Source organism: Micromonospora sp. NPDC005254 (genome assembly GCF_042872525.1).
In the GTDB taxonomy this organism is placed as follows: Bacteria; Actinomycetota; Actinomycetes; order Mycobacteriales; family Micromonosporaceae; genus Micromonospora.
In genome coordinates this window covers 194,410-250,577 of sequence record NZ_JBIAKM010000007.1, presented here as the reverse complement: position 1 = coordinate 250,577, position 56,168 = coordinate 194,410, and the positions used below count along the sequence as shown (strand labels likewise).

54 protein-coding genes (1 of these 54 running past the window's edge) are annotated in these 56,168 nt (G+C 73.1%); 28 read left to right on the top strand and 26 right to left on the bottom strand.

The features are described 5' to 3' along the window. The 14 genes from ACFYPR_RS22525 to ACFYPR_RS22460 form a co-directional block, all read left to right on the top strand. Positions 1–120, top strand: the 3' end of a protein-coding gene (locus ACFYPR_RS22525) for a glycine zipper family protein (protein ID WP_354862837.1). Its footprint begins 489 nt before the window's first position; 120 of the gene's 609 nt are visible here — the last part of the coding sequence; its start codon lies beyond the left edge, outside the window; its stop codon occupies positions 118–120. Further along, on the top strand, positions 117–815 hold the full coding sequence (locus tag ACFYPR_RS22520) for a carboxypeptidase-like regulatory domain-containing protein (protein WP_355065263.1): 699 nt from the start codon (positions 117–119) through the stop codon (positions 813–815). The genes ACFYPR_RS22525 and ACFYPR_RS22520 overlap by 4 nt, the downstream gene beginning before the upstream one ends. Positions 816–838: 23 nt before the next feature. Then, complete coding sequence (locus ACFYPR_RS22515) at positions 839–2,074, top strand: phage tail sheath subtilisin-like domain-containing protein (RefSeq protein ID WP_355065261.1); 1,236 nt, start codon at positions 839–841, stop codon at positions 2,072–2,074. 3 nt (positions 2,075–2,077) lie between these two features. Then, positions 2,078–2,560 (top strand): phage tail protein, encoded by a 483-nt coding sequence (locus tag ACFYPR_RS22510; RefSeq protein WP_354862842.1) that lies wholly within the window; start codon positions 2,078–2,080, stop codon positions 2,558–2,560. A 1,243-nt stretch (positions 2,561–3,803) separates the two neighbouring features. Then, positions 3,804–3,935, top strand: coding sequence for a hypothetical protein (locus tag ACFYPR_RS22505; RefSeq protein ID WP_363939500.1), 132 nt, complete (start codon positions 3,804–3,806; stop codon positions 3,933–3,935). After that, on the top strand, positions 3,935–4,837 hold the full coding sequence (locus tag ACFYPR_RS22500) for a hypothetical protein (RefSeq protein ID WP_387262244.1): 903 nt from the start codon (positions 3,935–3,937) through the stop codon (positions 4,835–4,837). Before ACFYPR_RS22505 ends, ACFYPR_RS22500 begins: the two co-directional genes overlap by 1 nt. After that, positions 4,834–6,426: a contractile injection system protein, VgrG/Pvc8 family gene (locus tag ACFYPR_RS22495; protein WP_387262241.1), complete on the top strand. Its 1,593-nt coding sequence runs from the start codon at positions 4,834–4,836 to the stop codon at positions 6,424–6,426. The genes ACFYPR_RS22500 and ACFYPR_RS22495 overlap by 4 nt, the downstream gene beginning before the upstream one ends. Next, the gene (locus ACFYPR_RS22490) at positions 6,426–6,764 is read left to right on the top strand and encodes a hypothetical protein (protein WP_354862849.1); all 339 of its coding nucleotides are present in this window, start codon (positions 6,426–6,428) and stop codon (positions 6,762–6,764) included. Before ACFYPR_RS22495 ends, ACFYPR_RS22490 begins: the two co-directional genes overlap by 1 nt. Beyond that, positions 6,761–7,192, top strand: a complete 432-nt coding sequence (locus tag ACFYPR_RS22485; protein WP_354862851.1) for a GPW/gp25 family protein — start codon at positions 6,761–6,763, stop codon at positions 7,190–7,192. Before ACFYPR_RS22490 ends, ACFYPR_RS22485 begins: the two co-directional genes overlap by 4 nt. Beyond that, positions 7,189–9,825 carry a putative baseplate assembly protein gene (locus tag ACFYPR_RS22480; protein ID WP_387262238.1) on the top strand — a complete coding sequence of 879 codons (2,637 nt, stop codon included), beginning with the start codon at positions 7,189–7,191 and terminating at the stop codon, positions 9,823–9,825. Before ACFYPR_RS22485 ends, ACFYPR_RS22480 begins: the two co-directional genes overlap by 4 nt. Continuing rightward, complete coding sequence (locus ACFYPR_RS22475) at positions 9,806–10,363, top strand: phage tail protein (RefSeq protein ID WP_355065247.1); 558 nt, start codon at positions 9,806–9,808, stop codon at positions 10,361–10,363. The genes ACFYPR_RS22480 and ACFYPR_RS22475 overlap by 20 nt, the downstream gene beginning before the upstream one ends. Beyond that, entirely contained in the window at positions 10,360–11,292 is a 933-nt protein-coding gene (locus tag ACFYPR_RS22470; protein ID WP_387179720.1) for a hypothetical protein, read from the top strand. Before ACFYPR_RS22475 ends, ACFYPR_RS22470 begins: the two co-directional genes overlap by 4 nt. After that, positions 11,289–11,747, top strand: a complete 459-nt coding sequence (locus ACFYPR_RS22465) for a hypothetical protein (RefSeq protein WP_355137383.1) — start codon at positions 11,289–11,291, stop codon at positions 11,745–11,747. Before ACFYPR_RS22470 ends, ACFYPR_RS22465 begins: the two co-directional genes overlap by 4 nt. Before the next feature lie 81 nt (positions 11,748–11,828). Then, positions 11,829–12,581 carry a hypothetical protein gene (locus ACFYPR_RS22460; protein ID WP_387262235.1) on the top strand — a complete coding sequence of 251 codons (753 nt, stop codon included), beginning with the start codon at positions 11,829–11,831 and terminating at the stop codon, positions 12,579–12,581. 95 nt (positions 12,582–12,676) lie between these two features. On the opposite strand, the gene ACFYPR_RS22455 is transcribed toward ACFYPR_RS22460, so the two are convergent. The 6 genes from ACFYPR_RS22455 to ACFYPR_RS22430 are packed head-to-tail and all read right to left on the bottom strand — an operon-like array spanning position 12,677 to position 18,791. Continuing rightward, positions 12,677–13,651, bottom strand: a complete 975-nt coding sequence (locus ACFYPR_RS22455) for a PmoA family protein (RefSeq protein WP_355137385.1) — start codon at positions 13,649–13,651, stop codon at positions 12,677–12,679. After that, positions 13,648–14,397: a hypothetical protein gene (locus ACFYPR_RS22450; protein WP_387262232.1), complete on the bottom strand. Its 750-nt coding sequence runs from the start codon at positions 14,395–14,397 to the stop codon at positions 13,648–13,650. The genes ACFYPR_RS22455 and ACFYPR_RS22450 overlap by 4 nt, the downstream gene beginning before the upstream one ends. Next, complete coding sequence (locus ACFYPR_RS22445; RefSeq protein WP_387262465.1) at positions 14,381–15,280, bottom strand: carbohydrate ABC transporter permease; 900 nt, start codon at positions 15,278–15,280, stop codon at positions 14,381–14,383. Before ACFYPR_RS22445 ends, ACFYPR_RS22450 begins: the two co-directional genes overlap by 17 nt. Continuing rightward, positions 15,280–16,263, bottom strand: a complete 984-nt coding sequence (locus ACFYPR_RS22440) for a sugar ABC transporter permease (protein ID WP_363941924.1) — start codon at positions 16,261–16,263, stop codon at positions 15,280–15,282. Before ACFYPR_RS22440 ends, ACFYPR_RS22445 begins: the two co-directional genes overlap by 1 nt. A gap of 31 nt (positions 16,264–16,294) precedes the next feature. Beyond that, the gene (locus tag ACFYPR_RS22435) at positions 16,295–17,641 is read right to left on the bottom strand and encodes an extracellular solute-binding protein (RefSeq protein WP_355065235.1); all 1,347 of its coding nucleotides are present in this window, start codon (positions 17,639–17,641) and stop codon (positions 16,295–16,297) included. Between the two features lie 19 nt (positions 17,642–17,660). Further along, positions 17,661–18,791 (bottom strand): LacI family DNA-binding transcriptional regulator, encoded by a 1,131-nt coding sequence (locus tag ACFYPR_RS22430; protein WP_355065233.1) that lies wholly within the window; start codon positions 18,789–18,791, stop codon positions 17,661–17,663. Between the two features lie 238 nt (positions 18,792–19,029). Here ACFYPR_RS22430 and ACFYPR_RS22425 point away from each other — a divergent pair, with 238 nt between their 5' ends. The 8 genes from ACFYPR_RS22425 (at position 19,030) to ACFYPR_RS22390 (ending at position 28,637) form a co-directional block, all read left to right on the top strand. Beyond that, complete coding sequence (locus tag ACFYPR_RS22425) at positions 19,030–20,358, top strand: Gfo/Idh/MocA family protein (RefSeq protein WP_387262229.1); 1,329 nt, start codon at positions 19,030–19,032, stop codon at positions 20,356–20,358. 23 nt (positions 20,359–20,381) lie between these two features. Then, entirely contained in the window at positions 20,382–21,815 is a 1,434-nt protein-coding gene (gene uxaC, locus ACFYPR_RS22420; protein ID WP_387262226.1) for a glucuronate isomerase, read from the top strand. Next, on the top strand, positions 21,812–23,116 hold the full coding sequence (locus ACFYPR_RS22415; RefSeq protein ID WP_387262224.1) for an enolase C-terminal domain-like protein: 1,305 nt from the start codon (positions 21,812–21,814) through the stop codon (positions 23,114–23,116). The genes uxaC and ACFYPR_RS22415 overlap by 4 nt, the downstream gene beginning before the upstream one ends. Further along, positions 23,107–24,600, top strand: coding sequence for a mannitol dehydrogenase family protein (locus ACFYPR_RS22410; RefSeq protein ID WP_387179699.1), 1,494 nt, complete (start codon positions 23,107–23,109; stop codon positions 24,598–24,600). The genes ACFYPR_RS22415 and ACFYPR_RS22410 overlap by 10 nt, the downstream gene beginning before the upstream one ends. Before the next feature lie 55 nt (positions 24,601–24,655). After that, the gene (locus ACFYPR_RS22405; protein WP_387262221.1) at positions 24,656–25,831 is read left to right on the top strand and encodes a Gfo/Idh/MocA family protein; all 1,176 of its coding nucleotides are present in this window, start codon (positions 24,656–24,658) and stop codon (positions 25,829–25,831) included. 213 nt (positions 25,832–26,044) lie between these two features. Then, positions 26,045–26,377: a hypothetical protein gene (locus tag ACFYPR_RS22400; protein ID WP_354862302.1), complete on the top strand. Its 333-nt coding sequence runs from the start codon at positions 26,045–26,047 to the stop codon at positions 26,375–26,377. Positions 26,378–26,489: 112 nt separating this feature from the next. Further along, on the top strand, positions 26,490–27,845 hold the full coding sequence (locus tag ACFYPR_RS22395; protein ID WP_387262219.1) for a polysaccharide lyase family 1 protein: 1,356 nt from the start codon (positions 26,490–26,492) through the stop codon (positions 27,843–27,845). Between the two features lie 69 nt (positions 27,846–27,914). Continuing rightward, on the top strand, positions 27,915–28,637 hold the full coding sequence (locus ACFYPR_RS22390; RefSeq protein ID WP_354862305.1) for an HD domain-containing protein: 723 nt from the start codon (positions 27,915–27,917) through the stop codon (positions 28,635–28,637). Between the two features lie 32 nt (positions 28,638–28,669). Here ACFYPR_RS22390 and ACFYPR_RS22385 read toward each other — a convergent pair whose 3' ends face one another. From ACFYPR_RS22385 to ACFYPR_RS22310, 16 genes are all read right to left on the bottom strand, one after another. After that, the gene (locus ACFYPR_RS22385) at positions 28,670–29,476 is read right to left on the bottom strand and encodes a BTAD domain-containing putative transcriptional regulator (RefSeq protein WP_355137404.1); all 807 of its coding nucleotides are present in this window, start codon (positions 29,474–29,476) and stop codon (positions 28,670–28,672) included. 138 nt (positions 29,477–29,614) lie between these two features. Next, positions 29,615–30,742 carry a hypothetical protein gene (locus ACFYPR_RS22380; RefSeq protein WP_354862309.1) on the bottom strand — a complete coding sequence of 376 codons (1,128 nt, stop codon included), beginning with the start codon at positions 30,740–30,742 and terminating at the stop codon, positions 29,615–29,617. A 13-nt stretch (positions 30,743–30,755) separates the two neighbouring features. Next, complete coding sequence (locus ACFYPR_RS22375) at positions 30,756–33,104, bottom strand: hypothetical protein (protein WP_387262216.1); 2,349 nt, start codon at positions 33,102–33,104, stop codon at positions 30,756–30,758. 11 nt (positions 33,105–33,115) lie between these two features. Next, positions 33,116–34,552, bottom strand: coding sequence for a baseplate J/gp47 family protein (locus ACFYPR_RS22370; RefSeq protein ID WP_354862312.1), 1,437 nt, complete (start codon positions 34,550–34,552; stop codon positions 33,116–33,118). Beyond that, positions 34,545–35,048 carry a hypothetical protein gene (locus tag ACFYPR_RS22365; RefSeq protein ID WP_355065212.1) on the bottom strand — a complete coding sequence of 168 codons (504 nt, stop codon included), beginning with the start codon at positions 35,046–35,048 and terminating at the stop codon, positions 34,545–34,547. The genes ACFYPR_RS22370 and ACFYPR_RS22365 overlap by 8 nt, the downstream gene beginning before the upstream one ends. A gap of 1 nt (position 35,049) precedes the next feature. After that, on the bottom strand, positions 35,050–35,373 hold the full coding sequence (locus tag ACFYPR_RS22360) for a hypothetical protein (RefSeq protein ID WP_387262213.1): 324 nt from the start codon (positions 35,371–35,373) through the stop codon (positions 35,050–35,052). 10 nt (positions 35,374–35,383) lie between these two features. Then, on the bottom strand, positions 35,384–37,411 hold the full coding sequence (locus ACFYPR_RS22355) for a hypothetical protein (protein ID WP_387262210.1): 2,028 nt from the start codon (positions 37,409–37,411) through the stop codon (positions 35,384–35,386). After that, complete coding sequence (locus tag ACFYPR_RS22350) at positions 37,408–38,058, bottom strand: hypothetical protein (protein WP_387262207.1); 651 nt, start codon at positions 38,056–38,058, stop codon at positions 37,408–37,410. Before ACFYPR_RS22350 ends, ACFYPR_RS22355 begins: the two co-directional genes overlap by 4 nt. Further along, positions 38,058–38,558, bottom strand: coding sequence for a hypothetical protein (locus ACFYPR_RS22345; RefSeq protein ID WP_053659787.1), 501 nt, complete (start codon positions 38,556–38,558; stop codon positions 38,058–38,060). Before ACFYPR_RS22345 ends, ACFYPR_RS22350 begins: the two co-directional genes overlap by 1 nt. 2 nt (positions 38,559–38,560) lie before the next feature. Beyond that, positions 38,561–40,036 carry a hypothetical protein gene (locus tag ACFYPR_RS22340; RefSeq protein ID WP_387262205.1) on the bottom strand — a complete coding sequence of 492 codons (1,476 nt, stop codon included), beginning with the start codon at positions 40,034–40,036 and terminating at the stop codon, positions 38,561–38,563. Then, a complete protein-coding gene (locus ACFYPR_RS22335; RefSeq protein ID WP_387262202.1) occupies positions 40,033–43,257 on the bottom strand; it encodes a hypothetical protein in 3,225 nt (1,074 codons plus the stop codon). Before ACFYPR_RS22335 ends, ACFYPR_RS22340 begins: the two co-directional genes overlap by 4 nt. A gap of 2 nt (positions 43,258–43,259) precedes the next feature. Then, positions 43,260–43,514 (bottom strand): hypothetical protein, encoded by a 255-nt coding sequence (locus tag ACFYPR_RS22330; RefSeq protein ID WP_088989350.1) that lies wholly within the window; start codon positions 43,512–43,514, stop codon positions 43,260–43,262. A 28-nt stretch (positions 43,515–43,542) separates the two neighbouring features. Beyond that, positions 43,543–43,971, bottom strand: coding sequence for a hypothetical protein (locus tag ACFYPR_RS22325; RefSeq protein ID WP_234582446.1), 429 nt, complete (start codon positions 43,969–43,971; stop codon positions 43,543–43,545). Between the two features lie 16 nt (positions 43,972–43,987). After that, positions 43,988–45,157, bottom strand: a complete 1,170-nt coding sequence (locus ACFYPR_RS22320) for a hypothetical protein (protein ID WP_354859592.1) — start codon at positions 45,155–45,157, stop codon at positions 43,988–43,990. Between the two features lie 37 nt (positions 45,158–45,194). After that, the gene (locus ACFYPR_RS22315; protein WP_387262199.1) at positions 45,195–46,136 is read right to left on the bottom strand and encodes a hypothetical protein; all 942 of its coding nucleotides are present in this window, start codon (positions 46,134–46,136) and stop codon (positions 45,195–45,197) included. 414 nt (positions 46,137–46,550) lie between these two features. Beyond that, on the bottom strand, positions 46,551–47,000 hold the full coding sequence (locus tag ACFYPR_RS22310) for a ribonuclease domain-containing protein (RefSeq protein WP_354859597.1): 450 nt from the start codon (positions 46,998–47,000) through the stop codon (positions 46,551–46,553). Positions 47,001–47,264: 264 nt separating this feature from the next. Here ACFYPR_RS22310 and ACFYPR_RS22305 point away from each other — a divergent pair, with 264 nt between their 5' ends. Beyond that, positions 47,265–48,038 carry a hypothetical protein gene (locus ACFYPR_RS22305; protein WP_387262197.1) on the top strand — a complete coding sequence of 258 codons (774 nt, stop codon included), beginning with the start codon at positions 47,265–47,267 and terminating at the stop codon, positions 48,036–48,038. A gap of 182 nt (positions 48,039–48,220) precedes the next feature. On the opposite strand, the gene ACFYPR_RS22300 is transcribed toward ACFYPR_RS22305, so the two are convergent. Continuing rightward, entirely contained in the window at positions 48,221–49,171 is a 951-nt protein-coding gene (locus ACFYPR_RS22300; protein ID WP_387262194.1) for a DUF559 domain-containing protein, read from the bottom strand. Between the two features lie 313 nt (positions 49,172–49,484). Here ACFYPR_RS22300 and ACFYPR_RS22295 point away from each other — a divergent pair, with 313 nt between their 5' ends. The 4 genes from ACFYPR_RS22295 (at position 49,485) to ACFYPR_RS22280 (ending at position 53,236) form a co-directional block, all read left to right on the top strand. After that, entirely contained in the window at positions 49,485–50,048 is a 564-nt protein-coding gene (locus tag ACFYPR_RS22295) for a carboxymuconolactone decarboxylase family protein (RefSeq protein WP_387262191.1), read from the top strand. A gap of 91 nt (positions 50,049–50,139) precedes the next feature. Further along, positions 50,140–51,303, top strand: a complete 1,164-nt coding sequence (locus ACFYPR_RS22290; RefSeq protein WP_363938154.1) for a M20/M25/M40 family metallo-hydrolase — start codon at positions 50,140–50,142, stop codon at positions 51,301–51,303. A 47-nt stretch (positions 51,304–51,350) separates the two neighbouring features. Then, positions 51,351–52,502, top strand: a complete 1,152-nt coding sequence (locus ACFYPR_RS22285; RefSeq protein ID WP_387262188.1) for a glutamate--cysteine ligase — start codon at positions 51,351–51,353, stop codon at positions 52,500–52,502. Between the two features lie 23 nt (positions 52,503–52,525). Beyond that, positions 52,526–53,236 carry a nitroreductase family protein gene (locus ACFYPR_RS22280; RefSeq protein WP_387262186.1) on the top strand — a complete coding sequence of 237 codons (711 nt, stop codon included), beginning with the start codon at positions 52,526–52,528 and terminating at the stop codon, positions 53,234–53,236. Here the strand turns inward: ACFYPR_RS22280 and ACFYPR_RS22275 are convergent. Genes ACFYPR_RS22275 through ACFYPR_RS22265 form a run of 3 tightly spaced genes read right to left on the bottom strand, consistent with a single transcriptional unit; the run spans position 53,220 to position 55,615 of the window. Then, entirely contained in the window at positions 53,220–54,764 is a 1,545-nt protein-coding gene (locus ACFYPR_RS22275; RefSeq protein ID WP_387262184.1) for an NAD(P)-binding domain-containing protein, read from the bottom strand. The genes ACFYPR_RS22280 and ACFYPR_RS22275 overlap by 17 nt on opposite strands. A 59-nt stretch (positions 54,765–54,823) precedes the next feature. Continuing rightward, the gene (locus ACFYPR_RS22270; protein ID WP_387262181.1) at positions 54,824–55,375 is read right to left on the bottom strand and encodes a hypothetical protein; all 552 of its coding nucleotides are present in this window, start codon (positions 55,373–55,375) and stop codon (positions 54,824–54,826) included. Then, positions 55,376–55,615: a winged helix-turn-helix domain-containing protein gene (locus ACFYPR_RS22265; protein WP_354859612.1), complete on the bottom strand. Its 240-nt coding sequence runs from the start codon at positions 55,613–55,615 to the stop codon at positions 55,376–55,378. 213 nt (positions 55,616–55,828) lie between these two features. Between ACFYPR_RS22265 and ACFYPR_RS22260 the strand changes: the two genes are divergently transcribed. Continuing rightward, a complete protein-coding gene (locus ACFYPR_RS22260) occupies positions 55,829–56,122 on the top strand; it encodes a DivIVA domain-containing protein (protein WP_354859613.1) in 294 nt (97 codons plus the stop codon). The last annotated feature ends 46 nt before the right edge of the window (positions 56,123–56,168 follow it).

Here is a 56,168-nt window from a genome sequence, read left to right as displayed (position 1 = left end):
TACCACGACCACACCAACGCGCCGATCAACCGGTTCACCCGCTACTTCGAGATCGGCGTCTACCCGCACGTGTGGAACGAGGCCATCGCCTACCGGATCCAGGGGACGCCGCCGCGATGACCACCGACGGGCGCGGACCGATCGAGACGGCCACCGCCGAGCTGGCCGCATGGCTGACCGGCGTGGCGGGGCAACCCGTCCCGATCGGCCCGCCCCACGCGGGCGTCGACGCCGACGGGCTGACCCTGTGGCCGTTGGAGCTGCGCCCGGCCCAGCAGACGCGCTCCAGCGGCGCGGTCCGCGAGCCGTACCGGTTCACGGTCCGCTACCTGCTCTGCGTGGCCGGGCCGGCCGGGCTGGCCGTCCTGGACCGGGTGCTCACCGCCGCGACCAGCGACGGCAGCTACCCGCTGGTGCTGGAGGCCGGCGACGCCGCGCTGTGGAACGCGTTCGACGCCGCGCCCCGACCGGCGCTGCTGATCGACGTGCCCACGCAGGTGGAGCACCCGACGCCGGCGGCGCCGCCGGTCCTGCAACCGCTGCGGCTGCGCCAGCTGTCGATGCGCACCCTCGCCGGCCGGGTGGTCGGCCCCGCGGACCAACCGCTCGCCGCCATGCGCGTCGAACTGCCCGGCACCGCGTCCGCGACCCGCACCGGCCCCGACGGCCGGTTCCTGATCGCCGGGGTCCCGCACGACCCCGAACACCCCGGCCCGGTACGGCTGCGGCTCAGCGGGCGCGGTCTCGTGCTCACCGCCGACGTCGACGCCGGCGAGGACGACATCGTCATCGTCTGCGCACCACCGACCCACTGACGCCCACCCGCACAGGAGGACCGATGCCCAGCTACTTCTCCCCCGGCATCTACGTCGAGGAGGTCCCCAGCGGCGCCCGACCGATCGGACCGGCGAGCACCAGCATCGCCGCGTTCGTCGGCGTCGCCCCGAACCGCGGCGCCCACCTGGGCAAGGCGGTACCGGTCAACAACTGGACCGAGTTCCTGCGGCTCTTCGCCGACGGGAACCAGATCGAGAGCACCCCACTGGCCCGGGCCGTGTTCGGTTTCCTGGACAACGGGGGCGCCCGATGCTGGGTGGTCAACGTCGGCGAGGGCGGCGCCATCACCGGCACCGGCCAGCGACGCGGTGGCCTGCAACTGCTGGAGGCCATCGACGAGATCTCCATCATCGCCGCTCCGGGCTTTTCCGACGTGGTGTCCCACGAGGCGCTGCTCAGCATGGCCGAGCGCACCCGCACCATGGTGGCGATCTGCGACCCGGCCCCGGACATCGACGACATCTCCGCGCTGACCCGGGTCGCCACCCCGTCGTCCGGCAAGCCGCCCAAGCCCGCCGAGGGCGCTGCCGGCAGCGCGGGACCCGGTGGGTCCGGCGGCGGCGAGGGACCGGCGTACCGGCCCCGGCAGTCCGAGTTCGGCGCGTTCTACTACCCGTGGATCGAGGTACGCGACCCGATCAGCGGAGAGCTGGAACTCACCCCGCCGAGCGGGCACCTCGCCGGCATCTGGGCCCGCACCGACGCCCTGCGGGGCGTGCACAAGGCGCCGGCCAACGAACCCGTCCGCGGCGCGGTCAACCTCGGCTACCTGGTCACCCGCCCGGAGCACGACGTGCTCAACCCCAAGGGCGTCAACGTGATCCGCTACTTCGCCGGCGAGGGCATCCGCGTCTGGGGCGCCCGTACGCTCGCCGCCGAGGCCAGCGAGTGGCGCTACCTCAACGTACGGCGGCTCAGCATCGCCATCGAGCAGGCCATCGCCAACGGCACCCGCTGGATGGTCTTCGAGCCGAACGACTTCACCCTCTGGCGCTCGATCCGGCGCGACATCGGGGCGTTCCTCACCCGGGTGTGGCGCGACGGCGCGCTGCTCGGGCGCAGCCCCGAGGAGGCGTTCTTCGTCAAGTGCGACGAGGAGACCAACCCGGTGGACGTCCGCGACGCCGGCATGGTGATCGCCCACATCGGCATCGCCGTCGTCAAGCCCGCCGAATTCGTGGTGTTCAAGTTGAGCCAGTGGGCCGGCGGCACCGAGACCGAGACGATCGGAGGCTGACACATGCCCACCACAGCCACCCCGCAGCCGGGCGCCCCGGTCGACCCGTACCGGGCGTACAACTTCCGGCTCCTCATCAACGGCGTCACCAACGGCCACTTCACCGAGATGAGCGGACTGGAGGTGAACATCCCCGGGCAGCCGTACCGCGAGCACGGCCCCGGACCGACGCGGATGGTCCCCGGCCAGGCCGAGTACGAGCCGGTGACCCTGCACTTCGGCCTCACCGCGTCCCGCGAGCTGTGGGACTGGGTGAACGCCACCGCCCAGGGCACCCTCAACCGCCGCAACGTGTCGGTGGTGCTGCTGGACTCCGCGGGCACCGCCGAGGTGCTGCGCTGGAACCTGATCGACGCCTGGCCCACCCGGTGGCGCGGGGCGCACCTCAACACGGTCAGCCACGAGATCGCCATCGCCTCGCTGACGCTGCGCTACGAGGGCCTGGAGTTGGAGACCGGCGGTGCCGCCGCGCCGACGCCCGCGTAGCTGGCTGGCCGGTCGGCTCCGCTCCGCGGCCGGCGCGGTGCAGCGCCTCGCCGGACTCGTCGAGAACACCGGCGTACCCCCGGCGCCTCCGGCGCAGGTGCCACGTCGTCTCGGGGAGCCGCCCCAGCACTGGCTGAACCTGGTCGCCGCACACGCCCCCGGCCTGCTGCGCGAACTGGACCTCGACGCGACCCCTGGCGGCGTCGAGCAGACGCCGGGCCGCGACGACCGGCAGGACGGCCGGGGAGAAGGTGGCCTGCCGTCGACCACTCAGGCTCGCCCTTACCAGGTCGAGGGAGGAACCGGCTCTGCCGATGAGAAGAGCCGGCGCCTCGCCGAGCGGGCCGGCCGCCGCGCTCGCGGCCCGGCCGCCCAACCCGACGACGACGCACGCGGCGTCCGGGCGACCGGTACGGCGGACGACCTCGGCGCGACGGGCGGCCCGAGCACGGTAGGCGGCCCCGGTGCACCCGACGGCCACGGCCTCAGCAGGACGGCCGGCCTCGGCGGGAGAGACGGCCTCGGCCGGACAGCCGGTCTCGCCGGGACAGCCGGCGTCGCCGGGACGGGCGGGTCAGACGTGCTCGGCGGGTCAGACGTCCTCGGCCGGACGGGTGCGGTGAGGGCGGACGGGAGATCGGAGGGATGGCGGCCCTCGGGCCGGGATGGGAGGTCGGGTCGGGTGCCCGACGCCGGCCCGGACGGTCGACCGGGCGGCTCGGGAATCGGCGGCGTCAGCCCTGGTGGCGATTCCGACGCCGCCACCCACCTGCCGGGCGGGCACGGCGGGAAGGCGGCGTCCTCGCTGGCGAATCGGCGCTGGTCCGGCCGGATACTGGATCGTTGGCCCTCGCGCCCGTCATCGTGGCGGGGCGCGGCGACCCGGACGGCCACGGCGGCCGCACCGATGGGACCGGCACGACGTGACACCCCGACCACCGACGCACGCAACCCGACCCGGGCAGGCGTGCCCGCCGCCCCGCCCCCGACTACCCGGCGCGGCTCCCCGCCCGCGATCGTCGAGGAATTCGGCCCCTCCAGGGGCACCTTCCAGCCACGATCCACTACCGCCCCCACCGCCGTCGGCGGGATGGCGAGGGGCGGCGCTGGCAGCGGGTTGTGGCCCGCCCTACCGGACGATCGCGCACAGCAGGGCGGCGTACGGGCCACACAGCCCGCCGAGCCCGACCACAGCCACCGCGATCAACGCGAACCGAGTGCCGGGCAATGGTCGGTCGGCACGATGTTCCCGGCGTCCACGGCCGTCGACCCGTGGCCGGAACTGCCGGACGACGCTCCGCTGTGGACGGTGCCCGGGGCGGCGCTCGACGCCGGTCACGTGGACCGCCTGGATCGGGAACAGGCGGGCGGCTGATGGAACGCGTCGCCTTCCTCATCGACTCCTCCGGGGAGCGGGTGGACTGCCTGCTCAACCCGGAGACCGTGCAGGTGACCCGGCTCGCCGGCGTACGTCATCGGGGCGCGGGCGGCGGGCAGCTCACCGGGTCCGGACTGGCCGACGACCCGCTGGTCTTCACCGGCGGCGGCCGTACGGAGCTGGTGCTCGACCTGCTGTTCGACGTCGACTTCGTCCAGGCCCAGGTCCGCCCCACCGACGTACGGGTGCTCACCCGGCCGCTGTGGATGCTGGCCGAGAACTCCACCGCCGAGCACGGGTGGCTGCGTCCGCCGCTGGTCCGGCTGGTCTGGGGTAAGACCTGGAACGTGCCCGGCGTGATCATCGCGGTGGCCGAGCGGTTCGACGCGTTCACCGGCACGGGCTCGCCGCGGCGCTCCTGGCTGCGGCTGAAGCTGGTCCGGGCCGCCGAGACGGCCGACCAGGCGCAGGCGGGATTCGCCGAGGAGCTGGCCGCGGTGAGCACCCCGGCGGCCGCCCCGGGCAGCGCCGTGGTCGCCGCCGGTGACGGTGCCGCCGAACCGGGTCGCTCCGGGGTGCGCTTCGACCTGCTGGCCAACGACGCGCTCGGGTCGCCGCTGCGGTGGCGGTTGCTGGCCGAGCACAACCGGATCACCGACCCGCTCGCGGTGCCCGCCGGCACGACCCTCGCGGTCCCCACCAGCGCCTCGGGCGGTGGCGGGCCGGAGTCGACGTTGGCCGGGATGGCGCGGGCGGTGGCCGGCGCGGTGGGCGCCGGCGCGTCGTTCGTGGGCGCCTCGATCGCCACCGCGAGCTGGGCCACGCCGACCGGCACGACGACCGCCAGCACCAACCCGGACAGCACGCCGCTCGGCACCGGCCCGGGGAGTACGCCATGACCAGCGTCGCGCCCCGCGCGCTGACCGTTTCGCTGGACGGGGTGGAACTGAACGCCGCGGCCCGCCAGCGGGTCCGCTCGCTGCGCGTGGCCGCTCGACTCGACCAGCCGACCCAGGCCGAGCTGGTGCTCGCCACCGCCGCCGGGGGTGGCGCTCTCGACCCGGCGGCGCGGCCGGGCACGACCCTCGACGTGCGGCTCGCCGATCATCCCGACGCGCTGTTCACCGGTGAGGTGACCGCCGTGGAGGTCGAGTACGCCGCCGACGGCGCGGCCGTGCTGCGCCTGCGGGCGTACGACGCGCTGCACCGCCTGCGCAAGCGGCAGGACCTGCGGGTCTTCACCTCGGTGACGGCGGCGGAGCTGGCCCGTGAGCTGTGCGGCGAGGTGGGGCTGACCGTGACGGCGGAGAGCGACGGGCCGCGACTGGAACGGCTGCTTCAGCACCGGCACAGCGACCTGGAGCTGCTCCGGGAGGTCACCGGCCGGGCCGGGCTGCACCTGGCCGCCGACGGCGACGACGTCCGGCTGATCACCCTCGCCGGCTACGGGGAGCCCGTCGCGCTGAGGTTGGGCGCGGGTGTGCACACCCTGCGACTGTCCACCAACGCCGACCAGGCCAGCGGCGCCAGCGCCGCGCTGGGTTGGCATCCGCAGCGGGCCGAGCCGATCAGCCAGCAGGCCGACGAGGCGCGCTGCGGCCGACCGGCCGGTGACCGGCCGGACCCGGCCGACGTCGGGGCGGACGGGGTACGCACCGCCGTCGACCAGCCGGGGCGCAGCGACGACGAGTTGGGGGCCCTGGCCCAGGCGCGACTGGACCTGCGCGCCGCCGCGCTGGCCACCGCCGAAGGGCTGGCCGAGGGCGATCCGGCGCTGCGGCCGGGCCGGCGGATCGACCTGACGGGTGTGCCCGACCCGCTCGCCGGGGCGTACGTGCTGACCGAGGTGGTGCACACCGTGGACGGCGACGGGCACCTGACCCGCTTCTCCACCGTGCCACCGCCCGCTGCCCCCACGACGGCGGGCGGCGCGGTGGTCACCCTGGGCACCGTCACCGACGTGGCCGACCCCGACGGGTTGGGCCGGGTGCGGCTGACCCTGCCGGCGTACGGGGACCTGGACGCCGGCTGGCTCGGCGTGCTCTGTCCCGGTGCGGGACGCGGCAAGGGCCTGGTGGCGCTCCCCGATCCGGACGACACCGTGCTGGTGGTGCTGCCCGGTGGCGAGCCCGCCTCGGGCGTCGTGCTGGGCTCGCTGTTCGGCGCCGTCGAGCCGTACGACGCGGGTGTCGACGACGGGAAGTCCCGCCGCTGGTCCCTGCGGACCGCCGGCGGGCAGTCGATCGTCGTGGACGACGTCCAGCGCAGCCTGCGGCTCGCCACCGAGGGCGGCAGTTGGCTGGAACTCACCCCCGACCTGGCCACCCTGCACGCGGCGAGCGACCTGGTGATCTCCGCGCCGGGCCGGGCCATGGTGGTCCGCGCCCGCAGCGTGGACTTCCTGCACGCCGAGGCGCCCGAGGACGCGACCACCGCGGCGCAGCAGGCCCGTTCGCTCGCTCGCGCCCATCACGAAGGAGGCGGCTGATGCGCTGGATCCACCGCGACTCGGTGATCACCTGCGACCACGACGGCCGGGTCGAGAACCAGCCCTCGCAGCTCTGGGTGACCGTCACCGCCGTGCCGGTGCTTGTGGACGACGACCCGGAGGGACGAAAGATCATCGCCTGCCCGAACTACGGCCCGACCATCAAGCCGTGCGCGAAGACGCTGACCGTCCGGGTCGGCTACAGCGACTGGCTGCGCGTCGACGGGCACCGGGTGGTGCTCTCGCACCTGGAGGGGTTCACCGACGGCACACCGCCGGGAGCGGTCCACCACACCGTCCGCGACCCGCGCCAGCAGTTCCTGGGGGCGGACCGATGAGGGCGTTCCGTTTCGTCGGCGCGGGCTTCGACGCCGGCCGGGGCGGCGGGCTGGCGCTCACCGCGGCCGGCGGCCTGGCCATGACCGAGGGCGACGAGAGCGTACGCCAGGCGCTGTTCCTGTTGTTGTCCACGACGCCGGGCGAGCGGCTGATGCGACCCGGGTACGGCTCCCGGCTGCACCGGCTGGTCTTCGCGCCCAACGACGACACGACGGCCGGGCTGGCCATCCACTACGTCCGGCAGGCCATCGCCCGCTGGGAGCCCCGGGTGGAGGTCATCGACACCGACGCCGGCCCGGACCCGGACGACGCGTGGCGGCTGGTGATCCGGCTGGACTACCGGGTGCGGGCCAGCCTGACACCCGGGCAGCTGGTGTTCTCCGTGGACCTGCTCCCCGCCGACGACGAACCGGGAGGACAGTCATGACGCTGCCCGTGCCGCACCTGGACGACCGTGGGTTCCTCGACCTCGTCACCGAGGCCCGCGAGCGGATCCAACAGTCCTGCCCCGCCTGGACCGACCTGTCGGCGCACGACCCGGGCATGGCGCTGGTGGAGGCGTTCGCGCACCTCACCGAAGTGATGATCTACCGGCTGAACCAGTTGCCGGAGAAGGCCTACGTCTCGTTTCTGAACCTGCTCGGGGTGGCGCGGCACGCGCCCACCGCGGCCTGGGCGGACGTCGTGTTCACCCGCGCCGGCACCGACCGGGACGCGGTGCGGATCCCGGCCGGCCTGCGGGTCGCGGCGGCGCGCGGCGCCGATCCCCGACCGGTCCTGTTCGTCACCACCGAACCGGCCCTGCTGGCGGCCGGGGAAGCGTCGGTGACGGTCCGCATGCACCACTGCGAGCCCGTCGAGGCGGAGCTGCTGGGTGTCGGCACCGGCCAGCCCGGCCAGGTGCTCCGGGCGGCGCACGCTCCCCTCACCCACACCGGCGAGCCGCTGGACCTGCTGCTCGGGGTGGAGGTGCCGGCCGGCTCGGTGGAGCTGGGGGTGGCAGCCCGCGAGCACGACGGCCGCACGTTCGAGATCTGGCAGCCGGTGGACAGCTTCGCCGGGCTCGGTCCGCAGGCCAAGGCGTACCTCGTCGACCGCTGCTCGGGCACCGTCACCTTCGCCCCGGCCCTCGACCTGCGACCGCCCGCCGGTGCGGGCGAGGCCGCCGGGCCGGGCGGGGCGGTGACGGTGGCGGCCGTGCCGCCGGCCGGGCGACAGGTCCGGCTCTGGTACCGGGCCGGCGGCGGTCCGACCGGCAACGTGGCGGCCGGCACGCTGACCAGCCTGCGCGATCCACTGCCCGGGGTACGGGTCGACAACCCCGCGCCCGCGGCCGGCGGCCGGGAGATGGAGGCGCTGGAATCGGTGCTGCTGCGCGGCCCGTACGAGTTCTTCGCCCAGCAGCGCGCCGTCACCGCCCGCGACTTCGAGGTGCTGGCCACCAGCTCCGGCGCGGTGGCGCGGGCCCGCGCGTTCACCCGCTCGGCCGTCTACAGCTTCGCCCGGCCCGGCGAGGTCGAGGTGGTGCTGGTGCCGTACGTGCCGCCGACGGCCCGCCCGGGCGGCCGGCTGCCGGTGGCGGTGCTGCGCGAGCACGAGGTGCCCGAGGCCCGCCACCGCGTCGAGGGCGACCTGGAACAGCGCCGGATGGTCGGCATCCGCTCGCGGGCCACCTGGGCCCGGTTCAAGGCGGTGTCGGTGCGGGCCCGGGTGGTGGTGCGCCGGGAGGAGGACGTGGACGCGGTCCGGCGACGCATCCACGACCGGCTGCACCAGACGCTCAGCCCGCTGCCCACCGCGCTCAACCCGACCGGGTGGCCGTTCGGTGAGCCGCTGCGCGCGTCCAACGTGTACCGGTTGTTGGAGCACGCCGAGCCGGGCGTGCGCTACGTCGAGTCGGTGCGGTTCGTGGTCGACGAGGCCCCCGACGCCGAGGTCCGCGCTCTCGCCGTCGACCAGTACCAGCCGCGCACCTGGTACGCCGGACGCGGCCCGGTGCTGTTCCGCTCCAGCAACGCGGGCTCCGGCTGGGAGCCGGCCGGCCGGTTCGACGACGAGACGGTGCTGCGGGTGGCGCCCGCGCCCGCGCCGGTGCGGCCGGGCATCGTCGCGCGCCCCGGCTCGGTGGCCGTGGTGACGCTGCGCGCCTCGGGCGGCTCCCGGGTGCACCTGAGCACCGACCTGGGTGAGACGTGGTCGCTGCTGACCGACCTGGACTCGCGCATCTCCGACGTGGCGTGGCTGGACCGCGACGGCGCCGGCGCGCTGCTGGTGGCGACCGACACCGGGCTGTACGAGGTGTCGCTGCTGCCCGGCGCGGTGCCGTTGCAGATCCTCGTCGATTCGTCCGACGCCGACCGGGGCTTCTACGCCGTACGCGCGTTCGTCTCCGAGCGGGGCGCTCCCGGTGTGGCGGTCGCCGCGCAGGCGGGCTTCGGGGTGTACCTGTCGACCGCCGGTGGCCGGCCGGGCAGCTTCGCGCACGTCGGCCTCTCCAACGTGGACAACCGGGTCCTCGCGGTGCAGTACGACGGCCCGGCCACCCTGCTGTGGAGCGGCGCGGGCGAGCCGGACCCGAAGAAGCCCGGCCAGGGCTGCCACCGCACCCGGCTGTTCGAGTCCGACGTGCAGTGGCAGACCGTGCAGGCCGGCTGGATCGGCGGGACCTGTCGCGACCTGGCGTTCGCCGGATCGCAGGCCCTCGCCGCCACGCAGAGCGGCGGGGTGCTCCGGCTGGACACCCTCGCGGCCCAGCCGCAGTGGCAGTCGGTGTCGGTCAACTGCGGGCTGCCGCTGCGCGACCGGACCCGGTTCGTGCCGGTGGACGCCGTCGCCGTGAGCGGCCCGGCGACCGTCGGCGCGAACGGTCCCACGGCGGGCGACCGACTGGTCCTGGCCTGCGGTGAGCGCGGCGTGTACCGCAGTGCCGACGCGGTCAACTGGACCGCCAGCGCCAACCAGGCCACCGCCGACGTGGTGACCGTCCCGGACACGTGGCTGCTCTGCTCCGGCGAGCACGACATCGAGGTGGTGCGCCAGGATGCGACGCTCGGCGATTGAGCGGCTGCTGCCCGCCGCCTACCAGCGGGCGTGCGTGCCGGGCAGCGTGCTCTGGGCGCTGCTGGACGTCATGGAGGGGCTGCACGCTCCGGACGAGGCGATCCTCGCCGAGGTGGACGCCCTGTTCGACCCGTACCGGGCGCCCGACCACCTGGTCGTGCGGTTGACCCGCTGGGTGGCGATGGACCACGTGGTGGCCTCGCCCCGACCGGACGCCCCGCTGCCGCTGCCGGTGGGCCGGCTCCGTGACCTGGTGGCCAACGGCGCGCTGCTGGCCCGGTGGCGCGGGACCCCGTACGGGATGCGCCGAGCGCTGGAGCTGGCCACCGGGTTGCCGGGGTTCGTCATCGACGAACCCGACGAGCGGCCCTTCCACATCGTGGTGCGGGTGCCGGCGGCCGCCGCCGGTCAGCTCGCCGTGATCACCCGAATCGTCGAGGCGGAGAAGCCCGCGTCGACCACCGCCGAGATCGTCGTCGCCGCTTCGCCGCCACCCAGCCCGCCGAGCGCGACACCGTCCGCAGAGGAGCCGTCATGACCACCGAATGGACCGTCGTCGCCGCCGCGTCGCAGTTCACCCTGGATGCCGCCAACCACGGCGAGCTGACCTTCACCGTCTCCAATCCGGGCCTGGCACCGGACACCGTGGTCTTCGACGTGGCACCCGGCGAGGGCAGCCAGCGGGCCTGGTTCACGGTCACCGAGCCGCAGCGGGTGGTTCCCGGGCAGGGCTCGGTGTCCTTCCTGGTCCGCCTCGCCGTACCGGCGGGCATCGCGCCGCGCCGCTACGACATGACCGGGTTCGCGTACTCGGCGAACACCGCGCCGGAGGAGAGCTCGCGCTCCAGCGGCCGGGTGACGTACGAGGTCCGCGCGGTCGCCGCGCCGAAGCGGACGCCCTGGCCGTGGATCGCCGCCGCGGCGGCGCTGGTGCTGGTGGTCGCCGGAGTGGTCGGCTACCTGCTGACCCGCCCCGACGGCACACCCACACCGGGCACGCCACGGGTCGTGACGGTGGAGGCGGAGAGCCTGGTCGACGGCGCTCGAATCGAATCCCCGGCGAAGACCGCCGCGGCGGTCGGGGCGCAACCGAACTGCTGCGACGTGACCTGGTCGGGCGACAAGCAGCTGTTCTTCGCCGGCCTGGCACCCGGCGACCGGGTGAGCGTCACGGTCGAGCTGCCCGCCGACGCGCTCTGGCGGTTCTCCACCAGGCGCACCACGTCCTTCGACTACGCCAACACCATCTGGCAGGTCGACGGGGTGCAGCTCGGCGGCACCTTCTTCGGCTTCACGCCGACGGTCGTCCTGCAGGACTTCACCGACGTGGGCACCGTCCGGCTCGGGCCGGGTCGGCACACGCTCACCCTGGTCGCGGTGGGCAAGACGCAGGGCTTCGACAGGTACTTCGCCGGCGTGGACCAGATCCGGTTCACCGAGGTGACCGGGGCGGTCGCGCAGCGATGAGCGGTCGGCAGAAGGTGGTGCTGGTGACCCTGGCGGCGCTGCTGGTGGCGTTCTTCGTCCTCGCCGTCGGTGTCTCCGGCGGCGACCAGGGCCGCGCGGACGATCCGCCGGGGGTCGTCGAGCGGCTCGGCCGGCTCGCCGGCGCGAGTACGAGCGTCGACCCGGCGACCGTGCAGGCCGACTGCGACCGCACCGGCGACGTGCTCAGCTTCGTCGGCGGCTGCGCGGTGCGCGTCGCCGACCCGGGCGAGCTGCGGACGCTGGTGCTGCGCAGTGGTCGCCCGTTCGTGGTGCGCGCTCCGGCGCCCCGCGACGCCGACCTCACCGTGCGCTCCGAGGTCGAGCCGGACGACGGCGGCGAGGCGGTCGCCCGGATTGCCGTCGACCGTGCGGTCACTGTGCTGCTGAGCTGTCCGGGAGGTGTCGGATGCACGGTCACCGTCGCCGCCGACTGACCCGTCCCCCGGCCGGGCCCGTGCCGGCCGCCGGCCCCGGCCGCGCACCTGTCGGCCGGCACGACCGCGAGGAGGCCCGACATGGGTGACCTGCGCAAGCCCTTCCTGCTGCTCGCGCTGGTCGCGGTCACGCTGGTGGTCCTCGTCGAGGTCGGATCGTCACTGCTCACCGGGGGCGGGGACGCCACCGGCGCGCTGCTGGCCGGCGCGGCGGACCTCGGCGTGGAGGTGGACGCCGGCGGAATCAGCGAGCCCTCCGGGCGGGGTACGAGCTACCTGGCGCTGATCGACGTGGTGGCGCTGTGGACCACCGGTCTGTTCTGCCTGAGCCTGGTCGTGCCCGAGCGGGTGCAGGGCCGGATCCAGGGTGTGGCGACGCTGATCTTCTCGATCCTGCTCATCCTGGGCTCGCTCGTGCTGCTGATCATCGCCTTCGTGGAGCTGACCATCATGGTGTCGCTGTTTTTGGCCGTGCCGTTCGGCACCCTGGCGTACCTGGCGTTGTGGGGCTTCTTCCCGGTGGGTGAGGCGAGCCTGCTGCTGGGGCTGGCGCTGCTGCTGAAGCTGGTCTGGGTGGTGCTGCTGCTGCTCGCCCAGCCACGGTTCGCGCAGAACAAGGGCCTCGTGCTGCTGGCGCTCACCACCCTGCTTTGCACCGTCGTGCTGGAGTTCCTGCACCGGCTCGTCCCGGTCATCGTGGTGAGCATCCTCGACGACGTGGGCGCGCTGGTCTTCGCCATCGTGGCCATCATCTGGGGTCTGGTCCTGCTGATCGGCTCCATCCCCGCCATCGTCAAGTCCGTGCGGGTGACCGCCGCCCTGCCCACCCGCTGACAAACGCGACCCCCTGTGCGGTTGATCCACACCATATCGCCGATATGGGGGCATCCAGACGCCCGGACACCCCCATGTCGGCGACCTGGAGTGGATCAACCGCTCGTTGACCTCTGTTTCACCACATGATCACCGCTCACCACGTCAACACGGGCGGAGTTCGCGGCCACTGCCGCGGCGGTGGCAGGGTCCAGGGCTCCATCGGCGACGACCACGCCGTGCCGGCCCTGCCGCTGCAGGCCAGCCGCGATGGTGACCGGCCGTTCGAAGGCGAACGCCACCCCCACACCCGGGTACATCGCGGTCCGCACGAACCACCGGTCGTCGACCCCGAGACCGGTAAAGACCAGGGTGTACGCCCGACCGTCCGGCCCGGTGCCGCAGAGCGCAATCCACGGCTCGGCGGAGCCGTTGACCGCCTCCTCCCCCGTCGCCGAGGCGCTGAACACCGACGCGGGCGAGGCCGAGACCGCCCGCCAGAAAAACCCCCCGTAGCCGGCCCCGCCGGGGCGGCCGTTGGTGGCGGGGCTGCCCAGCCGCACGTCCTGCTCCGCCGGGGCGCTGAGCGTGTAGTCCATCTCCAGCCGCCAGGCCGACACGCCGCCGGTCAGCGGAACGGCGGCGAGCCGCCGCTGCTCCGTGAGCAGCACCGACCCGTGCCGGTCGCGCCACTGCAGCCGGTGCGCCAGCCGGTCGACGGCCCGCTCGGACCAGCCGGTGTGCGCGATGACGCCGTGGTCGTCGCGCCACGTGTAGCCGACGTCGCGCACGTAGGTGCGCCCGCCCCAGAGGTTGCTGCCGTTGACGTCCTGCACGGCGAGGGAGGCGCCGAGGTGCCACACGTGGTCGGCGGGAAGCGCGTCGGTGACCACCGTGCCGCCGAGGGTGCGTACCGGGTGCAGGTACGGCCGGGGCCCGTGCCGCGCGTCCAGCGCCGGGTCCACCACGTACCGGGCCACCTCCGTCCCGCCGACCAGCAGTCGCGCCGGCTCCTCGGCGGCCGTCTCGACCTGGTCGGGGCCGGTACGGGCCGCCGCGTCACCGCCGGCGGCGGCCGGATCGGCGCTCACGGCAGCTCCGGCTGGGCGGAGACCGGCCGGGGACCGGCGACACCGGCGGAGATCGGCCGACGGCCGTCGGTGCCAGCGAGAGTCGAGCGGCCGCCGTCGACACCGGCGAGAGCCGGGCGGCCGCCGTCGATACCGGCGAGGGCCGGCCGGCGGCTGGCGACGGCGTGCAGGGCGGCCACGGTGTAGCCGGCGAGGATCGGCACGGCGGCCGGGGATACCAGGACGGCGAGCAACCCGGCCAGCGCGGTCACCCCGGTGAGCGCGGCCCAGCGGGTCGGCGCGTCGAGGCAGGCGCGGGCGGCGGAGCGGGCCGCGACCCGCCACCGCCCGCCCCCGTCGCCGCCCACCTCGACGACGACCAGCCCGGCGTACCCGGCCAGACCGGCCGCGACCAGCGCGGTCACCGCCAGCGCCGGCGGGCCGCCCGGCACCCGGCCGGCGGCCAGCGCCGCCAGGTCGGCGGCGAGCAGCCCGGCCACGGTGAGCGCGAGCAGACTGACCGGCACGCCGGGCAGCACCGCGCGGCCGAACCGGCGCGCGGTGGCCCGCGTCGACGGCCAGCTGCCGGTACGCGTCCAGTCGTGCACGGCCGCGCTGGCCGCGGCGACGGCCGCGGCGGCGGTGAGCACCGGTGCCGCGGCGAGGGTCAGCAGGATGCCGAGCAGCGCGAGGTCGGCGGCGTCACGGGCGACGTCCCGCCAGTCCCGCCGCCCGCCGGGGTCGACCGGCTCAGCCCTTGATGCCACTGGTGTTGATCCCCTCGACGAGCATCCGCTGGAAGGCGACGAAGAACAGGAAGACCGGCAGCAGCGACAGCACCGACATGGCGAACATCGGCCCGACCGCGCTCTGGCTGGTCGAGTCGATGAACAGGGTCAGCGCGACCGGCACGGTGTAGTCCTCCAGTTGGGACAGGAAGACCAACTGGCGGAAGAAGTCGTTCCAGGTCCAGATGAACGAGAAGATCGCTGTGGTGACCAGCGCGGGACGGCTCAGCGGCAGGATGATGTGCCGGAAGATGCCGTACGGGCCGGCGCCGTCGATCCGGGCCGCCTCATCCAACTCGCGCGGGACGCCGCGCATGAACTGCACCATGAGGAAGACGAAGAACGCCTCGGTGGCCAGGAACTGCGGAATGAGCAGTGGCAGGTACGGCCAGTCGCCGCCGACCAGCCCGAGCGTCCGGAACAGGATGTACTGCGGCACGATCAGCACGTGCTGGGGCAGCAGCAGCGTGCCGATCATGACGGCGAACCACATGCCGCGCAGCCGGAACCGCAGCCGGGCGAAGGCGTACGCGGCCAGCAGGCAGGAGAGCCCGTTGCCGACGACGGTGAGCAGGCTGACCATCGCGCTGTTGAGAAAGAACCGGCCGAAGCTGACGTCGAAGTTGGACCATCCGGCGGTGTAGTTGCCCGGGGTGAACCGCTCGGGCAGCAGCCCGACGTTGTTGACGATCTCCTCCTGGGACTTCAGCGACGTGCCCACCATCCAGATCAGCGGGTAGAGCACCACGACGACGATCACCACCAGGATCAGCAGCCGCAGCAGGGACCGGCCGCCCGGCCGTCGACGCGCGTTCGGCGGCGCTGTGGTCGACGCCGCGGCCGCCGGGTTCACCGCCACCATCACCGGTCCTCCCCGTCGGAGTAGTGCACCCAGAACCGTCCGGTGCTGAAGAAGATCGCGGTGATGACCGCGATGGCGAGCAGGAACACCCAGGCCATCGCCGAGGCGTAGCCCATGTTGAGGTCGGTGAAGCCGGTGATGTAGAGGTTCAGCGTGTACATGAGGGTGGAGTCGACCGGGCCGCCGGTGCCGTTGCTGAGCACGAACGCGGCGGTGAAGCCCTGGAAGCCGTTGATCGTCTCCAGCACCAGGTTGAAGAAGATGACCGGGGAGAGCATCGGCAGCGTGACGTTGCGGAACTGGCGGAACCTGCCGGCGCCGTCGACCGAGGCGGCCTCGTACAGCTCGGTGGGCACCTGCTTGAGCCCGGCCAGGAAGATCACCATCGGCGCCCCGAACTGCCAGATGGCGAGCACCATCAGCGTCTCCAGGGCCCAGTCGGGGTCGTTGACCCACGGTCTGCCGGTGATGCCGACGAGGCTCAGCAGCGAGTTGAACGCCCCGTCGCGGTTGAACATGTTGACCCAGACGATGGCCAGCGCGACGCTGCCGCCGAGCAGCGACGGCAGGTAGAACAGCCCGCGGAACAGCCCGACGCCGCGCCAGGCTCGGTTGAGCAGCAACGCCACGCCGAGCGCGGCGGCCAGCTTCAGCGGCACCGCGACCAGCGCGAACGTCAGGGTGACCCGCACCGCGTGCCAGTACGACGGGTCGGCGGTGAACATCCGTTCGTAGTTGGCCAACCCCACCCACCGCACCTCGGAGAAGGGGGTGAGGATGTCGTAGTTGGTGAAGCTCAGGTAGAGCGACAGCAGCATGGGGACCGCCGTGACACCCATCAGGCCGATGAGCCACGGCGACAGGAAGACGTACCCCGCCAGACCTTCGCTGTGCCGGATGCTGCCGGGCCCACGCCTCTCGGCGTGAGCCCGGCCGGATCCGGGGCCGCGTCGGGTCGGGTCGGGCGCCGTGGTCAATGCCACGAACAGCTCCTCTCCTCGCCTCGTGCGGCGGTCAGGCGATGGCGGACTTGCACGCCTCGACGAACTGGGCGGCGGCCTGCGCGGACGTGGCCCGGCCGTACTGCACGTTCTCGGCGGCCTTGACCAGCTCGGACTTGACCTTGCTGTGTCCCTTGATCGGCACCTGCGGGGACTGGCCGAACTTCTGCGCCAGCTCGGTCTCGACCGCGATGGACTGCTTCATCGCCGGGTCGGTGGTGTCGTCGCTGACCACCCGACGCAGGTCCAGGTTGGACGGCAGACCGCGGTCGGTGCCGAGCAGCTTGACCGCCTCCTGGTCGTTGTTCAGGAAGTTGATCACGTCGACGGCGACGTCCTTGTTCTTGCTGCCCTTGAAGACCGACCAGTACATGGAGGCCCGGGCCCACTGCGCGCTGGGGTCACCGGGATAGGCGACGACCCCCAGCTCGTCCTTGGTGTTCTTCTTCAGGTCGGGCATCTGGTTGGCCCAGACCCAACTGGTGCCGGCCTTGCCGGTGACCACCAGCTGCTTGGTGACGTCGCTGGAGTTGCCCTCGTGGATGACGTCGGGGGTCGGGGTGGCCTTGCGGTCGCGGGCGCCCTTCCACAGGTCGAACCACGCGGTCACGTCCTCGGCCGTGAAGCCCAGCTCGTTGCCCTTGTAGAGGTCCTTGCCCTGCTGGCGCAGCCAGATCCAGTACGCCTTGTAGTCGGCGCTCGGGTCCTGGGTGCCGGGCACCTTGGTCTTGGCGGTGACCTGCTCGGCCCAGGCGATGTGCTGCTCCCAGGTCATCCCGGTGGTGGGCTCGGGCAGGTTGTGCTTGGTCAGCAGGGTCTTGTTGTAGACCAGGCCCTGGGTGTTCTCCCCGGCGGCCACCCCGGCGAGCTTGCCATCGACCACGCCGTACTCCAGCAGGCTCTTGGGGAACTTGGTGACGTCGAGCTTGCCGGAGTCCTGGTAGCTCTTCAGGTCGAGGGTGGTGCTGCGGGCCGCGTACTCGGCGAGGTAGTTGTCGTCGATCTGGAACAGGTCCGGCGGGTTGCCGCCGGCGGTGAGCGTGGCGAGCTTGTCGAAGTAGCCCTGGTTGGCCTGCCAGGTCTTCTCGAAGGTCACGTTCGGGTGCTTCTTCGTGTAGAGGGCCAGGGCGTCCTCGGTCAGCTTGGCGCGGGCGTCGCCGCCCCACCAGAAGATCGAGAGCTTGACCGGGGCGTTCGGGTCGGCGGCGCCGTCGTCGTCTCCGCAGGCGGCAGCGCCGAACATCAGCGGCGCGGCGACGGTCGCGGCGAGCAGGCCGCGCAGGAGTCGCCGACGGGGCACCGGGGTACCGTGATGGCGCCCGACGGGCGTGTCAGTGGTGGGGGGCGTTGCGGGGTGCATGTGCGCTCACTCCTCGGCATTAGGAGGCGACGGCGTCACCGGTGGCCGCGGTCGGGACGCCCGGGCCCGCAGGGCAATGCGGGTCCGGGCCAGGCGGCGCGGCCAGGGGACGTGCCGGTCGGGCGTGCGGGCCCGGGCCGGTCGAGTCGCGGATGACCAGGTCGGTCTGGAGCATTACCTGTGCGGTGGTACGACGGACGCCGAGCGCCGTGCCGGCACCGGGGCTCCGCGCGCCGCGCGGTGACTCGATGTCCTGTTGCAGCAGCATGTCGACGGCCGTCCGGCCAGCGGCCCCGGTGGGTGTGGCCACCGTCGTCAGTTTGGGGCGGGTGAGCCGACTCAGGGCGATGTCGTCGACCCCGACGACGCTCACCTCCTGTGGCACCCGGACCCCGAGCGCGTCCAGCCCCTCGATGAGGCCGATCGCCATCAGGTCGTTGTAGGCGAGCACGGCCGTCACGCCACTGCGCCGCACCTGGTCGGCGACGGCGAGGCCGCCGGTCTCGGTGGGCGCGTTGGGGCCGAGCACGGTCAGCTCCGCGCCGCCGCTCCGGGCGGCCGTGGCGGCGGCGCGGCGCATCTCCCGGTTGGTCCACGAGCTGCGGGGGCCGCCGAGCAACGCGATGCCGCGGTGACCGAGACCGATCAGGTGCTCGATCGCCGCCCGGGCGCCCTGCCCGACGTCCATCAGCACGCAGGGCAGGCCGGTCACCTGGCGGTTCACCACCACCAACGGCACCTCCCGGCTGAGCTGCTCGATCAGGCTGTTGCTCATCCGTGGGCTGCACAGCAGCACCCCGTCGACCTGCTTGGCGAGCGCGTGGACCAACTCCTCCTCGGCGGTCGGGTCCTCGTTGGTGTCGGCCACGAAGACGTGGTAGTCGCGATGGCGGGCCTGGCTCTCCGCCGCCTTGATCAGCGGCGGGAAGAACGGGTTCGCGATGTCCGCGATGATCAGGCCGATGTTGTGCGTCCGCCCGGTGATCAGGGCCCGGGCGGCGCGGTTCGGCCGGTAGCCCAGGTCTTCCGCGCAGGCGAGCACCCGGACCCGGGTCTCCGGGTTGACCAGGTGCGGGGCGGAGAAGGTGCGGGACACGGTGGAGATGTGCACCCCGGAGGCGCGGGCGACGTCCCGGATGGTGACTGGCACGGCGGGCCCTTCGTCCGATGTGGCGACGGTCACGTGGGTGCCGCCAATTAATGCAAACGGTTGCGCCAGTGTCAACGGTCAATGGTTACGGTTCTGTTGCGTCGACGCTCCCCGTGGTGACCTACAACGCCGCAAACACTGACATTTATCGCCGATTGCGCCGCTGGCGTTGACGCGATCGCATCGATCGTGGTTACTTCACTGCAAACCTTTGCAGGGATCACCTGGGGGCGACCACATGTCACCGAGATCCGACGGGCGAGTCCGGTACGCCGTCGTGGGCACCGGCGCACGGGCCGAGATGTTCGTGCGGGCCCTGGTGCTCGACCACGCCGACACCACCGAGCTGGTCGCCTTCACCGACGTGAACCAGGCCCGGATGGACGCGCACAACCGCTGGCTCGCCGAGCTGGGCCACCGCCCGGCGCCGACGTACCCGGCCGGTGAGTTCCGGGCCATGCTGGACAAAGAGCGGGTCGACGTCGTGCTGGTGACCAGTGTGGACGTCACCCACGACGAGTACGTGGTGGCCGCGCTGCGCGCCGGCCGGGACGTGGTCACCGAGAAGCCGATGACCGTCGACGCCGCGCGCTGCCGACGCATCCTGGACGCGGTGACCGAGACCGGCGGCCGGGTGACGGTCGCCTTCAACTACCGCTACAACCCGCTGCACGAGCAGGTCCGCCGCCTGCTCGCCGACGGCGCGGTCGGTGAGATCGGCTCGGTGCACTTCGAGTGGCTGCTCGACGTTCGGCACGGCGCCGACTACTTCCGGCGCTGGCACCGCGACAAGGCCACCTCCGGCGGGCTGATGGTGCACAAGGCCAGCCACCACTTCGACCTGGTCAACTGGTGGCTGGGGGCCACCCCGGTCGAGGTTTACGCCGCCGGCCGCCTGTTCTTCTACGGCGAAGACGGTCGCCGGCACGGCTACGCCCGCGACTACGAGCGGGCGTACGGCTCCCCCGCCGCCGTCGACGACCCGTTCGCGCTGCGGCTGGACGCCCACCCCCGGCTGCGCGAGCTGTACCTCGACGCCGAGGCCGAGGACGGCTACCAGCGCGACCGCAACGTGTTCGCCCCGGGCGTGAGCATCGAGGACGACATGGCCGTGCTCGCCCGCTACTCCACCGGCGCCACGATGACCTACCACCTCACGGCGTACGCCCCCTGGGAGGGCTACCGGGTGATGGTCAACGGCAGCCGGGGGCGCCTCGAACTGGAGGTGACCGAGAACGACTTCGTCGACCGAAGCACCGCGGGCGCGGTCAAGGGCGCCGCGCTGCACGGCGTCGAGGCGCCGGCCGAAGGGGGCGGCGCGACGCTCACCCTGCGCCCGTTCTGGGAACCGCCCCGGCAGATCCCCGTCGAGGGTCGTACCCGACACGGGCACGGCGGCGCGGACGCCCGGATGACCGCGGTGCTCCTCGGCGGCCAGCCCGATCCGCTGGGCCGCGCCGCGACGGCCGACGACGGCGCGCTGGCCCTGCTCACCGGCCTGGCCGCCAACCGGTCCTTCGAGACCGGGCAACCGGTCCGGGTCGCCGATCTGCTCACCCCCCGCTGACCACCGACGAGGAGCCCAGCCCCGTGCCGACGTCCGACCACACCGACCTGCTCCTGCCCTCCGAGCCCGGGCAGCGCGCGATCGCCCGGGAGCTGTACGCCCTCGCGGCGCAGCAGCCGATCATCTCGCCGCACGGGCACGTCGACCCGGCCCTGCTCGCGCAGGACCAGCCCTTTCCAGACCCGGCGCGGCTGCTCATCGTGCCCGACCACTACCTGACGAGGATGCTGCTCAGTCAGGGCGTCCCCCCGTCGGACCTGGGCGTGCCGACCCGCGACGGAAGCCCGGTGGAGACCGACGGGCGGGTGATCTGGCGGCGCTTCGCCGCGCACTGGCACCTGTTCCGGGGAACCCCGTCGCGGCTCTGGCTGGAGCAGACCTTCCGCACCGTGTTCGGGGTGCACACACCGCTGCGCCCAGCCACCGCCGACACCGTCTACGACGAGATCGCGGCCCGGCTCGCCGAGCCGGAATTCCGGCCCCGGGCGCTGTTCGAGCGGTTCGGAATCGAGGTGCTCGCGACCACCGAGTCGCCGCTGGACGACCTCGCGCAGCACGCCAAGCTCGCCGCCGACGGGTGGGGCGGGCCGGGCGGCCGGGTGGTCACCACGTTCCGCCCGGACGACGTGGTGGACATGGAGTACGAGGGCTGGGCGTCCAACGTGGCGCGCCTCGGCGCGCTGACCGGCGAGGACACCGGCACGTACACCGGTTATCTGGCCGCGCTGCGGGCCCGGCGGGCGGCGTTCATCGCGGCCGGGGCGACCTCGTCGGACCACGGCCACCCCACCGCCCGCACCCTGGACCTGACCCCGGCCGAGGCCGCCCGGCTGTACGACCGGGGCCTGTGCGGCACGGCCGACGCGGCCGACGCGGAGGCGTTCCGGGCGCACATGCTCATGGAGTTCGCCCGGATGTCGCTCGACGACGGCCTGGTCATGCAGCTGCACCCCGGCGCGGTGCGCAACCACAACCGCTGGCTGTACGACCGGCACGGCCGCGACGTGGGCGGCGACGTGCCGCAGGCCACCGAGTACGTGCACGCGCTCGCGCCGCTGCTGGAGCGCCACGGCAACGACCCCCGGCTGCGGGTGGTGCTCTACACGCTCGACGAGGACACCTTCACCCGTGAGCTCGCGCCCCTCGCCGGCGGCTACGCCGCGCTGCTGCTCGGCGCGCCCTGGTGGTTCCTCGACTCCCCCGAGGTGCTGCGCCGGTTCCGGGAGACGGTCACCGAGAGTGCCGGCTTCTACAACACCACCGGGTTCGTCGACGACACCCGGGCGTTCTGCTCCATCCCGGTACGCCACGACGTGGCCCGCCGGGTCGACGCCGGCTTCCTGGCCCGGTTGGTCGCCGAGCAGCGGCTGCCGCTGGACGAGGCGGCTGAGACGATCGTCGACCTGGCGTACCGGCTGCCCAAGCGGGTCTTCAACTTCGGAGGGGTCGACCAGTGAGTGTCACCATCACGTCCGTCGAGGTGCACGACGTGCGGTTCCCGACCGCCGCGCGGGGCGACGGGTCCGACGCGATCAACCGGGGCGACTACTCGGCGACGTACGTCGAGCTGGGCACCGACGCCGGGGCGGTCGGCGCGGGGTTCACCTTCACCAACGGCCGGGGAAACGAGATCACCTGCGCGGCGGTGCGGGCGCTGGCCCACCACGTCGAGGGTCGGACGGTCGAGGAGATCGCGGCCGAGCCCGTGGCGTTCTGGCGCTCGCTCAGCGCCGACGTGCAGTTGCGCTGGCTGGGGCCGGAGAAGGGCGTCATCCACATGGCGACCGGCGCGCTTGTCAACGCCGTGTGGGACCTGCGGGCCAGGATCGCCGGCAAGCCGATGTGGCGGTTCCTCGCCGAACTGCCGACTGACGAGCTGGTCGCCAGCGTCGACTTCAAGCACATCACCGACGCGCTCACCCCGGACGACGCGGCGGCCATCCTCGACAAGGGACGCGACGGCCTGGCCGACCGACTGAGCACGCTCGAACGTGACGGTTTTCCTTCGTACACCACCTCGGTCGGTTGGCTCGGCTACCCCGACGACAAGGTGCGGGCGTTGACCCGGCAGGCGTACGACGACGGGTGGCGGGCGATGAAGATGAAGGTGGGCGGCCCGCTCGCCGACGACCTGCGCCGGGCCCGGATCATCCGCTCCGAGATCGGCCCGGACGCGCTGCTGATGATGGACGCCAACCAGGTGTGGGACGTCGACGAGGCGATCCCGGCGATGACCGCCCTCGCGGAGGTGGACCCGTACTGGATCGAGGAGCCGACCCACGCCGACGACATCCTCGGTCACGCCCGGATCGCGCGCGCCGTCGACGAGCTGACCGGCGGGCGGTGCCGGGTGGCCACCGGCGAGGTCGCCGCCAACCGGGTGATCTTCAAGCAGCTGCTCCAGGCCGAGGCGATCGGCGTGATGCAGATCGACGCGTGCCGGGTCGGCGGCGTCAACGAGGTCCTGGCCGAGCTGCTGCTGGCGGCGAAGTTCGGGGTGCCGGTCTGCCCGCACGCCGGCGGCGTCGGCCTCTGCGAGTACGTCCAGCACCTGGCGATCTTCGACTACCTGCGGGTGGGCGCCGCCCTGGACGGTCGGATGATCGAGTACGTCGACCACCTGCACGAGCACTTCGTCGACCCGGTACGCACCCGCGGCGGCCGCTACCTGCTGCCCGACCGGCCCGGCTACAGCGCCACCATGAACCCGTCGTCGATCGCCGAGTTCCGCTTCCCGGACGGTCCGGCATGGCGGTGACCGTCGGCGCGTCCCGCCTCGGCCTGGGGGTGCTGCGCCACCTGCCCGTCGAGTCCCGTCCCCTCATCCGGCCGGGCACCGTGCCGACGGGCGTCGTACACCTGGGGTTGGGTGCGTTCCACCGGGCGCACCAGGCCGTCTACACCGAGGCGGCGGTCGGCGCGGCCGGCGGCGACTGGGGCATCATGGCCGTCGCCCCGCGCAGCACCGCCCTGGTCGAGGCGCTCACCGCCCAGGACAACCTGTTCAGCGTCAGCGCCCTCTCCGCCGCCGGCACCACCACCCGGGTGGTGGGCGCGCTCAGCGGCGTACGGCATGCTCCCAGCGACCCGGGCGCCGTGGTGGCGTTGCTCGCCGACCCGGCGGTCCGCGTCGTGACGCTCACCGTCACCGAGAAGGCGTACCACCTCGATCCGGTGACCGGTCGACTGTCCCCGGACGCCGCGCTCGCCGCGGACCTCGCCGGTCATCAGGCGCCGACGACCGTGCCGGGGCTGCTGCTGCGCGGGCTGGCCGCCCGCGCCGCCGCCGACGCCGGGCCGCTGGCGCTGGTGAGCTGCGACAACCTGCCGGCCAACGGCCGGCGGCTGCGCGGTCTGGTCGACCAGGCGGTCGAGCGGGCCGCCGGGGTGCCCGCCGGGCTGGTCGACTGGGTGGTCGCCAACGTGACCTGCCCCGGGACCATGGTGGACCGCATCGTGCCGGCCAGCACCCCGGAGACCATCGACGCGGCCCGCCGGGCGCTCGGCGTGACCGACCTGGCCGCGGTGGCCGCCGAGCCGTACGCGCAGTGGGTGATCGAGGACGACTTCCCCGGCGGGCGGCCGGGCTGGGAGCACGCCGGGGCGGTGCTCACCGGAGACGCCGGGCCGTGGGAGCGGTTGAAGCTGCGCACCCTCAACGGCGTGCACTCGGCCGTGGCGTACCTCGGCGCGCTGGCCGGCCGGGAGACCATCGCCGACGCCCTCGAGATCCCGCACCTGACCGACGTGCTGCGCCGGCTGATCGCCGAGGACGTCGCGGCCAGCTTCACGCCGCCGGACGGGGTGCGCGTGGTCGACTACGGCGAGCAGGTCCTCGCCCGGTTCGCCAACCCGGCGATCCGGCACCGCACCCTGCAGGTCGCGGTGGACGGCTCGCAGAAGTTGCCGCAGCGCATCCTGCACACCATCGCCGACCTGCGCGCGGCCGGCCGGTCCGCGCGCTGGGGCGCGCTGGTCGTGGCGTCCTGGTTGCGCTTCGCCCTGGGGTACGCCGACGACGGCGGACCGTTGCCGTTGCAGGACCCCCTCGCGGGGCCGATCCGGTCCGCCCTGGACGCCGGAGCGCGGAGCCCGGCCGGCGCGGTGGACGCCGTCTTCGCGCTGCGCGAGGTCATCCCGGCCGAGGTGGCCGACGACGACGAGGTACGCGCCGAGGTGACCGCCTGGCTCACCGCGCTCGGACGACACGGCGTCGAGGCGACCCTGGCCGGTGCCCGGTGAGCGGTGCCGCGTGGGCCGGTGCCCCGGGGGCCTCGGCAGTCCTGGCCGGCGTCTCGTGAACGGGTCGGCGCCGCCGCCGACGGTGGCGGTGATCGGGGCGAACGGGCACGGCCACTGGCACCGGCGGGTGATCGCGCCACTGCACGCCGGCGGCCGGCTGCGGCTGGTCGCCCTGGTCGACGTTCAACCGGTGCGCGACGAGCGGGAGGCGCCGGTGCCGCCCGGGGTCGGGGTGTTCACCGACCACCGGGCGATGCTCGCCGCCACCCGACCGGAGGTGGTGGTGATCTGCACCCCGCCGCACACGCACCTGCCGATCGCCCGCGACGCCCTCGCGGCCGGCGCGGACCTGCTGCTGGAGAAGCCCCCGGTGCTGTCGCTAACCGAGCACGACCAGCTGACCGACGCCATGGCGGCGACCGGCCGGGTGGCCCAGGTCGGTTTCCAGGCGCTCGGTTCGGCGGCGCTGACCGCGCTGACCGACGCGCTGGCCGCCGGCCGCCTCGGCGCGGTCACCGGCATCGCGACCGTCGCGGCGTGGCAACGGCCGGACGCCTACTACGCCCGCTCCCCGTGGGCCGGCCGCCGGAGCGTGGACGGCCGACCGGTGCTGGACGGCGCGCTGGCCAACCCGCTCGCGCACGCGGTGATGCAGTGCCTGGCCGTCGCCGAGACGCTCGGCGGGGCACCACCGTGGCCGGTCGCCATCGAGGTGGAGCGCTACCGGGTGCGGCCGATCGAGGTGGAGGACACGGCGGTGCTGCGGGTGCGGTTCCGCGCCGGTCCACCGGTGCTGGCGGCGGTCACCCTGGCATCCGAGGAGTTCGTGGCGGGCGAGGTGGTGGTGACCGGCACGACGGGACAGGCCGTGCTGGAGTACCCGACGGACCGGTTGCGCCTGCCCGGTGACGTGGTGACCCGCCGCGTCCCCGGTCGACGGGGCCTGCTGGAGAACCTGCTCGCCCACCGCGCCGACCCGGCCGGGGTGCCGCTGATCGCCCCGCTGACCCGTACCGCGCCGTTCACCGCCCTGCTGGACGCGTTGCGGGCCGCGCCCGAGCCCCAACTGCTCGGCGGAGAGTTGGTCGACGTGGTGGGCGACGGTGACGAGCGGGTGTTGCGGATCCGTGGCGTGGTCGAGGTACTGCGTCGGGCGGCCGAGCAGGGCGCGCTGCCCAGCGAGCAGGGCGTGCCGTGGGCCGTGCCGGCGTACCGCGCGGACCTGGCGTAGTGGTGTCGCCCCGCGGTGGCGAGGGTGCTCCGGTTGTCCTTTGCTCTGCTTCAACCGAGGCAACACTTTTGCCCCGCAGGTGTTGCCTGGATTGAAGCAGAGCAAAGGAGGCGACGGGTCGGTGCCCGCCCCTCCTCCGACACTCGGGGCAGGCGGCCGACGTCTAAAGAGGCGGCCCTCGGAGCGACTGTCCGTGCGATAACGTGCGTCCACATGGGAACAGTTGACCTGGCCCTGGCCGTCGCGGTCGGCGTGGCCAACCTGGCCGTCGCCGCCGTGCTGCTCGCCAGGAGCCGCGGTGGCACCGTGGCACCCCGGATCCTCGGCCGCCCGCAGCCGCTCCCCCGCCTGCGGGCCGCGATGCACGCCTGCCTGGGGCTGGGGCTGGGGGTCGGCTGGCTCGTCAAGGACATCTTCCCGCCCCACTCCACGGGCGACGCGGTGCTGTTCATCGTCATCAGGGTCCTGCTGGTGGCTGCTCTCGTCACCGCCCTGCTGGTCGCCTTCCGGCACGTTCGACCCGCGCGGGATGAGACCGCCCACTAGCGGCCGGCACCACTGCAACATTTCTGCAAACAATTTATATTGACCGATACAAAACCGCGAACCTACCGTTCCTGGTGAATGCCGAAACCACCACCAGCGAATGGGAAAATCAATGCGCGCACCCCTCGTCGGGGCGACGGTGATCGCCGTCCTGGTCGGTGCCACACCTGCCGCCGCCGCTCCCCGCCCCGACACTTCCGCCGCCGATCGGCTCTCCTGGTCGGCCCGTCACCTCGGTCGGCAGGCCCTGCCGGAGCGGGACGGCTGGGCGGCCGAGGGCGTCGGCACCACAGGCGGTTCGGCGGCGCCGCCGGAGCGGACCCGGGTGGTCCGCAGCAGGGCCGAACTGGTCGCCGCCCTCGGTGGCGACAACGCCGCCAACGCCACCGACGCCACGCCGAAGCTGATCTACGTGGCGGGCGCGGTCGACGGCTTCGAGGGGCCCGACAGCACAACACTGAGCTGTGCCGACCTGGCCGACCCGGCGTACCGGCTGGACGCCTACCTGGCCGCGTACGACCCGGCGGTCTGGGGTCGGGTGGCACCGGCCGGGCCGCTGGAGGAGGCCCGGGTGCGCTCGGTGGCCAACCAGACCCGCCAGACCCAGATCAACGTCGGCCCCAACACCACAATCGTCGGCCTGCGCGGCGCGCGACTGACCGGTCTCACCCTCATGATCGACCGGGCGTCCAACGTCATCGTGCGCAACCTGACCTTCGTCGACGCCCGGGACTGCTTCCCCGCGTGGTCGCCCACCGACGGCGACACCGGCAACTGGAACAGCCAGTACGACCAGATCTCGGTACGCCGCAGCGAGCACGTGTGGGTCGACCACAACACGTTCACCGACGGCGACAACCCGGACAGCGCCCAGCCCGTCTACTTCGGCCGGCCGTACCAGGTGCACGACGGGTCGCTGGACGTCACGCACACCGCCAGCGGAGTCACCGCCTCATGGAACCGCTTCACCGGACGGGACAAGCTGATGCTGATCGGCTCGTCCAACACGGTCGGCCCGGACGTGGGTCGGCTGAAGGTCACCCTGCACCACAACCTCTTCGACGGCGTCCTGCAACGGCTACCGCGGGTGCGGTTCGGTCAGGTCGACGTCTACAACAACCTGTACCGGCTGGGCGGCGACGGCTTCCAGTACGCCATGGGCGTCGGTGTGCAGTCGGCGATCTACGCGCAGAACAACTTCTTCGCCCTCGACGCGGGCGTGGACCCGGCCGACCTGCTCTACGACTGGGGCGGCACCGCGCTCACCGAGTGCGGCTCCTGGGTGCGCCAGGGCGCCGGCCCGGCCCGGCCGGTCGACCTGCTCACGGCGTACAACGCGGCGCACGACCCCGACCTGGGCGCCGACGCCGGTTGGACACCCACCCTGCGCCGCGACCCGGTCCTGCCGGCGCCGCTGCTCCCGCTCCTGGTGGGCCCGCTCGCCGGGGCCGATCGGCTGCCGCTGTGACGACTCGCCATGGTCGGGTCGGCGACGTACCGGGCCATCGATGGGGGGAAGATCGGCTATAAGTGACGCATGGACTTCCCGCCGCACCTGGGCAGCATGCCGATGCACGCGATCACCGAGATCCACGGCGAACCGGGCCTGCTGGAGCGCTTCCGGCTGGAGGTCGAGCGCTTCGACGACGGCGAACGCGCCCGCCTGTCCGCCGCGCTCGACCTCGCCGCCGAGCTGCACCGCGACGACCGGCGGGTCCGCGAGCCGTACCTCAACCACCTGCTGCGGGTCGCCATCCGGCTCATGCACCACTACCAGGTCCGCGACGTCGACGTGATCGTCGCGGGTCTGCTGCACGACGCGGTGGAGGACCACCCGGCCGAGCTGGCCGACGGCGGCGGCGACCCGAGGGCCGCGGCGCTGGCCGCGCTCGCCGCGCGGTTCGGGCCGCGGGTGGCCACCCTGGTCGCCGCGGTCACCAATCCGATGTACGACCCGCAGCGCGACCGCAACGAGCAGTACCGGGAGCACCTGGCGGTCAGCCTGGACCGGGAACCCTGGGCGCGGGTGATCAAGGTGTCGGACTTCACCGACAACGGAGTCGGGGTGATCCACACCGTCGGGCCGAAGGTCGTCTCGTCGGCCCGGAAGTACCGGCCGCTGGTGCCGCTCTTCCGGGACCTGATCGGTCGTGCGGACACCCCGCTCTCGCCTGCGGTGAAGGCCCACATCTTCGGCCAGCTCGACCTTGCCGAGGAGCGGTTCAGCGCCATCCTGGACCGGCCGGCCCACTCGCACTGAGCTGAGCTGAGCCGGGACGCGCGCCTGCCGGGTCAGGCCTGCGTACCGCCGCCGAGACCCGACGCGGGCACGAACCTGTCCCGGCGCAGGCCCTCGCGCACCAGGTGCTCCAGCCAGGAGGTCGGGGCGACACCCAACTCCCGGCCCAGGTCGGCGCGGAACAGCTCCAGCCGGCGTACCGCCTCGTTGATGTTGCGTTCGGCCAGGTGCACGGCGATCAGCACGCGGGTGGCGCTCTCCCGCAACGGTTCCAACTGCACGGCGGTCAACGCCACCTGCACCGCCTCGCTGAAGCGTCCCTGCGCGGTCAGCCGTTCGGCCAACGCCTCCAGCGCGTACAGCTGGGTCTGGCGCAGCCGCTCCCGCTCGGTCAGCACCCAGTCGTCGTACCAGCCGGGCAGCAGCTCGCCCGTCGCCAGCGCCGGCACCCCCGCGCCGACACCCGCCGGCGCCCCGCCGGCCAGCAGCGCCGCGGACGCCGCGCCGAGCGTGGCGACGTCGCTGGTCACACCGGCGGCGAGGGCCAGTCGGTCGTCCTCCTCGACGAGGGGCTCGGGGGTGACCCGGTGCAGCCGCCAGAGCATGGTGCGCAGGTTGGCGCGGGCCCGCTCCTCGTGCGAGCCGGGCCAGAGGGTGCCGGCAGCCTCCCAGCGGGCGCACCGCTGGCGTACGCCGAGGTAGGCGAGCAGCCGGCGCGCGCCCTGCGGCACCACGACGGACCGGCCGTCGCGTTCCAGCCCGAAGCCGCCGAGCAGACGCAGCGTGTACCGGGTTGGTCGCGCCACGCCGGCCTCCTGCGCCCCGGAGCGGACGTCCTGCGTCACCTCGTGAACTGCCATCCCTGCGCCCTTCGCACCCGATCACCGGTGTGGGAGTTCCACGCTCGGGTGTGGACGGTCCGCACGCCAGCGCAGTGTCGTCACACCGACCCGGCGAACGGCGGGGATCAGCCGTTCGCCGGAGCGATGACCGGCCGTTCAGCGCAGCTTGCTCAGCGTCCGGGCGTAGCCGGTCCACTCGGCGGCGTCGCCGACGTCGGCGCGTACCCCGGCCTCCTTCATGATGCCGAGCACCCGCTCGGCCGGCGCCTCGGCCAGCTTGCCGAGCGTGCTGATCCCGGCGCGGGTCAGCGCCGCGCGGGCCTTGGTGGGCACCCCGGCGAGCATGGCGATGTCGGCGTCGGCGACGTTCTCCAGTTCCGCGTCGATACCGAGCGCGGCGGAGACCGCCGACTGGGCGCCCGCCGTGGTCCGGACGATTGCCGCCTCCCGTTCGCTGACCTCGACGACCATCGCGTCCACGCTCGGGTAGCTGCTGTCCGCCGGCAGCACCTTGAGCACGTCGCGGATCGTCCGGCCGTCGGCCACCTGGTCCTCACCGAAGGTACGGATGAACTCCACCACCTTCACCTCGCGCGGGAAGCGCTGCCGCACGTCGGCGTTCTCGACGGCGTACCGGTCGAGGTAGGCGGCGCCCCGGACCTTCGGGCCGGCGACCACGTCCACGCCGAGGGTCTCGACGGCGGGCAGCACGATCGTGCCGGCCTTGGTCTGCCAGATGCTGACCTTCTTGTCCATGAACATCGTGGTGCCCATGTACCGGCCGAAGTCGAGCGTGCCGATGTAGTTGGGGATCTGCTCGAGCTGGTACGGGCCGGGGCTGACCTTCGTCTCGTGCACCGTGGAGTGCAGCCGGTTGATCTCGGCGCGGATCTCGTCGAGCAGCCGGCGCAGGCTCACCCGCATCGCCGCCATGCAGGAGAACGCCTTGGCCAGGTCGGTGCCGAGGTGGTCCAGGTCGTGCTCGATGCGGTGGAACCGCTCGTTGAAGCCCTGCTCGCCGGTCGTCTGCCCGGCCTGCACGACGTCCTCGCCGTCGACCCAGTCGGTGTGGGCGAAGGTGCGGGCGAACGGTGGTGGCGCGCAGCCCGGCTCCACCGCCGGGAACGGCTCGGCGTAGCTGAACACCCGCTTCGCGGTGCCCACGTTCTCGTAGATCCAGGAGGAGACCAGCACGCTGGCGTCCGACTGCGGGATGCCGTGTTCGGTGAACATCCGGTAGAGCTCGGTGACGGTCACCCCGTCGTAGTTGATCTCGCTCGCCATGATGATGTCCCTCTCAGAGCTGGTCGTACACGCCGCGGTGCCGGCGCTGCTGGAAGGTGCGGAAGGTCCGGGCCACCGCCGGGCGCAGCGGCTCGGCGTCGCCGTCGGCGTCGAGGTCGACGTGGTCACGCCGGATGCCGAAGGTGTTGATCTCCACGCCGAGCGGGCAGACCCGCGTCAGGGTGTTCATCAGCCGCTCGTACTGGGCCAGGGTCAACGCCACCCCGTCGGGCAGCTCCACCCGGAACTCGTACGGGTCGGTCAGCCCGGTCCGCACGTAGGACAGCGCCACCACGGCGACCAGCCCGGCGTGGGTGGGGCGCAGCGTGGTCCGCGCGCCGACCGCCTTGATGTCCGCGGTGCCGCCGCCGAGCCCCACGGTGTACCAGCGGAAGCCGGTGGCCCGCCGCTCGGCCAGGTTGAGCCCGGCCTGGGGCAGCCCGATCACGCTGCACACCAGCAGCACCCGGTTGCCGGTGTCGACAAGCGGCAGCGCGGCGGCGAGATGCTGGTCGCGGAGCAGGCCGACCAGCCGGGCCAGCCGGTCGGCGGCGGCCGGCTGCCCGGCGATCAGCGCGGACGCCAGCGCCGCCGGCAGCTCGATGGTCTCCACCAGCTCGTCGGGGAGCCGGTTCAGCGCGGCCACCACGGGCGCCGGGTCGCGTACCGCGGGCAGGCCGGCGGCGGCCAGGACCGCATCGACCGGCTGCCCGGCCGGCCGGGTCGGTACGCCCGCCCACCGGGTCCGGGCCGCCGCGTCGGTCATCGGCGTCCACGCCGGCTCCCCCGCGCCCGTCCACGCCGTCGCCGCGGCGGCCAGGCCGGCCAGCAGCAGCGCGTTGCCACCCGGGTCGCCGGGCGCGTGGAACTGCGCCTCGACGGCCACGTCGGCGCCGACCGTGGCGGCCGTCGGCGCGGTCACCGCCAGCCCACGGGTGGGCAGGTGCGACAGGTACATCCTGGTGGTGCTGATCCGGTGCGTGGTCTGCACCCCGCACACCCGCCACAGCCAGGCCACCTCGCCGTCGGCCGCCACCGTGGGCACACCGGCGGCGCGGGCGGCGGCGATCAGGGCCTCGGCGGTCCGGTCGCCGGTGACCGCGCGACCGGTGTTCAGCACCCGGTTGCGCAGGTCGGTGGCCTGCGCGGGGGTCGGCCAGCTCACGTCCACGCCGAGACCCAGCTCGTAGCGGCTGCCACCGGCGTCGTCCTGGGCCCGGGTCACCTGCCACACCAGGGTCGAGCCGAGCGCCCGGCAGACCCGCCCGGCCCGGTCCAGCGCGGTGGCCAGCGGCGGCGCGATGGCGTGCGCGCTGTCGAAGGCGTACGACTGCCGCAGGCTGGCGCGCAGCGCCGTGACCTCGGTCAGCCGGCCGGACGGCAGCGCCCGAGCGGCGTGCGTGGTGTTGTTCGGCGGGGTGTTGGCGGGCAGCACCAGGCGGTCGCGGCGCAATTGGGCGAGGAAGTTGGTGCGGTGCTGCGGATCACCGGCGGCGACCAGCCGGATCGCCACTGCGAACCGGTCGTCCTCCTCGCGCAGCGTGAACCGGGCGCCGCCGGGCAGGTCGGCGAAGAGCCCCGCGTTCGGGTCGGTGTCCGCGCCGGGGCCGTTGAGCAGCCGGCGTATCGCGCCCGGAGTGGGCAGCAGGAACCGCCGGTAGAGCCCCAACCGGTGGGCGTACGCGGCGTCCGCCTCGCGGGCCGGCGGCGCCAGCCGGCGGGCGTACACGTCGCCGCTGGCCGGCTCGTGCACCAGCTCGTCGACGAACCGGGCCACCCCGACGTCCGCGCCGATCCGGTCCAGCGCGTCACGTCGGGCGTGCGCGAGGGTCCGGTAGGCGTGCACCTCCCGCGCCGTGCGGCGCAGCCGGTGCTTCTCGTACGACACCAGGTAGAGCAGCCGGCCCAGGTTGCCCTCCACGACGGCCAGCTCGACCAGGGCGGTGAGCGCCGCACCGGTGACCGCCGTGGCGGCCGCCCCGTCGACGGCCCGCTCGGCCGTCACAGCGACGGAAAACGGCGCTACCAGCGGCTCGTCGGCGGTGTCCGGCGCGTACGCCGGCACCGACGCTCCCGCGGCGGACCAGGGCGCGAAGACCACCGGCGGCAGCACCCGCTCGTCCCCGCCGCCGCCGGGGTTGACGGTGACGCTCACCCGGACGGTCTCCTCGACCAGGTCGCGACGCAGCACGACGGTGAGCAGGGGGTGCCGACTGGTCCAGTCCACCGCGGCGGCGCCGGTGGTGGCGAGCGGCACGACGACCCGGCGGACGGTCCCCGGGTAGGGGCCCTCCAACTGGTCGACGAGGTTGCGTTCGACGGACGGATCGGCGCCGTCCACCGGCACCCGGATGTCGGTCATCGCGCCCCCGCTCAGACGATCCGGAACGGCCGGGGATCGTCCCGGTCGACGTAGACGGGCACCTGGTTGGCGGCGAGCACCGCGTTGTCGCCGACCGGCAGCCGCTGCACCCCGTCGCCGGTGGGCGCGCTGCCGGTCACCACCACCGCCGAGTCGGCCGGGAACCGCACGAGGCGCAGCCCGCGTACGTCGGCGACGCCCGGCTCGTTCATCAGCGTCCAGATCACCTCGGCGGCCCGGACCGGCTCACCGAAGGGCAGCTCGTCGACGTAGCGGCGCAGCCGCGCGTGCAGCCGGGCGCGCAGCTCGGTGGCGGCGGTGGACGCGTTCACCGTCTCCTTCGAACCGGTGGGCAGCGGCAGGCCACGGATCACCAGGTCCGCCTCGACGCCGATGCCGACCTCGTCGGCCCGGTCCACCGAGGCGAAGATGCCCACCGGGCGCAGGTCCTCGATGACGGACTCGACGGCGGCGTGCAGCCCGTCCGGCCCGTCCCAGATGGCGGCGGCGGTCGGCGCGACGAGCACCGTGACGTAGTACGGGTTACCCAGGTCGCGTTCGGTGCTGAACACCCGCTCGATGAAGTTGAAGTTGCCAAAGATCGACTGGTTGAGGTCCAACCCGCCCCGGCCGTCGAAGACCTGCACCTGACGTACGCCGGGCACGGTGGCCACGGCCAGGCCGATCGCCTCGGCCGTCCAGATCGAGCGGGGCGCGGCCAGCAGCAGTTGCCGGTAGCGGGCGTCGGAGACCTGCTGTTCACCCCCGGTCAGCGCGACGGTGTGGGTGATCTCGACCAGCTCCTTGCCGGCCGCCTGCTCGGCGTCGTCGAGGTCGGCCAGCAGGGTGTCGGCCCGGTTCCAGCGGTCGATCTTCTGGTTGGCCTGCGTCGGGTCGAGGTTGTGCGCCGGGCCGGGATAGAAGGCGGCGACGGCCGGTTCGCGCTCGCCGACGGCGGCGGAGAGCACCACTGTCTCGTCCAGGGCCACGTGGTGCCCGCCGGGGGTGGACAGCCGGGCGCCCCGGGGCAGCGTGAGTGGGGTGTGGCCGGCGGGCAGCGCAGCCTTCAGCTTCAGTTTCACCGTGCCCCGCGCGGGCAGGTACGGCCGGGCGATGCCGAGTTCCTCGCCGAGGCGGGTCAGCGCGTCGGCGGTCGCCGACACGACGAAGGAGTTGTCGTAGACCGCGCCGAGCGCCGCCCACAGTCGGGCGTCCTCCAGGGCGGCCAGTTCGAGGACCTTGCGCAGCACCGCGCCGCTGGTCAGGTCGACGTCCTCGCCGAAGAGCAGCCGGGCGGTGGCCAGCTTCTCGGCGAGCAGGCGGGCGAAGGACTTGGGCACGAAGCCGGTCTCGACGATGCCGAAGCCGGTCGAGCCGGTGGCCCGCAGCGCGGCGGCGTCGACGGCGAGGACATCGGCCAGCTCGGCCGGGAGGGTCGGGTCAGACACTGGGCAGCTCCCCGAGGCGCACCGAGAGCCGGTCGTCGGTGATGGTTTCGAACTGGACCTGCACCTGCAGGGTGCGCGACGAGCGCAGGGCGGTCGCCGCCGCGTCGTCGGCACTTCCCGCGCCGAGTCGGCCGTCGTCGAGGTTCACGTCGACGATCTTGCGGACCCGGGGATCGCGGTCGAGCAGCGTGATGATGCCGATGCGGACCTGCTCGCGGATGAGATTCGGCTCGATCTGCTCGGCGAGGGCGTTGAGCCCGTCGAAGCCGAAGGTGGCGTCGAAGACGTTCGAGCCGCGCAGCGTGGTCAGCGCCACCGCGAGGCTCTGCGCCACGTTGCCGGTGCCCTCGACGAGGGCCAGCGCCCGGCCGTTCGGGCCGTCGTCGAAGACGATGTCCCGGGCCAGGTCCACCCCGGGCATGGTGGGTTCGAAGGCGAGGCCCCAGCCGAGGTAGCGGCGCTGGGCGGCCTGCCGTTCGCGCTCGGTGCGGTCCATCTCAGACCGCCTTCAGTTTGCTCTGCCCGGCGGTGGCCGCGAGGCCGGAGGTGCTGCCGTTGGTGGCGCCGCTGAGGGTGTCCAGCGCCACCCCGGCGCCCCCGACGTGCAGCTTCTGCGCGGCCCCGGACGCCGACACGACGTTCTTGCACTGCACGGTGGAGCTGCTGTCGGTGATCCCGCACCCGCTCACCGACTTGCCGGTGATGCCGTCCGGGCGGACGACCGGGGCGCCGGCCACCGTCAGCTTGGCCTGTCCGGCCGGGGTGACCGTGCCCTGGCTGGGGCAGTGCACGTTGCTCGACGTGGTGAGCACGAATGCCATGTCGTTCTCCTCAGTGGACGTTCATCGCGTTGTCGACCTGGACGTCGACGTCGTCGGCGGCGATGCTCACCGTGCCGCCGCTGATGTTCACCGCGCCGTTGCCGGCGTCCAGGTCGATCCGGGTGGCGGTGATGGTGATCGAGCCGTCCTGCTTCATGACGATCGACGAGCCGCCTGCGGCGTGCTCGATGGTGATGCTGTCGGCCTCGTCGGCGCGTTGCGGGCGCTGCCCCCGCCCCTGCAGCTGGTCCCGGCCCACCCGCACGGTCAGCTCGCCCAGCTCGATGACGCGGTTGCCGTCGCCGTCGGTGAGGTCGTGCGTGACCTTGCCGTCGTGGTCGGCGGGCACCACCGTGTCGCCGATCGACGAGCGGCTGTTCGTGGCCACCCCGACCGGCAGCGACAGCCACCAGTCCCCCGGCTGCGACACCGGGGCGTGTCCGGTGGGCCAGAGCGCGCCCACCTCCACCGGGTCGTCGGGGGCGCCGTTGCGGTAGGCCAGCGCCACCCGGGTGCCCGGATAGCGGGGCAGGATGAGCCCGCAACCGCCCCAGGCGAACGGGGTCAGGTAGGTCACCCCGGGCAGCGGCGCGGGCTGTTCCCGGCGTACCGGCAGACGGCGGGCGGCGTTGGGCCGGCCGTCCGAGCGGACCAGGCCCTCCCACACCGTCTCGGTCTGCGCGGGCGGCTCGACCGCGCCGCTGGCGTTGGTGGCGGCGGCGCGTACCTCGCCGATCTCCAGGCCACGCGTCTCGCCCCGGGCCGCGCGGGCCGCGCGACGCACCGCCTCGGCGGCGGCCACACCGGGCGACGACGCCGGGCCGGCCGGCTCGGCGGCGGCCACACCGGACGCGTCGCTCCAGGTGTCCCACGCCTGGGCGCCCGAGGCGACCTCGACGCCCTGCACCACAGTGACGAACCCGGCGGTACGCGACAGGGTGTGCCGGGCGGCGCTGAGGTAGAGCAGCTTCGCCCCCGCGCCCAGCTCGCCTGTCGACGGGGCGAACGGGGCGGCGAACGAGCCGAGCAGCGCCGCGCCGACACTGCCCAGCGTGGTGGCCTCGTCGGTCGCCGGCGGATCGAAGCGCACCAGGTCACCGGGCTTCAGGTCGGGGCGGCCCTTGAGGGTCAGCGTCCACGCCCTGCGCCGCGGTGCGGCCGTGCCGCCGGTCTCGGTGGCCGCGTACGGGTCGGTGTCCTGGGTGCCGTTCTCGGTGCACTCCAGCAGGCCGGTGGCGAGGGTGAGCGGTTTCGGCTCCCCCTCCGGGTACGGGATCGGCCGCTTCCCGACGTGCACGGTGCCGTCGCGGATCAGCAGCATCCCCCGCCCGTACGCGTTGAGCGACTGCTGCAATGCGCCGCCGATGCGCTCCAGGGCGGCGCGGTAGAGCAGCCCGCCCCCGAAGGCGACCCGCTCGTCGCCGGCCGCCTCGGTGGCGCCCCGGGTCATCGTGCCGTCCGGGTTGGCGCCCCACCCGGTCACGTCGACCCGGGTCCGCTCGCCGATGGCCCGGATCGCGGCGGTGAAGGTGGCCGCCTCGAACCGTTCGGCGACCCGCTGCCCGAGGCGGGCGTACGCCTGCTCGACGAGGGTCAGCTCGGTGTCGTACGTCCGCTCCCCGGTGAGCCGGCGCACCTTCGTCACCCGCAGCACGGCGACCAGCGCCTGGGTCAGCTCGGCCGGGGTCGGGCCGGCGTTGACGCCGACCAGGTTGGTGAAGAACGCGCCGACGGAGGTGTTGGCGTCGCGCCAGTACAGGTGCAGTTTCGCCACCAGCGGCGGCTGCCCCTCGGCGGTACGCAGCGCGGCGAAGTGCTCGTCGATCAGGCCCTGCACGGTGATCGTGTACGCGCCGGGGCCTAGCCCTTCCGGCAGCGCGGCGTCGATGGCCGCGTAGTAGTCGGCGCTGGACAGGGTGAGCGCGACGTCGGGGCTGAGCCCGGTCGGGGTCTCCCGGTGAAACGTCAGGGTCCAGCCGGCGTCGTTGCCGACCGCGCCCTGGCGCACCTGGCCGGTCTGGAACGGCGTGAGCGTCACCGCAGCACCCTCCGCATCTTCTTGTCGAGCAGGTAGCGGTAGCGCAGCCTGCCGGGGCCCAGCTCGGATTCGACGCGCTGCGCGGGTGGGCGGCGACGCCAGACGAACTCGTTGATAGGCGGCGGCCCGAAGGTGTCGACCGCGCGGTCGGCGGGTCGCCACGCCACCGTCAGGGTGGAGCCGTAGTCGCCGGAGCCGCGTACGGTCCCGGCGTGCAGCAGCCAGGCGAGCACCACCACCTCGACGGCGACCGGGGTGGTCCCGGCGGGGTCGACGGGTGTGCCGGCGTCGGGGCAGACCCGGCGCAGGCCGGCGGCGAGCGGCACCGAGCCGAGGATCCGGGTGCCCTGGCGGACGACCAGGCGCAGCGGCACGCGACCGACCAGGGCCGGCGCCCGGGGCGTGGCGGGCGGCGCGGGTCGGGGCGTCAGGTCGTCGGCGGAGCTGCTCACCACGGCGAGGGGGTCGGTGTTCAGCCACTGCCGGGCCAGCCCGGTGGGCAGGATCAGCACCGCGTGCACGCCGGCGCCCAGCTCGACGCGGTGCGGCAGGCCGGCGGTGAGGCCCTGCCGGACCTCGGTGAACCCGGGGGGCACCTCGATGGGCGTCTCCGGCAGCAGGTAGCGGTCGATCGGGAACGGTGGCATCAGTTGCCCAACCCGTCGGCGAGCGCGCCGACTCCGATGCTGGCCACGTCGAGCAGCTTGCCGAGCAGGCTGGGACGGGGCACGTGGACGAGGGTGATGGTGGTGTCCAGGACGTCGCGGCGGGCGGCCGAGGCGTTGAAGGTCAGTGACTGCACCTGCATGTCGGTGCGGATGGTCATCGAGGTGACGAGGATGAGCCCGCCGAACTTCCCCCCGGAGTACGCCGCGAGGGCGGTGCCCCGCTTGCTCGCCTCGGCCATCGTCTCCAGGGCGAACTTCCAGGCGTAGCGTTCCGCGCCGACGAGCACCCCGGTCAGGGTGATGGTGTCGTCGTGGGTGGCCACGATGGCCTTGTGCGCGGTGGAACCGATCGGCGGCAGGTGGTAGGTCTGGGCGAGGGAGATGGCGGTGACCGCCCAGAGCGGGATCGGCAGCACCCCGTCGCTGATGATCGCCGACGGGACCGTGCCGTAGCGCATGAAGCTGCTGGTGATGGCCATGCTCAACGCCCTCCGACGGGTGGCAGCGGCACCGGCGTACCGGTGGGTTCGACGGCCAGGCCCAGGTCGCGCAGCGCCTGGGTGATCTCGCGGACCTCGCCCGCGGCGCTGGTGACCCGCAGCCGCAGCCGGCGTTCCTCAAGCGCCGCGCTGATGCGCGCGGGTCGGGTGGACGCGGAGCCGCGCCGGTTGATCCGGTCGATCTCGGCGGCGGCGTCCTCCATCCGGGAGATCGCGTCGAGGATGCGCGGGTCCGGGGTGAAGCCGGGGTCGTCGCGTTGCAGCCGCGCGATGGCGTCGCGGAAGTCGGCGGCGTCGCGGCGCAGGTTGACCACGAGGTTGTCGGTGAGCGCGCTGACCCCGGCGACGCTGCTCGCCCGGTGCGACTTGTCGTCGACGAGCCACACCCAGCCGTCGTGGCCGATGCCGACGAGGTCGGTGCCGGCGACCTTGACGTTGGCGTCGGGTCCCTTGAGGAACAGCTCGATGCTGCTCAGGGAGAACGCGGCGCTGTACTCACCGAGGACACCCCGGCCGTAGGTGACCATGTCGTGGCGCAGGTAGGCGCGGAAGCCGGGGCCGTCGTCGGCGCGTCCGCCCCCGTCGCGGAAGCGCCGCCACAGGGTGGCCAGGGCCTCCGGGTTGTGCACGGCGAGTTGTTGGGTGAGCCAGACGTCGCCGCCGGCCACCACGGCCCGCAGGTCCGGGTCACCGATGCGGGCCAGGGCGTCGGCGAGGCGGGCGTCGCTCATCTGCAGGCCGCGCGAGCGGGCCCGGCCGAGGTCGTCGACGGCGGTGCGCAGCCGGGCCAGCTCGTCGGGGGTGAGCCGACCGCCGAGGCGGGTCTCCAGATCGGCGACAGCCGCCCGCTTGCCACCCTCGCTCTCGGCGGCCACCGCGCGCCACAGCGCGGCCGGTTCCAGCTCGGCGGCGCGGCGCAGCGCCGCCTGCCGGTCCGCCGGCATGGCCCGGAACGCGTCACCGACGATCGCGGCCGGCTCGGCGTGCCGGCCGGCCGCGCCGCCGCCGTCGAACTCGCGCAGCAGCGAGTCGGCGTACGCGCCGGCGTCGTCGGCCAACCGCAGCGGCGCGTCGCCGACGATGCCCTCGCGAGGTCGGCTCAGCTCGCGCATCTCGGTGCTGAGCTGGTCGAAGTACTCCCCGAGGGTCGCCACCCGCACCCCCTCGGGCAGGGTGCCACCCTCCAGCACGTGGTCGAGGATCGCGGCGATGTTGTCCCGCAGGACGGCGATGCGTTCCAGCCGGTTGAGCGCGTTGCCCAGGTGCAGGTCGCCGACGTCGTCGACGATGCGGCGGATGAGGTGCTCCAGCAGCCGCCGCGACCGCACCTCGCCGGCCTCGCTGTGCTCGGCGATGGTCCGCATGAACCGGCGCAGCCGGGGGTTCGCGTCGGCGGCTGCGTGCACGGCGGCGGCGTCGAGGAACCGGCCGGCGCGGAACCGGCGGGGCCCGGTCACGGCCGCACCACCGGCACGCGCGGGCCGGACGCGGCGGTGTGCTGCGAGTCGAGCACCATGAGGATGAACCGGGCGCCCTCCGGGCCGCCGACCGCGCCGCTGAGCATCGCCTCGCGCTCCACGTACGCGAGGATCGGCTCCATCAGCTTCTGCACGACCCGTTCCAGCACCTCGTTGAGCAGGATCTCGGTGAGGAACGCCTGGAGCAGGTCGCGGGAGGCGGCTTCGACGATCTGTCGGGTGACCCGGCGTACCACGTACCCCCGGGCGGCGCGCAGCCCCGCGCGGACGCCGAAGCGCAGCGCGACCCGGCCGCCGCGCACGGCCGCGCCGCCGATGGTGCCGGCCTCCGGGATCAGCGACATCGCCAGCCCGAGGTACGCGGCGAACAGCTCGACCTCGACCTCGGTGCGGGTGAGCACCAGCTCCGGGTCGAGCATGGAGGAGTAGAGGCGCGCCCGCTGGTGGGCGTGCGCCACGTCGACGGCGGCGACGGCCACCCCGACCACGAAGCCCAGCGGTGGGCAGAGAATGGACAGCGCGATGATCCCCACCATGATGGCGAACGCGCTCAGCGCCTCCCGGCCCAACTCGGTGTGGAACAGGCTGTCGACGCCTGTGGCGTAGTAGAGGTTACCGCCGAAGAACTCGCCGATCTGCTGGTGCGTGACCAGGTGGATGCCCTGCAACGCGAAGCTCGACCCGGCGATGGTGGCCGACGGGATGTGCTCGCTGATGCGGCTGGACCGGAAGGCGAAGTGCGCGTCGGTGCGGGCGCGGCCCAGCATCTCGGTGTTGTTGCGCCGCATGTCCTGCAGCACCCGCCACAACTCGTCGCGGATCGCCGACCGGTTGCCGGCGAAGCGGGCCAGCACGTCGGGCAGGTCGGTGATCTGCTTGACCAGCGGGTCGACGCCCTCGGCCTCGCCGCGCTGGATGACCAACGCCTGTTCGATGTCGGCGAGGGTCCACAGCACCGCGTGCGAGTCGCGGATGCGCGTGACGCCGTCGCGTTCGACGATCTCGCCGGCCGCGCCGGGGCTGGTCAGGGCGGCCTCGGTGGCGAGGAACGCGGTGGAGATGGCGCGGGCTGCCCCGTACCAGGCGGTGGACGGGTTGGCCATGCTCACCGTGGCGAGGACGCCGCCGCCGGCGTCGGTGTGCTCGGCCGTCCACCGCGCCGCCTCGTGCCGGCGCAGCCGCTCGCGCAGCCCCTGCAGTTCGGCGTAGTCGGTGAGCTGGGAGACGATCAACCGCTCGAAGATCGGCGCGTACTGGTCGAAGTGGGCGATCCGCGCGTTGATGCCGGTCTGCGAGCTGAGCAGCAGTTGCACAAGCATGGCCTGGCTGCCGACGATGAACAGCTGCCCCACCGCGGCCTTGACGGCTGGGCTGAGCGCCTGGACGAAGTGCAGGTTCCAGGAGGCGGACGAGTCGATCCAGCCACCCTGGACGCGGGCGAAGTGCTCGGGCTGGCTGTAGCGGCCCATGACCAGTTGGGCGAGGTGGTCCAGGCGGGGCACCACTCCGGCCAGGTGGCGCAGGAACTGCACGGCGGGCGAGGCGACCGGCCGGAAGTCCAGCGGGCCGAGCCCTCCGGTGCCCTCGGGGACGGGCCGGGTGAACGCCTCGCGTTCGGCGGAGCCGACCAGCAGGCTGATCGCCGCGGCCCGGCCGCGCAGCACGGCGGCGGCCTGGAGGCAGAAGTTCGCCGGATAGCGGCACGGCTCACCCATCTGCAGCCGGAACGCGATGTCGTCCATCAGCCGACGCAGCTCGTCGCCGTCCGGCCCGAGCGCGGCCAACTCCGGCTCGCCGTTGAACGGCGCGCAGGCGGGCATCGTCGAGTGCCCGCCGCCGACGACGGGGAACCGACTGCCCTCGGCGCCGGCCGGCGCGCTCGGGCTGCTCGGGTCGAAGACGAACCCGCCCCGCCGGCCGCCACCACTGCCGTCCCCGCTGCCTCCGGTGCCGCCGTCCGCCCCGGTGCCCGTGCCGCCAGCGCCGCCCGACCCACTGCCGGACCCGGTGCCCGTGCCCGCGCCGGTGCCGGTGCCGGTGCCGGTGCCGGTACCCGTGCCGGTGCCGGTGCCGGTGCCCGTGCCCGTGCCGCCGGGTGGCGCGTTCGGGTCCGGCGGGGCCGCCGGGTGCTGCTCGATGGTGATCGGCAGCAGGTTGGCCGTGCCGGTCCAGTGCAGGGTGGCGTCGGTCTCCTCGGTGCCGACCAGCAGCAGGGACACCCCGCCGATGCTGACCACCACCAGGCACGTCGGCGTCGCCCCGCCCACCGAGGCGAGGATCGCGTCGACCCGCCGGGTCACCTCCGCGTCGACGGCCCGCTCGATCTGCGCCTGGTACTCCTGGGCGCTGGTGGTCTCGCCGCGCGGCGAAGCGGTCCGCAGCCGCTGCCGGATGTCGGCGCTCAGCTCCTCGTCCACCATGGCGACCAGGGCGCTCCGGTCGGCGACCGGCCGCCGCTGCACCGTCCCGGGCTGCGGGCTGGGCACCCGCTCCTCCACCTCGAAGTGCGGCTGCGGGGTGGCCCGGAACACCGTCTCGCCGAAGCGCTCGAAGGTCAGGACCGACAGTGGCGTGGTGGTCACCATGATCGCCCAGACCGGACGGCCGTCGGGGCCGACCACCCGCGCGATGATCCCCTGTGGTGCGCCGGAGGGCAGGCCACCGTGCTGGCGTACCGCCTCGCGGGCCAGCTCGGCGAAGTGATCGGCCAGGTAGGTGGCCGGTCGCAACAGCCACTGGTAGGTCACCGGAGGCGGCTCGTCTCCGTCCACCGGCACCTCGGCGGCGTCCCCGCCGTCGTCGTAGGACGGCACCCGGTAGACCGCGAGGAGGTGGCGCATCCGCTGCGGGTCGAACAGTTCGGTCGCCGGTCGGCTCAGCGGCGCGGCCACCCCGGCGGGCAGCCCCGGATCCAGCCGCGCCGCGGCGACCACCTCGTCGACGCGCCGGCGCAGCCGGGCCTCGAAGGCCCGCCGGTCGTCCGGGGACACCCGCTCGGCGGCCGGGCCGGTCCACCGGAAGTCCGGCGCCGCGGCGCGCACCTCCAGATAGCCGCCGCGCGGCGCGACCACCTCCTGCCGGGAGCGTTCCAGGGCGCGGGCCAGGGCCGCGGCGAGCGCGTCGGTCACGGCCGCCGGCCGCTCGGTCACCGACCGGGCGTCCAGCCGGATCCGCACCGGCACGTGCACCGAGATGGCCACCGTCAGAACCGCCCGTCCAGGTGCTCGGCGAGCCGGGCCAGCGCGAGGTCGGCGAGCGCGTCGGCGTCGAGGGCGCCGCCGGCCGCGACCACCTCGATCTCCACCGGGAAGTGGTACGCGATGACCGCGCGATCGTCCTCGGCCACCTGCTCGGCCTCCGCCTCGCTGCCGGCCGCCGGCAGCACCAGCTCACCCGCGTGCACCAGGGCCAGCCCGGTACGGGTGACCCGGGCGGCGCGGCCAGCTCCGGTCGCCATCTGCTACCTCCGGTTCCTCGTCGGTCGGTTACGGCAGAACGGACGGGTCGCCGGTCTTCGGGTCGACCGAGGCGGCCAGGCTGAAACCGCTGAAGGTCGCCGCCGGGGCGCCGGAGATGGTGGCGGTGGTGGGTGTCGCGCTGGTGATCAGGCAGTCCCGCAGCACGAAGGACGAGAACGCCCAGTCGTCGCCGGTGTGCTCCAGCAGCGCGATGTCGAACAGCTCGCCGTCGAGCGCCAGCTTGGTGAGCCGGCCGGCGACATCCCCGATCGCCTTGACGGTCATCGTGAAGTTCATCGACACCGGCGCGTGGATGACGCCCATGTGGGTCACCTCGCACGAGTGCAGCGCCTCGACGTTGAGCGAGAAGGACGGGCTGAACGAGTCGATCGGGCTGATCAACACCGTCTCGGTGCCCTTGGTGTACTGCACCGCGAGGCGGGTCTTCCACTCCATGGTCTGGTTCCTCCGGTCAGAACTTGGCCACGAGCGTGACCAGCAGGCGGCTCACGGCCGGGCCGTACGTGACGGTGACGACCAGGTCGACGGTGCGGTCGGCCCGGGCGGCGGTGACGATCGAGGTGTCGGTGGCGGTACGGGCGGCCTCGGGGATGGTGAGGATGTCGAGCACCGGGATCTCGACGCGGTAGTCGTCGATCACCGCCTGCCGCTTGAGTGGGCCGAGGATGCCGTCCACCTGGGTCTTGAGCAGGGTCATGCCCGGCTTGGTGATGCGGGCGTCGCCGACCAGGCCGATGAGACCGGCGCGGAGCATGAACTCGATCTGGTCGAGGGTGCGGACCAGGTCGACGTGCAGCAGGCTCGCATCGGTGGTGAACAGCCGCCCGTCGGCGAAGTGCAGGCTCTCGCCGGTGATCAGCGTCGGGTCGATGATCGGGGTGAGGTTGGCCTCAGAGAGGCCCTTGATCTCGGCCGGGCTGTACTGCTTGGCCACCGGGATGGCCACCCCACGGATCTTCTTCAGCACGATGCTGTGGTGCACCGGCAGACCGGCCACGGCCGCCATCGCGGCGGTGGCGGCGTCGCCGTCGGCGCCCCGGGCGGCGATCATCACCATCCGGCTGGTGCTGCTCTTGAGTGGGTTCGCCGCGGTGGTGATGTCGGCGACGTAGCTGGGGCCCTTCTCGGTGGCCGGGTTGACCATGGCGAAGCCGATCCGCCGCTGGCCGGCGGCCGACATCGTCTCCACGTGCGCCTTGAGCGCCTGCAACCCGGTGGGCGCCCCGGCTCCGGCCGGGTTGCCGACGGTCGACTCGTTGGCCAGCGACACCATGGTCACGTCGTCGGCGGCCTCCAGACCGCCGAGCGCGGCGGCGTAGTCGTCGCCGGCCACCTTGACCCCGTACACCTTGGCCGGCCGTGGGTCCTGCAGGAACGCCAGTTCCAGCGAGTTGTAGAGGGCGTTGCGGACCACGTTGCCGGCCTGCCGGCGGGCGAAGTTGGTGACCGCGTCGTCCAGGGTCTCGATCCGGACCGGCGTGTTCGCCGGGGCGGAGCCACCGTCGGCCGTGGACGGCGCCTTGCCCACCACGGCGATGACGCCCGGCGAGCGCTGGGCCAGCGGCGCCGGTGGCGGCACGATCCGGACCTCGATGAACGGGAATGCTGCTGTCGGTGCCACGGGTCCTCCCGGACGAAGTTGCTGCTGGTCTGGGTTCTCAGGTCGTCACGGCGGCCAGTCCGATGCCGCTGCGGGCGAGCCACTGGCCGGCGCGGGCGAACCGGGTGGCCCGCTTCTGCGCGGCGGTGCCGGCGTCGCCGCCGGGCCAACCGTCGTCGTCGAACGTCTCGATGGGGACCACCCAGACGGCGACCACCCGGTGCCGCCGCCGGACGTCGTCGGGTGCGGGCACGTCCAGGCCCAGCTCCTCGGCGCGGGCCCGGACCAGCCGCGTCTCGACGAGCAGGTCGGCGAGGGAGAAGCCCCGGTCGCGGATCAGCACGGCGGCGGCGAACGGCAGCGGACGGGGTGTGGGCGGCGCGGCCGGCGGCGCCGCGTAGCGCAGCCGTACGGTGGCGCCGGCGGTCTGCCCGCGCATTTGCGCCACCAGGTCACCCGCGTTCGCGGCGCCGACGCCCGCGAGCAGCCGGTCCAGGTGCGCGTCGGTGAACGCGGCCGGCTGGTGCAGGCCCGCCCGCAGCCGGGCCACCAGTCGGGTACGACGCTCGGTCTCCAACAGCGCCGGGTCGGTGGGCAACGCGCCGAGGTCGGCGATGATCTGCGGGTCGACGTCGAAGGCCGGCACCGCCACGTCGAGGTCCTCGACCCGGTCCCGGGCGAGGCTGGTGCGCACCACCAGGCTGCCCCGCCAGAGCGCGTCGATGCGCAGCGCCGACCCGCCGAGGCCGTGCAGCCGGACGCGCAGCTCGGTACGGGTGGTGCCGCCGGAGCCCAGCCACTCCCCCTCGGCCAGCGTCGCGGGCGCGGCGGCGAAGCCGAGGGTCAGCTCGTCGAAGACCGCCGCGTACGGGGGCGCGACCGGCATCGCCTCGGTGTCGTACGCGGCCTCGACCAGGTGGGCCAGCGACGCGTCGTCGAAGACGGCGGCGCGGGTGCCCGGATCGGCCAACCGCACCAGCACCCCGTCGACGAAGTCCACCGCACCGGCCTCCCCGCTGCCCCTGCCAGGGCACGCCGCCCGGCTGGGCACGAGGATCGCGAAGGGGCCGTCACCCGAGCGTCACCACCACCGTCACCGTGCCCCGGCGAGGGCCGGACTGTCGGGAACTGAGCACCCACACAGTCAGCGGCGGCTTGTCGACTGACCGTCCTCGGCCGGGCTGGCGTTGTCTCGGCGGGAGGCACGATCCGGCGCGCCCGGCACCGTCCGGCCCCGGTCACTCGTGAGAGCGACATACCTCAGAGTCATATTCATTCCTCAGAGTCATAACGCTCATTGGAGTAACCACCCCGCCGGCCGTCACCGACCGCGACATTCCGTACGTGCCTCCCGATCCGGCCGGGGCGACGCCTCGAGGGCCGGCCGACTGCGACCGGCCGGCCCTCGGGTCGGTCAGAGCCGGTAGAAGTCGGTGTAGTGGTTGGGCGAGAACCAGGTGGCGCCGCTGCTGCGATTCACCACGATCCGGTACGCGTCGCGGGCAGCGCCCTGGGTACGCGGGTACACGTCGTACTCGTAGTAGGTGGCGTTGGTGGGCAGTTGACCCTCGTTGTTGTAGAACCGGCCGCCGGCGAAGTTGGACAGCCCGCCGCTCCAGGAGTACCAGCCGCGGCTGGTCGGGAAGCCCTTGGCGGACCAGCCGGAGCGTGCGGTGCGCGCGTCCGCGCAGCGGCTGACGGTGCAGGAGCTGTAGACCGCCGCCGACGCGGAGTCGGTCAGCCGTGGGGCCACCACGGACGGGCCGACCAGCGCGGCGGCGACCATGGTGAGGAGCAGGGCGAGGGTGGTGGTACGCCGGCGGATCGCGCCGAGCGTGGCCAGCGGGGACACGAGGGTGGACACAGGCTGCCTCCAGACCATCCGATCCATCGATCCGCGTGATTGGCGGACCGGAGTCAGTCTCGCCGTTGCCGGCCGTCAGCAACAGCCCGCGCACCCCAACTGCTCCACAATGCTCGATGAACCCCGGACCATCGGTCCCCCCACCAGCGGGGGCAGCGCGAGCATCCCGACGCCGACCCGACCTGGGGCCATCGGCGCGGCTACGGGCATATCGGTCATCGGTTGTTAGCGTGACATGCGGATCGGTGACCGTGAAGGGGTGCCATGACGGACGCTCCCGAGGAGAGGCCGAGGCCCGCGGACCTGTGGCGTCGGCGGGGCATCCGTGGGCTGACCATCGCCCGGGACGTGAGTGTCCGGAGTTGGCGGTGGTGGGCACGGACGTGGGATCGGCTGGTCGCCGCGCTCCAGGACGAGGCACCCGTCGGAGCCGGGGCCGGACCGTCCCCGCCGGGCCCGCTCATCGAACAGCGCGACGCGCCCCGGCTGATCGCGGTCCCCTCGCGCGGGTACGTGTACTCGTTCTACGTCCGCGCCACGTTCGCCTGGTCGTCACCGGCGAGCCTGCGCGCCGAGGTCTTGAGCTGGTACGTGCAGTACTTCCAACCGAACGCCATCCAACGGCTGACCCGGCTGGCCGCCGACGCCGCCCGGGACCTGCCGCCGCACCGGGCAGCCGATCTGGAGGTGGCGTTGCAGCGGGCGCTCGCCGACGATCCCGAGTGGCGCTACCAGCGCGGTGACGTCCTCATCACCTGCCGACCCGACGCCGCCGTCCGGCTCGACGAGCGGATCATGCCGGCGCTCCAGCCGCACGTCGACCGGATGGTGAAACTGGAGTACCAGTTCGACGAACAGTTGCGCAGGGCGACGTACGCCGAGGAGCTGAGCCGACGGTGGACGACGATCCTGGGCGACCACCTCGACGCGGACGCCGACCAGGAGGTGGCCGACGCCCGCCAGCACCTGCTCGCCGCCCAGCGGGAGGCCGCGCGGTGGATCGGCGAACTTCTTCATCTCCGCGCCACCAAATCTTGATCGGGTCGGCATAGACCTTCATGCCGATTGTTCCCGATCCGCGCGTTCTGCCATGATCGCCAACGCTGGCCCGGCTGGCTAGCATCCTCCCGTCCACCTCCGAGTAGCACCGCATCCCGCTCATGATCACTTGATGCTGAGCAGTTGTCAGGGGCTCCGGAAAACTAGTCAGCATCAAGTGATCATGAGCGAGCGCGGCGGCTGGCGAGGATTGCCAGGGTCTGCTGGCGGACCTCGGCGGGGTTCGCCAGGAGGCGGCGGTGGGTGAAGCGGACGACGAGGATTCCCCTGGTGGCCAGCAGGGCGTCGCGGCGGAGGTCGACCTCGCGTTCGACCGGATCGCCATGGGTGGTGGCGCCGTCCAGTTCGACGTTGACGCGCTCCGCCTCGGCGAACATGTCGAGGTAGATGGTTCGGGCACCGACCCGTACCCGCGCCTGCCGGATGAAGGTGGGCATACCCGGACCCGTGAAGACGTGGTCGTGACCCCAGATCTCAAGCGGGCTACGGCAACCGGCGGCGAGCCGATCCAGCAGACCGCGCAGCGCCGCGCGATCGGCCAACCGGGGCACGTCGGCCAGGGCGACGACGAGCCGCTGTGGCGTGGTGAGCCGGTCGTTGACCGCCCTGATGAGGGGCCCGGCGCGGTCGACCGGTGGCAGCAGCGGCCAACAGTCCACCAGGGTCCGGTCGAGCCGCGTCACCGGCAACCCACCCCGTACCACCACCTGCGGCGGCCCGACCGCGAACCCGGCGCGATGGCGCACCACGAGATGCGGCCGACCCCGCAGGCCCGATCCGGCGGGCAGATCGAGGTGTACCGGCTCACCAGGTGGCTGGCGGCGTAGGCCCCACACGTCGAGCGCGGTCAGTCGACCGAGCGCGCCGCAGCCGTCGGCGTACGCGAGGGCTGCCCGGCGTGCCAGCTCGGGCTCGATCCGGGCCAGGATCGGCACGTCCGCGCCCGTGCTCCGGATCAGGGTGGCGTCCAGGTAGACCCCGGGCAGCGGGCGCACCAACCGACCCGCCCGCCGGGCGGCCTGAATCGTCCACTCGGGTGCCACTCGCACCACGTCTGACCAGGTGCACAGCCCACCGCCCCGAATCAACAGGGCACGCAGTCGCGAATCCACGGGCCCGACCGTGCCGCACGGAGCCGTCGACCATTGCCTGTGCGGGCACCGCTGTGGACAGTGCAGGAGCCTGTGGACAGCACACCACTCCGCGGATCCCCGTGGTATGCGGTGGTGATCCGTCCGGGCCTGCCCGGCCGTCGCCGCGCCGTCCGGGTCGGTCGTGGGAAAGAGCATGAATGAAGAAAGACGTTCGTCGGATGGAATGAGATCGTGGCTGCGCGGCGCCTGTCACGTCGCCCCGCACGGGCAGTCGTCGCCGGCAGAGGCGTCCTCCCGGTCGGGCCGGTTCACGGCTGGAGGGCAGATCACCATGGCGCACATCGATCTGGGGATCGACGAGAAGGAGTTTCCCGGCGTCACCGGCCCGATGCGGTACCGTCCGGAAACGGCGAAGCCGCTCAACGAGTTGGCCGAGGTGCTGCTGCGCGCCCCGCACACGCTCCCGGCCGGTGAGCGCGAGCTGATCGCCGCGTACGTCTCCGGGCGCAACGAGTGCACCTTCTGCTGCGCGTCGCACTCGGCGTTCGCCGCCGCGCAGCTCGATGAGGGCATGACCCTCGTCGACCAGGTACGCGCGGATCTCGACACCGCCCCCATCTCGGCCAAGCTGCGGGCGCTGCTGCGCATCGCCGGCGCGGTGCAGATCAGTGGCCGCAACGTCACCACCGAGCTGGTCGCCGACGCCCGCGCCGAGGGCGCCACCGACCTGGAGATCCACGACACCGTCCTGATCGCCGCCGCGTTCTGCATGTTCAACCGGTACGTCGACGGGCTCGGCACGTTCGCGCCCGAGGGCCAGGAGGCCTACGCCGGGATGGCACACCGGATCGTCGACGTCGGCTACGGGTCCGCGGCTCGTACACCGGCAGTCTGAGCACAACCACGGGTGACCGCACCCCGATCCCCCTGCGATGGTCGACGGGCACGCCTGATGAAGCCCGTCGGCCGTGCGGTTGGAGGGATCGATGGACCGTCCCCGCTTCCTGCTCGACGCCGCCCAGCGGCTCCGAGCTGACATGGTCGACCGGCTGAGCACACTCGTCTCCTGCGAGTCGGCACCGGGCTCGCTGCCTGAGCTGGAGTCCTGTGCCGACCTTCTCGCCGACTGGGGGGAGGACGTGCTCGGCCGGCCCGCCCACCGGGTCGTGATCGACGGCCTGCCGCACCTGCTGTGGCCGGCCGTCGACCAGCGCGTGCTGCTGCTCGGCCACTTCGACACCGTCTTTCCGGTGGGCACGATCCGGTCCCGGCCCTTCGCCGTCCGCGGGGACGTGGCGACGGGGCCCGGTGTGTGCGACATGAAGGCCGGCATCGTGCAGATGTTCACGGCCCTGAGCCTGATCGAGGACACCTCGGCGGTCGGCGTGCTGCTGACCTGCGACGAGGAGAGCGGGTCCGGCACGTCGCGGCACCTGATCGAGCGTGCGGCGCGCCGCTCGGGCGCGGTTCTCGTCTGCGAGGCGGCCACCCCGGACGGGCACCTGAAGGTGGCCCGCAAGGGTGGCTCGGTCTACCGCCTCACCGTCTCGGGTCGGGCGGCCCACGCCGGCGTCGAACCCCAGCGCGGAGTCAACGCCACCGTCGAGGTCGCCCACCAGGTTCTCAGCCTGGGCGCGCTCGGCGCGCCCGACAGCGGCGGCACCTCCGTCACACCGACAGTGCTCTCCGCCGGCACCACGACGAACACGGTGCCCGAGCGCGCCAGCCTGGCCGTCGACGTCCGGGCCTGGACGAGGGACGAACTCGAACGCGTCGACCACGCCATTCGCGGGCTCGTCCCGTTCCTGCCCGAGGCGACGTTGGCCGTGCAGGGTGGGATCAACCGCTACCCGATGGCCCCGGAGCTCGCGCGGCCACTGCTGGAGGTGGCCCAGTCGATCGCCCGCCGGCTGGGCATCCCGCGCCTGACCGGCGCGTACGCCGCTGGCGCGTCCGACGGCAACTTCACCGCCGCGCTGGGCGTACCGACCCTCGACGGCCTGGGTGCGGTCGGTGGCGGAGCGCACGCCGCCGACGAGTACGTCTGCCTCGACCGGATGCCCGAACGGACGGCGCTGCTCGCCGGACTCGTCGACGCGCTGTCCACGATGGATCATTTCGGGCCGCGACTCATCGACGACATCCCGTAACGTGCTTCTCGCCGGTGCGTGACCGGCAGCGAGGGGTGGGCTTCGGCATGCCTACGGGACAGCACTCGGAATCGCTCATTCCCCCGCTCGGCGTCGAGGAGGAATTCCTCGTCGTCGACGCCGACCGGGGCGAGGTCGTACCGGAGGCGGCCACCGTCGTCGACGGCGCGCGAGCGACGCTCGGCCCTCGGGTCGGCGGCGAGATCACCCGGTTGCAGATCGAGACCCGCACCGACCCGTGCCAGAGCCTCGACGACCTCGCCGCGCAGCTCGTCGAGGGCCGGGCCGCCATCCAGACCGCGGCCCGTTCGGCGGGTCTGCGGGTGATCGCCAGCGGCTCGCCGGTGCTGGGCCGTGCCGTGCCGCCGCCGCTCACCGAGGGGCCGCGGCAGGATCGGGGCACCGCCACCTTCCGTGGGCTGCACGACGAGCTGGCGATCTGCGCCGTGCACGTCCACGTGCAGCAGCCCGACCGGGACCGGGCCGTGCTGATCGGCAACCACCTGCGCGCACACCTGCCGGTGCTCATCGCCGTCTGCGCCAACTCGCCCTACTGGGCGGAGCGCGACACCGGCTACGCGAGTTGGCGCAGCGTCACGTGGGGGCGCTGGCCGGTGGCCGGCCCGCCGCCGTACCTGACGTCCGCCCGGCAGTACGACGACCACGTGGACATGCTCCTCGACGCCGGCGCGCTGGTCGACCACGGCACGATCTTCTGGGACCTGCGCCTGTCCACACACCACCCCACGCTTGAGGTACGGGTGGCCGACGTCCCGGTCACCGCCGCCGAGTCCGCGGCGCTCGCTGCCCTGGTGCGGGCCCTGGTGGTCGCCGCCGGGGAGGCCGTCGACCGGGGCGACGAGGGCCCGCGGCTGGCTCCCGAGCTGCTGCGACTCGCGTACTGGCGGGCCGCCCGCGACGGGATGGGCGGCCACGGCGTCGACGTCGGCACGGGCCGGCTGCTGCCCGCGGCGGCCCTGGCCGAGCGGCTGGTCGAGCGCGCCCGGCCGGCGCTGGACGCGGCGGGTGACCGCGAACGGGTGGAGGGCTGGCTGAAGTGGCTCGCCGCGGACGGCGACGGCGCGACCCGTCAGCGTGCCGCCCAGGCAGCGCGCGGACGTCTGACCGACGTGGTCGACGAGCTCGTCAGCCGGACCGCCCCCGACCTGCCCACCTGTGAACAAGGCACGCCTGCGTAACGACAGGCGGCGTCGGCTCCGCGATGCTGGAGGGACCGGAGACCGGCACAGTTTCATCAGGGAGGCCACAGGTGAACGACACCGACCTGGTACCCAGGGTCCCCGTCCAGCACCACCGCCGACCGCCGGCCGACATGGTGCGCGAGGCGGAGGCGTTCGCTCAGCGGATGGCGCAGCGCCGGTCGGTGCGGGACTTCGCCAGTGACCCGCTGCCCGACGGGGTCGTCGAGGCCGCGATCCGGGCGGCGTCGACCGCGCCCAGCGGCGCCAACGTGCAGCCGTGGCGGTTCGTCGTCCTGACCGACCCGGCCCGCAAACGCCGGCTGCGCGAGGCCGCCGAGGCCGAGGAACGGGCGTTCTACGACCGCCGCGCCTCGCCGGAGTGGCTGGGTGCGATCGCCGGGCTCGGCACCGACTGGCGCAAGCCGTTCCTGGAGACCGCACCGGCCGTCATCGTCGTATTCGAGGTGCACCAGGGGCCGCACAGCCCGAAGCCGTACTACGTCAAGGAGTCCGTCGGCATCGCGGTCGGCCTGCTGATCACCGCGCTGCACCACGCCGGCCTGGTCACACTGACCCACACGCCCAGCCCGATGCGGTTCCTCAACGAGGTGTGCGAGCGACCTGCGGAGGAGCGCCCGTACGTCGTGATGCCCGTCGGTTATCCCACCCCGGACGCCCACGTCCCCGACCTGCCCCGCAAACCCCTCGACGAGATCATGATCCGTTGGTGAGGTCCCCGGTCAGGAACTCGACCAACGGCTCGACGTGTCGATCCGGGCGTCGCCACTCGGCGAGCAGATCCTCCAGCAGGTGCTGTTCGTGGACGAGTTCCGTGCCGCGGTAACGCCGGATCACCGGGTGGATGAAGGCGCTCTCCCGGGCCCGGTCGGGGGTCGGGTGCCGGTCGATGGCGAAGACGTCGCCGTAGTCGTCGCGGCCCCACCGTAGCCCGAGCGTGTACCACTGCGTGGCCGCCGCGAAACGCTCCACGGCGTAGTCCTCCGGCAGGTCCTCGTAGTGGTGGATGTCGCCGGTGGCGTCGTCACGGACGAAGACGTCGCAGAGGTACTCGAACTGGGTCCACAACGCCGAGGACCAGTTGACGCGGTCGAGCATCAGCTTGGTCAGCGACACGGCGTCGGCCGGCGTCGTGGCGTACGACAGCGGCACGCCCTCGTAGCGCTCCCGCAGGATCCGGGTGAACGTCCGGAGGTTGTACCGGAAGCCGTCGATGAACGGCGACGACGCGTGCTTCGCGTCCCGCGCCTGGGCGATCGTGCCGGCGAAGTACAGGTCGTCGATGGTGCTGGACTGCCAGTCGGGGCGTAGGCCGGGCATGCGGCCGTCGCGCACCATCTCGGGTCGGGACGTCTCGTCGAACATCGTCGTGTCCATCCGGAACCCGGTGCACCGCAGCACCGTGTGGTAGTCCAGTTCGGCGGTCTCCCCCTCGGCGTGGGTGTACGTGATCGACACCCGGAACCGCCCGTCGACGGGCCGGATCTCGTCGATCGTGCAGTCCAACACCGAGTGCAGCGTCTTGAACTGGTAGCTGTCGAGGATCGCGCCGTACTGACCACGCACGTCCCCGGGGTGCTTGGTGTTCCACGCCAGTCGCAGGGGCTGCCGGCTGGCGAGGTGCACCATCGACGCTCGGCCGAGGATGGCCGACGCGGTCTCGAAAGCCGAATTGCCCTTACCGATGATCAGGACCCGCTGACCGTCGTACACCGTGGGGTCGACGACCATGTCCTCGTACCCGATGGCATGCTCGATGCCCTTGATGGCCGGCACGAAGGGCCGGCCCCAGCCCGTCGCGACGACCAGGCAGCGCGCGCGCACCTCTCCCTGGTCGGTACCCACGACGAAGCCGTCGCCGGTCCGGGTGATCCGCTCGACAGTCGTGCCGAACCGGATGTTGAGCGCATGGACCCGCTGGAACTCGGCGAGGTAGCGCACCAGGTCGTCAGCGGCCGGCAGGTACTCCTCGCTGAAGCGCGGGAACAGCAGGTCCGGGGAGTCGTTGAGCAGCGAGTTCCAGTCCCAGCGCAGGCGGATCTCCGGATCGGTGCTGTCGGTGTGCACCTTGTTCAGCGAGATGAGCCGGCGGTGGCGCGGGAACCGCCGGAAGAAACCGCCGGGCTCGTCGCCACTCTCCAGCGTCAGGTAGTCGGCACCGTGCTGCTGGAGGTAGTAGCTCAGTTGAAGGCCGGCGGGCCCCGCCCCGACGATGACGTACCGGTGTTCACTGCTGAGCATCCTGCGGCCCTTCGACGGAGGGATGAATCCATCGACCATGGGATGCCAAGCGATATGTGTCAATGCCGTTCGTCATCTTCCCGGAAACGCGGAGAGGGCCGGTCGTACCGGAAACCCAATGCCTTCCGGGAGTCCCGATCCGCCTTGTAGGCGGCGCCGAGCGCCAGGTTGATCGCGACCCGTTCCGCGGTGTCGTCGAAACCCTCGATGTCGAACGCCCGGAACAGCTGGATACCGTCTCCGGGCCCGTTCCGGACCTCGATCCGCCCGTCCACGTCGATGTAACTGGACGCCGTGACAGAGCCCTTCTCGAAGACGTCGTTCGGGCCGGCGACCACGGATTTGTCCACGACGCTGGTCAACTCGTGCGGAGCCGCGAGGAGCTGTTCCAGCCGGGACTGGGCTCGCCGTACTCCCGCAGCATCGTCGGGCTCGAACACCCACACCCAGATCTCCTCCGGGCGGGCGTTCCAGCAGATGAGTTCGGGCCCGGCGAACGCACCCTCGACATCGCACGTCACGAGCGCGTCGGGGAAACGCCGTCGCAGCTCAGCCACCCGTGTGGCGAGGCCGCCCGCGTACGCGGCGTGTTCCGAGATGTCCCACGCCACCTACGGCTCGCGCATCCAGGTCTTCGGGTCGGTCACGAAGACGCCCTTGCCCTGCTGCCGCCGGATCACCCGCAGCGCCTCCAACCGGGCGTAGGCCATCTGCACAGTCCCGTGGCTGACGTCGTATCGCACACGTAGTTCAGCGATAGAGGGCAGCTTGTCCCCCGGCTTGACTTTCTTCGACCTGACATCGGCGATCACATCATCGGCGATGCGCCAGTAATCCGGCACTTCTCGCATGGCACTCCTCGCGTGGCAACCCGATTTGATCACACCGCGACGCACCTAACAAGCAGCGTTGACTTAACTAGCATGTCTAGATATGTTGGAGCGGAGCCGGTCCTCGCGTGGCAACGAGTGCGGCTCATCCCCTCGGTCGGGGCGGGTGCGTGTGCCCGTCCCGACCCCACCACCAGGACCTCGCGCTCCCGCCTGCTCTCAGAAAGGACTGTCGTGGCTCAGGTGTATCGAGGTGGCCGGCCCTACCCCGCCGGCTACGCGGCCCGGTTGACCCCGTACGAGGTGCGGACCCGCGAGTTCGCCGCGCATCGGCGCGGCGTCGACCCCGTGGAGGTACGCGAGTTCCAAGCCCGGGTGGCCGATGAGCTGGGCATGCTCAACGAGACGGTACGGCTGCTCAGCCGGGAGAACGACCGGCTCGGACGGGCACTACGGGACTGGCAGACCATGCACGCGCGGGAGTGCCGGCCGCCGCACGAGCAGCATCCCAACTCCGGCCACTGGTGACCGCGCGCCCCTCCCCAGGCGACCTTCTCGTCATCGACGGTCGAGC

Excerpts from the sequence above, each read along its gene's own strand:
- ACFYPR_RS22520 (WP_355065263.1), top strand. The coding sequence starts at position 117 with ATGACCACCGACGGGCGCGGACCGATCGAGACGGCCACCGCCGAGCTG.
- ACFYPR_RS22515 (WP_355065261.1), top strand. The coding sequence starts at position 839 with ATGCCCAGCTACTTCTCCCCCGGCATCTACGTCGAGGAGGTCCCCAGC.
- ACFYPR_RS22510 (WP_354862842.1), top strand. The coding sequence starts at position 2,078 with ATGCCCACCACAGCCACCCCGCAGCCGGGCGCCCCGGTCGACCCGTAC.
- ACFYPR_RS22505 (WP_363939500.1), top strand. The coding sequence starts at position 3,804 with ATGTTCCCGGCGTCCACGGCCGTCGACCCGTGGCCGGAACTGCCGGAC.
- ACFYPR_RS22500 (WP_387262244.1), top strand. The coding sequence starts at position 3,935 with ATGGAACGCGTCGCCTTCCTCATCGACTCCTCCGGGGAGCGGGTGGAC.
- ACFYPR_RS22495 (WP_387262241.1), top strand. The coding sequence starts at position 4,834 with ATGACCAGCGTCGCGCCCCGCGCGCTGACCGTTTCGCTGGACGGGGTG.
- ACFYPR_RS22490 (WP_354862849.1), top strand. The coding sequence starts at position 6,426 with ATGCGCTGGATCCACCGCGACTCGGTGATCACCTGCGACCACGACGGC.
- ACFYPR_RS22485 (WP_354862851.1), top strand. The coding sequence starts at position 6,761 with ATGAGGGCGTTCCGTTTCGTCGGCGCGGGCTTCGACGCCGGCCGGGGC.
- ACFYPR_RS22480 (WP_387262238.1), top strand. The coding sequence starts at position 7,189 with ATGACGCTGCCCGTGCCGCACCTGGACGACCGTGGGTTCCTCGACCTC.
- ACFYPR_RS22475 (WP_355065247.1), top strand. The coding sequence starts at position 9,806 with ATGCGACGCTCGGCGATTGAGCGGCTGCTGCCCGCCGCCTACCAGCGG.
- ACFYPR_RS22470 (WP_387179720.1), top strand. The coding sequence starts at position 10,360 with ATGACCACCGAATGGACCGTCGTCGCCGCCGCGTCGCAGTTCACCCTG.
- ACFYPR_RS22465 (WP_355137383.1), top strand. The coding sequence starts at position 11,289 with ATGAGCGGTCGGCAGAAGGTGGTGCTGGTGACCCTGGCGGCGCTGCTG.
- ACFYPR_RS22460 (WP_387262235.1), top strand. The coding sequence starts at position 11,829 with ATGGGTGACCTGCGCAAGCCCTTCCTGCTGCTCGCGCTGGTCGCGGTC.
- ACFYPR_RS22445 (WP_387262465.1), bottom strand. The coding sequence starts at position 15,280 with ATGGTGGCGGTGAACCCGGCGGCCGCGGCGTCGACCACAGCGCCGCCG.
- ACFYPR_RS22435 (WP_355065235.1), bottom strand. The coding sequence starts at position 17,641 with ATGCACCCCGCAACGCCCCCCACCACTGACACGCCCGTCGGGCGCCAT.
- ACFYPR_RS22425 (WP_387262229.1), top strand. The coding sequence starts at position 19,030 with ATGTCACCGAGATCCGACGGGCGAGTCCGGTACGCCGTCGTGGGCACC.
- ACFYPR_RS22410 (WP_387179699.1), top strand. The coding sequence starts at position 23,107 with ATGGCGGTGACCGTCGGCGCGTCCCGCCTCGGCCTGGGGGTGCTGCGC.
- ACFYPR_RS22400 (WP_354862302.1), top strand. The coding sequence starts at position 26,045 with ATGGGAACAGTTGACCTGGCCCTGGCCGTCGCGGTCGGCGTGGCCAAC.
- ACFYPR_RS22395 (WP_387262219.1), top strand. The coding sequence starts at position 26,490 with ATGCGCGCACCCCTCGTCGGGGCGACGGTGATCGCCGTCCTGGTCGGT.
- ACFYPR_RS22390 (WP_354862305.1), top strand. The coding sequence starts at position 27,915 with ATGGACTTCCCGCCGCACCTGGGCAGCATGCCGATGCACGCGATCACC.
- ACFYPR_RS22385 (WP_355137404.1), bottom strand. The coding sequence starts at position 29,476 with ATGGCAGTTCACGAGGTGACGCAGGACGTCCGCTCCGGGGCGCAGGAG.
- ACFYPR_RS22380 (WP_354862309.1), bottom strand. The coding sequence starts at position 30,742 with ATGGCGAGCGAGATCAACTACGACGGGGTGACCGTCACCGAGCTCTAC.
- ACFYPR_RS22375 (WP_387262216.1), bottom strand. The coding sequence starts at position 33,104 with ATGACCGACATCCGGGTGCCGGTGGACGGCGCCGATCCGTCCGTCGAA.
- ACFYPR_RS22365 (WP_355065212.1), bottom strand. The coding sequence starts at position 35,048 with ATGGACCGCACCGAGCGCGAACGGCAGGCCGCCCAGCGCCGCTACCTC.
- ACFYPR_RS22360 (WP_387262213.1), bottom strand. The coding sequence starts at position 35,373 with ATGGCATTCGTGCTCACCACGTCGAGCAACGTGCACTGCCCCAGCCAG.
- ACFYPR_RS22350 (WP_387262207.1), bottom strand. The coding sequence starts at position 38,058 with ATGCCACCGTTCCCGATCGACCGCTACCTGCTGCCGGAGACGCCCATC.
- ACFYPR_RS22345 (WP_053659787.1), bottom strand. The coding sequence starts at position 38,558 with ATGGCCATCACCAGCAGCTTCATGCGCTACGGCACGGTCCCGTCGGCG.
- ACFYPR_RS22330 (WP_088989350.1), bottom strand. The coding sequence starts at position 43,514 with ATGGCGACCGGAGCTGGCCGCGCCGCCCGGGTCACCCGTACCGGGCTG.
- ACFYPR_RS22325 (WP_234582446.1), bottom strand. The coding sequence starts at position 43,971 with ATGGAGTGGAAGACCCGCCTCGCGGTGCAGTACACCAAGGGCACCGAG.
- ACFYPR_RS22305 (WP_387262197.1), top strand. The coding sequence starts at position 47,265 with ATGACGGACGCTCCCGAGGAGAGGCCGAGGCCCGCGGACCTGTGGCGT.
- ACFYPR_RS22295 (WP_387262191.1), top strand. The coding sequence starts at position 49,485 with ATGGCGCACATCGATCTGGGGATCGACGAGAAGGAGTTTCCCGGCGTC.
- ACFYPR_RS22290 (WP_363938154.1), top strand. The coding sequence starts at position 50,140 with ATGGACCGTCCCCGCTTCCTGCTCGACGCCGCCCAGCGGCTCCGAGCT.
- ACFYPR_RS22285 (WP_387262188.1), top strand. The coding sequence starts at position 51,351 with ATGCCTACGGGACAGCACTCGGAATCGCTCATTCCCCCGCTCGGCGTC.
- ACFYPR_RS22280 (WP_387262186.1), top strand. The coding sequence starts at position 52,526 with ATGCTGGAGGGACCGGAGACCGGCACAGTTTCATCAGGGAGGCCACAG.
- ACFYPR_RS22275 (WP_387262184.1), bottom strand. The coding sequence starts at position 54,764 with ATGCTCAGCAGTGAACACCGGTACGTCATCGTCGGGGCGGGGCCCGCC.
- ACFYPR_RS22265 (WP_354859612.1), bottom strand. The coding sequence starts at position 55,615 with ATGCGAGAAGTGCCGGATTACTGGCGCATCGCCGATGATGTGATCGCC.